The organism is Okeania sp. SIO2C9 (assembly GCF_010672455.1).
Lineage (GTDB): Bacteria > Cyanobacteriota > Cyanobacteriia > Cyanobacteriales > Microcoleaceae > Okeania.
The window spans coordinates 31,997-73,354 of the sequence record NZ_JAAHGO010000032.1 but is presented as its reverse complement, the minus strand read 5'-3'; the positions used below and the strand labels follow the sequence as shown (position 1 = coordinate 73,354).

Here is a 41,358-nt window from a genome sequence, read left to right as displayed (position 1 = left end):
GCAAAAGTTCTAGAAAAAAAATCCGAAACAGGGGAAGTAAAAACTTCCTATCAGGTACAGTCTCGAACTATTAACAATACTCCCAAATGAAAAGCATTCAGCCATCAGCTATCAGCTATCAGCTTGAATAGTTATAATTAAAGCTCGTAGTAGGGCTTTAGCCCGAAGTATAGATATTTGATGGGCTAAAGCCCAACTACAAACAAAAACTTTTTTATTATTTATTATTCGGACATCATATTATTGCAATAAATTACATCATGATGATTATTCTGATACAAATAGTTTAAATACTGAAGAATTTACAAACACAAATATTAAGTTAAACCATCAAAAATTAAAACAATGAATCATTTTCTAAGATTAGACTTAAGACAAATAATAGAATTGGCAAAAGTTCTAGAAAAAAAATCCGAAACAGGGGAAGTAAAAACTTCCTATCAGGTACAGTCTCGAACTATTAACAATACTCCCAAATGAAAAGCATTCAGCCATCAGCTATCAGCTATCAGCTTGAATAGTTATAATTAAAGCTCGTAGTAGGGCTTTAGCCCGAAGTATAGATATTTGATGGGCTAAAGCCCAACTACAAACAAAAACTTTTTTATTATTTATTATTCGGACATCATATTATTGCAATAAATTACATCATGATGATTATTCTGATACAAATAGTTTAAATACTGAAGAATTTACAAACACAAATATTAAGTTAAACCATCAAAAATTAAAACAATGAATCATTTTCTAAGATTAGACTTAAGACAAATAATAGAATTGGCAAAAGTTCTAGAAAAAAAATCCGAAACAGGGGAAGCAAAAACTTCCTATCAGGTACAGTCTCGAACTATTAACAATACTCCCAGAAGAACTAACACTAACATACCAAGAAGAAGAGACCATTATCAAACCCAAATCAGACAACCTGTTAGACAAACCAGACCTCCACAACCAACTAACTTTACTCCCCCACCCCCAGATACAAAACCAGCACCCACCTCAAAAGAAACTGGCGGTTCCACAGAAAATAGACCTCAACAACAAACTAACTTTACTCCCCCACCCCCAGAAACTAAATCAAGACCTACCCTCAAAGACATTGGAGGTATGTCCGAAATAATTCAAGAATTAAGAGAAGTAATAGAACTCCCACTCAAACGCCCAGATTTATTATCACAATTAGGATTAGAACCTGCTCGTGGAGTCTTATTAGTTGGACCGCCAGGTACGGGTAAAACTCTCACAGCTAAAGCAATAGCAGAAGAACTGAGACTCAATTATATTGCGATCAACGGACCAGAAGTAATCAGCAAATATTATGGAGAAGCAGAAGCAAGGTTACGCAAAATTTTTACCAAAGCAAAACAATCTGCTCCTTGTCTGATATTTATAGATGAGATTGATAGTATTGCTCCAGACCGTAGCAAAGTCGAAGGAGAAGTCGAAAAACGATTAGTCGCCCAATTATTGGGACTAATGGATGGATTTGTCGAACATCAGGGTGTCTTAATTTTAGCAGCAACAAACCGCCCAGACCATATCGATCCTGCTCTGCGTCGTCCGGGAAGATTTGACCGAGAAATTAATTTCAGTATTCCAGACCGCAATGGAAGATTAGAAATTTTGCAGATAATGACAAATTCTATGCCATTAGATAGTTCTGTTGACTTGGGAGAAATTGCCGATATGGCAGTTGGGTTAGTAGGTGCTGACTTAAAAGCTTTATGTCAAAAAGCAGCTTATTTAGCTCTCCGTCGTCAAGTTCCATCTTTAGATAGTCCGACTCCAGAGGATATGAGTTTATTGCAAACTGATTTTCTGGCAGCAATTAAGGAAATTAAACCTTCTGTATTACGGTCTGTAGCGGTAGAAGTGCCTAATGTCAGTTGGCAAAATATTGGCGGTCTGGATGCAGTCAAACAAAAATTACAAGAGTCAGTTGAAGGTGCATTACTATATCCAGAATTATATGAACAAACTAAGGCAAAAGCTCCCAAAGGAATTTTATTATGGGGGGAACCAGGAACCGGAAAAACTTTGCTGGCAAAAGCAGTTGCTTCCCAAGCACAAGCTAATTTTATTGCTGTCAACGGACCGGAGTTGCTGAGTAAGTGGGTGGGAGCAGCAGAAGAAGCAGTACGAGAACTTTTTTCTAAAGCAAGACAGGTTGCACCTTGTGTAATATTTATTGATGAGATTGATACTCTAGCTCCTGCTCGTGGTAAATTTATCGGAGATTCTGGAGTAAGCGATCGCCTAGTTGGTCAACTATTAACAGAATTAGATGGTTTGCGCGACTGTACTCAGATATTATTGGTGGGAGCAACTAACCGTCCTGATGCTCTAGACCCAGCATTACTGCGAGCGGGAAGATTGGATTTGCAAATAAAGGTAGACTTGCCAGATATAGCAGGTCGTTTAGCAATTTTGAAAGTTCATAATCAAGGTCGCCCACTGCAAGCAGTAAATTTGAAAGATTGGGCAAGTCGCACAGAAGGTTGGAATGGAGCAGATTTGGCATTGTTGACTAATCAAGCTGCTTTAGCTGCTATTCGTAGTTATAGCGCTAAAGGAATTAAGTCTCCAAAGAAAATCAGGATTACAAATGCTCACTTTACTACTGCTTACAATGCTCTAATGAGTCAAAAACAGTCTCATAATTTTAAATAATGTAGGTTGGGTTGAGGGACGTTAGCGGAGCTTCCCGGAGGGAAACCCAACAATTTCTTATCATTGAAAGGCTCGTAGTAGGGCTTTAGCCCTATCTATACTTAGGGCTAAAGCCCTACTACAAACAAAAAAATTATTATCTGGACATGATATTAGTTGTTTTGAGTTTCGGGAAACCCTCAACCCAACCTACGAGCAAAAAACTCACTGTCATAACTGCCAATATTTAAAATGTCATTTTATGTCTACGCTTTCGTTAATTTACCCAAATCATCCCTAGCATTGCCAAAAGGCATGGAAAAGGAAGTCGAACTAATTACATATCAAAATCTGGCTGCTGTAACTGAAGCAGATATATCTATTGAGGCAATACAGGAAACAGACGAAAAATTACTCCAAGCAGTATTAACCCACGATCTTGTAGTTCGAGAAATATTTCAGCAAACTTCCCTAATACCACTCAGATTTGGAAATGCTTTTGCTACTGTTGAAAATATTGTTAATCACTTACAAAATAATCAGCAACAATATCTGACTACTTTAACTCAATTGGCAGAAAAGGCAGAATATACCATCAAATTTTCTCCTGTTTCTCCCCCTTCTAACCTAGAAAGTAGTAATGCTCGTGGCAAAGCTTATTTATTAGCTAAAAAACAACGCTTTCAACAACAGCAAGCTTTTCAAACTGAACAACGTCAACAACTGGAAAATATACGTCAGTTAATTCTCAAAGAATATCCACAAGCAGTCTGGAAAAATAGTACAGAAGGGGAGACTAAACAAGTCCATTTGTTGGCCAATAGTGAAGTAGAAGTTCTAACTACTCAACAATTACCAACTTGGCAAGCTGAGTGTTCCTATTGGGAAATTAGTTTGAGTGAGCCACTCCCCCCTTATCATTTTGTATAGCAAGAAACAAAAAGAAATGTTTTTCCCACTGTTGCCTATTCCCTATTCCCTGTTCCCTGCTATATGAAAATTATCATCAGAATGACAAAGATAATGTTATAGTTAACTGAGACTTAAAAATCTCTGTAAAGCGGATTATTTCAGCATCCTAATATTTAGCAGCGCTTACTTGAAAGTCAACTAAAAAATTACATGGTTGCTGAATTGAAGTATGAATGCGCGATTGTTTGGTTCTCGCCTTCGCCCCCGCGCATCCCCTACCCATTGGGGGACTTTTAGAGTTTTATTCCCCCCAAAATTGGGGGGTTAGGGGAGCTTGAATCATACCCAGAATCAGCAACGCCAAAATTACATAGTTGCTAAACCAAGCTAGGAAACTGTTAAATTGATGCTTATTGCAAATTAAGGAATAAAAATTATGGCAGTAGAAAAAATCAACTCATCTTCCAGTCTCGCTGAAGTTGTAGACCGAATTCTTGATAAAGGTGTTGTCATAGATGCTTGGGTTCGTGTTTCCTTAGTCGGTATTGAATTACTGGCAATTGAAGCTAGGGTAGTCATTGCTTCAGTAGAAACTTACTTAAAATATGCCGAAGCAGTTGGTTTGACAGCTCTAGCAGCAGCACCGGGAGAAGTTATTTCTAGTGATTTAGATGATGAACCTATGGACGCAATAGGAGTAACAGAACCTTCTGCTGCTGGAGTTTATTAATACTAAGGCACAACTTTAATTATGGCTCTTAAAGATATATGGGCAAAAGAGCGATCGCAAAGATTAACGGAAATTGCCGAACGCAAACTAGAGGTTGCCCAACACAGACAACAAACTCAAGCTGAACTTCGTGCTATTAGACAAGAGCTTGATGAAGAAGCTCAGATGCTTCACACTATGTTAGAGGAGTTTGTGACAAAGCTTCAGGAAACAGGTGCAGCAGAAAAACAACAAAGGCAGTTGGAAAATGCCGAACGTTATAAACAAGTGCGGACAATGTTAGAAGATTATGTTGAAGCACTGCATTTGTATGAACAACAAGCACGTCAGGAGCGGTTAGAAGAGATTGCTCAACGCAAACAAGAAGTATTAGAACTTAAGCTTGAAGTGTTGCAACTTCAGGAACAATTCAGTTATGATCGGGCATTAATGGCTCAGGAGTTGGCTGAGAAATTACAACGCTTCCGAACTAATTTGCATGATTATGTTTGGGGTCCTTAAGCGATTCAATACTTTGAAGTATAAGGAATAAATCAAAATTATGGCAGTAGAAAAAGTTAACTCATCTTCCAGTCTAGCTGAAGTTGTAGACCGCATTCTTGACAAAGGTGTTGTCATCGATGCCTGGGTAAGGGTTTCTTTAGTAGGTATTGAATTACTTGCTGTTGAAGCTAGGATAGTTATTGCTTCAGTAGAAACTTACTTAAAATATGCAGAAGCAGTTGGTTTAACAGCTCTAGCAGCAGCACCTGCAGTAGGAACTACTGATGAAACTGAAATAGGACAACCTATGGCTTCTCCTACTTTAGTATAAATCAATAGGGTTAAGTCAAGGTTTTTGTGTGAAAAGTTGTCTATCAAATTAATGTTGAAACGGTAACATATTTCGCACTAATGATTTGATGCACTATCAAATTCAAATTCTATTAGATATCTCCGATAATTAACCTATAACTATTGTCAAACAGTTGTTAAATTTTAATTTACGGAGATGTCTATTTTTAAACCTTTTAATTAATTAAAGGAGTTTGAGATGAAAAATTTCAAAAATCGGCAAGAGAAAGGGGATTTACCTTCTATTCCCAATCCTTTCAAGAAAGCTACTGATGTAGTAGAAAATCTTACTGAAAATTTGCCCACAGAAAATTTATCTTCTCTTCAAGATGTACCAAATCAACTTACAGAAACGGTGGAGAATGTCACGGGAAAACTACCTTTACCTGGTTTTGGTATTTTGATAGGAATTTATAATTATATCAAAAGTTTTTTTATATTCATTTTTACCATTATTAGCAACATATTTTCAGGGATAAAAACATTATTTCAGCTATTCATTGCTATTCCCGTCAAAATATATCTATTTTTACTTCAGGCGATCGGCAAAATTTGGTCATGGCTGAAAGCTGTTTTTAAAGCTTGTGTGAATTTGATCGTCAAAATCTATGAATTTATAATTGATAAAATTAGCAAAATATTTTTAGGAATAAAAATACTATTTCAAATATTCATTGCTATTCCAGTTAAAACCTATTTATTTATAGTTGATGTAGTTGGTAAAATTTGGTCATTGGTAAAAGCTGTTTTTAAAGCTTGTATAAATCTAATTATCAAAATATATGAATTTATAATTGACACTGTTAATAAAATATTTTCATGGGTGAAAATACTATTTCAAATATTCATTGCTATTCCAGTTAAAACCTATTTATTTATAGTTAATGTAGTTGGTAAAATTTGGTCATTTATCAAATATATTGTTAAAAATTTAATAGCATTTATTACCACAATTGGCAATTTTTTAAAACTTCTCTTTTTCAATCCTTTATCTCTACTTACTAATCCATTGCAAAGTTTGAAATCTCTTGGTAATAGTGGAGGAGAAATAGTAGGAAAATTACCAGATGAAATAGGGGAACTTACAGAAAAATTAACAGGTGAAATAGAGGAACTTAGAGAAAACTTAACAGGCGAAATAGGAGAACTTAGAGAAAACTTAACAGGCGAAATCGGGGAACTTACAGAAAACTTAACAGGCGAAGTCGGGGAACTTACAGAAAAATTAACAGGCGGAATAGGGGAACTTACAGGTAATTTACTTGGTGGAAGCCAAAATAAAAAGACCAAAAATCAGGAGACAAAACGCCTGGGAAAGTCAAAAAAAAAAATACCAGAATCAGGTCCACCACCGTCAGGATCAGACTCCTCGGAATTACCAACCAATATAGTAGAACAATTCCAACTGCCAGACGAAGTATCCCCATCAGGTCTCCCATTGTTCCCAGAGTCATCGGAACAGCCCACCGATATAGAACAAGAAGACCCAGACGAAGTTTCCCCCTCAGAAATTCCAGACACATCAGACGTAGTTTATAAAACGACTAAAGGATTAATCTATATTCAAGATTTGTACCCTAAAGGCAAAGCAAGTAATCTCTATACCCTAGATATAGAATCAGGAAAAACAGTCTTAATTGGTTCTATGGGTATGCACATAGTTGATATTGCTTTTTGTGGAAATATACTCTATGGTATTCGGTGGCGCGACCAAAAAACAACAGATTTAGTCAGAATAAATCCCACTACTGCCAAAACTACAATTATTGGTAAATTAGGTAATAGTAAAGTAGCTAGTTTGGCTTTTTCTAAACATAGAAAAACTCTTTATGCAATGAGTCCTCAAACATTATTAAAAGTAAATGTAAATACAGGTGCAGGAATAATTATTAGGTCTTATAAATCTTATTATCCTTTTTATTGTGGTGGTTTAGCTTTTGATAGTAAAGGCAGAGCATATTCAGATTTTGGTAATAATAATAATCGGCAAAGATATCTGATGCGACTTAATCATAATGGTACCCCTATTGCTGTTGCTGGTGCTAGTGGAATTAAGAATTCTGGTAGTCTAGATTTTTACGGCGATCGATTATTTGCGATATTTAATGGTCAATTTGTTAAGTACGATTTAGTTACTGGTAAAGCCAGATTGGTAACTTATACAGAACATAATGTTCCTTGGGCTGGAATGAGTGTTAAATTACATCCTAGTATAAATAAAATGTCTTGAATTTGAGTTAGAGAATGAAAGAAAGTCATCAATTTATGCCTAAAATAAGTTTTTAAAATTGTATAAGCTACCTATCTCTATCATTATTTACCTTTTTTGATTCAATATTTATTTCTTCTTCTTTATTCCTGATTCCTTTGTGATATATTAAATTAAATAACTAAAATTTTAACATTTTAGGATTTAGATGTTTATTTGAGAGGTATTGAGTGATGAGAGATCTTAGTAATGTTCCGATACATTTGCTGAATCACGAACATTATCGTCAAATGTTAGTTCGTGATGGTCAACGTCGTTTTAATGAGTGGCATACAGAATATCTCAGATATCGGCAAGAGTTTCTCAAGGATCAGCGACGTCGGATTCAGGAACTAGAAAATTTGCGTGAGTCTATTTATCAATATCATAAACGTCGTTTCCAGGAGTCTCGGAGAGAATTTTTGCGTTATCAGAATAAGTTTCTGAATGAGATGCGTCGTTATTAAGTTGATATTTTTCCACTCCAAATTAATTCCGTGGGGTGGAAATTTCGGCGTTGCTGAAGCGCGTGTATGATATTAATCTTAATTACTTAGGAACTTAGGAGTCAGGAGTCAGGAGTCAGGAGTCAAGAGGGAAGAAAGAAGAAAAAACCCCGAGTAGAAGGAGAAAGTTTTTTGTTTGCTGACGCACAACGTACGTTTCCGTGTAAGTGGAACGGAGTTTTATCTGGCTTTTATCCGGACATGATATCATACCTCAAATCACCAACGCCGAAATTTATTTTTCTCTACGTTTCAATTAGTCTAGTTGTTAATACATAAGGTAGAGATTGACCAAAGCATTAACAAATAATGATTATACGAAAAGCTTTAGAAGATGTTCTGTCTGTCGAACGCACGGCATTTATTTGAAGTCAGAAGTCCCCAAGTCAGAACTCAGAAGTTAATTGATTACCGAAAAATTGTGGGTATGCGCCTCCCCTTTTAAGGGGATAATAAGCGGTCGTTTGCGCAGCATTCCGTAGGATGGGATGGCGAGGTCTCGGAGCTGTCCGACCATCGACTCCTGTGAAGAAAAATTTTCATGAATTTGTCAATCCTCTCCTTGAAAAGAAGAGGTAATTATTCATTATTCATTATTCATTATTCATTATTAATTGTTGAACGTGACTGAGGCAAGAGAATTTGAGAATGTTGGCGATCGCCAACTCCACTGTTATATTGGGATAAAATAATAGCATTAAATTCTTAGACAGATTAATGATTATACGAAAAGCTTTAGATTCAGATTTAGAAGATGTTCTGTCTGTCGAACGCGCGGCATTTGGTTCAGACGAGTGTGTTGAAATTGTGCAACTGCTTCTTGGCGACGATAGTGCCAAACCTATTGTTTCCCTGTTAGCTTTCCAAGAAAATAGAGCAGTAGGACATATTATGTTCTCTAGAGCTACTCTGGAATACAATGCTCCCTTATCAATTTCAATTCTGGGTCCCCTAGCAGTTATGCCTGATGTTCAAAAACAAGGTATTGGCGGTAAACTCATTAAAAATGGATTAGATATTTTATCGAAATCTGGCGTAGACCTCGTTTTTGTTCTCGGTCATCCTACATATTATCCACGTTTCGGATTTAAACCAGCAGGGAATCTTGGGTTTGAGCCTTCCTATCCGATACCAGAAAAAAATGCAGATGCTTGGATGGTTCAAGAATTGCGTCCGGGAATGATTGGAAATTTCAGTGGAAAAATTATCTGTGCAGATAGTTTGGATGACCCAAAATATTGGCGGGAATAACGAAGTCAGAAGTCAGTAGGGGCGAATGGCATTGACTAACGTCAAGCTCCGCTAACGCCCTCACTAGATTTTGTTGTTAACAGGAGCACAAAGAGCAGAAATAGAAAAAGCTCGTGCAGAAAAGGTCGAACAAGCACGGATCAATGCTGTTTCTCAACTCTTAGCAACAGGAATGGATGTGGCACAAGTGGCACAAATTCTTAGTTTCACTGTTGAGGAAGTGATATCATGTCCGTTGGTATCGTTTGTGTAAAAGTTAGCGTGGATATCTACAGGAAATTTAAGTTTTTTCTTGCCTGTTGCCTGTTGCCTGTTGCCTGTTGCCTGTTGCCTATTTACTATACAAGACCGATGCTACCGGACATGATATGAGACAAATTGCGGAAGTCAGAAGTCAGGAGTCAGAAGTCAGAAGTCAGAAGTTAAGTTCTTGAGGTTAATAATTAAAACTTGGGCGATCGCTCTACTGTGAAGGTGAGTTGCCACCAAGTTATATCGTTTCACTAAAGTCAGAAGTAAAAAGTCAGAAGTCAGAAGTGATGAAAGAGATATTTTAGCGACTTGAAACCTAAATTTTACAGTAATTTCATCTAATTATTTTACTTCATCAGTTACCAACTATTTGTGACATTTTTTAAGTGAATTGGTATTAAATTTTCCTAGATTTTTACATTATCCTGAAAATTCAAGAGATATTCTGGAATAGAATAGCTGTTAAAGTTACCAATAATTATATAATTATATATGGCCACCAGATTAATTGAATTAGAAGATGGTATTTTAGTTGAGGCAGAAGTCCCAGAGAATGAAGCCCAGCCTATTTCTACTAATGGTATTAAAGAAGTTAAGTCGAGTTTTGCTAAAGTTAAACCTATATTAATTAGTATTAGTCGCCCTATTGCTGAAGCTTGGCAAGAAATTAATAAGGATATGGAAATTGAACAAGCTGAGGTGGAAGTGGGTTTTAATTTTGAGGGGGAGGGTAATCTTTATATTACTAAAGCAAAGGCAGGTACGAATTTAAAGGTTAAGTTGGTTCTGAAACCTAAAAAGTCAGAGAATGAGTAATTTAGAAGAATCTATTGTTTTAATTACCAGTGCTAGTGACAACTCTCGCAAGGCAGATGTTATTGGTACTGGATTTGCTTTTTATCAAGAGGATAATTATACCTATTTGCTAACCTGTGCTCATGTTATTGAGGATGTGGGTGGTGAGGAAAATGTTTTGGTGAATAATATTCCAGCAGAAGTTTTAGGAATAGGAGATGTTAAGGGTTTTGATTTAGCAGTGTTGGGAGTTGAAAAGCTGAATGTGCCACTTTTCCAGCTAATAAGTTTATCTGAAGCAAAAAATCGAAAGTTTCGGACAGCAGGTCATTATCTCTATGGTGAAGAGAAAAAAATCTTGCTGGAAACTGTTGATGGAACTTTTGGGAAAAAGCGTTTTGCTCGTCAAAATAATGAAAGGGTGGCAGTTTGGAATTTGTTAGTTGATGAAGGCGATCGCCTCCGTAGAGGTTATAGTGGCGCACCTGTTGTTGACTTGGAAACTGGTGGTGTGTTGGGTGTAGCTACCAATATGGAGAATGATGGAGCAAAGGGGTTAGCTATTTCGGTAGAAGCTTTGAAGAAAATTTGGCCTCAAATGCCTCCTATTATTTCTTATTTTTACCTAGAAAAATTTGATGTCATAACGGTAAACAAGAAAGGCGAAGAAATTGAGCGTCGTTTCCATGAAGCAGTATTTTTTACTGAAGATTTGGGTAATGGTGTGGTGTTAGAAATGGTGGCTATTCCTGGGGGAACTTTTCTTATGGGTTCGTCGGAAAATGAAGAGGTAAGAGGTTATAGCGAAAGTCCTCAACATCAAGTTACTCTACAACCTTTTTATATGAGTAAATATCCTATTACTCAAGATCAATATCAAGCTATTATGGGAAAAAATCCCTCTAACTTTAAAGGAGGAAACCGCCCAGTAGAATGTGTGTCATGGTACGATGCTGTAGAATTTTGTCACCAGCTATCTCAGAAAACTGGAAAAAACTACAAACTACCTAGTGAGAGTGAGTGGGAATATGCTTGTCGCGCTGCTACAACTACACCGTTTTACTTTGGAGAAACTATAACGTCTGAGTTAGTTAACTATAATGGCAAGTATACTTATGGCAACGCGTCTAAAGGTAAATTTCGAGAATAAACAACCGATGTGGGAAATTTTCCTCCTAATGCTTTTGGTTTATACGATATGCACGGCAATGTTTGGGAATGGTGTCAGGATGTTTGGCATGATAACTATAAAGGTGCGCTTACTGATGGCAGTGCTTGGCTGGAAAATGATGAAAAAGAACATAATGCCGTATTGCGGGGCGGTTCCTGGAACAACATTCCTCTTATCTGCCGTTCTGCGTCTCGCTACTACATCCATTGGCGCGACAACCACAACCTCTATATTGGTTTTCGTGTAGTATGTGATGGCGGGAGTGAATGAAGTCAGAAGTTAGAAGTCAGAAGTCAGAAGTTTTTATGAAGTTTAGAAGTTTGAGGTTTTTGGAATAGGGAAATAATTTGAAGTTAGAAGTTTTGGAGTTGGGAAATAATTTGAATAATCAACAAATTTCAATTCAAGAAAGAACTAAGAAGTTTGCAGTTAGAATAGTCAAAGCTTGTACTTGGTTAGAAGGACAGTCTCAAGTTAGTAGAACTTTAGCCCATCAATTATTAAAATCGGGAACTTCTATCGGAGCTAATTGTAGTGAAGCTAAATCTGCCCAATCTAAAAGAGATTTTATCAGCAAATATGAAATTGCTCTCAAAGAAGCTAGAGAAACAAAATACTGGCTAGAAGTTATAATAGAAGCCGAAATAGTATCTTTAGAAAAGTTTAAAAGTCTGACTCAAGAAACTGAATAAATTATTGAAATATTAGTTGCTGCTGTTAAAAAACTCAAAGAATAAACTTCTGACTTCTCACTTGATCAAAACTTCTGACTTCTGACTTCTAACTTCTGACTTCAAATAACACGCTCCATATTACCGCCAAAAGAAACAGCCACATTATATCCAATACGAATGCCAAATAATCTAGCTAGGGGATTTTTCTCATAGAGATAATTTGCTGCTTCTAAAGGATCTTTATTAACAGAGTAATCCCTTGTTTCAATATCAATAACCACCATTTTACCTATATTCTCTGGTGTTTCAACAGCAGCACGGATACTATTTTGATAAAGCTGTTCAGCAATCTTCCCAACTTCTTCATAACTTAATAAGAGTGTTTCCATCAACTTATGCTCCAAAAAAAGAATTGTTTATCTATAATAGCAGAAGTAAGATGGAACTCGCCTTATCATACAAAAGTTTTCACGTCAACGAACCATATTAAAAATAACCCTGTAGGGACGTTGCATGCAACGTCTCTACTTTTATCTTGCTAATTTATGAAGTCCTAAACCGTGCCAACTCTTCCCCAGTCTTAGCATCATGAGCGTGAACAGTACACACCAAACAAGAATCAAAAGACCGAGCAACATGACCGACTTCCACAGGGTCATTCACATCAGTAATAGGAATACCAACCAACGCTTCCTCAATAGGTCCGCGCACACCTTCACCATCACGGGGTCCCACATTCCAAGTAGTCGGCGCAATAACCTGATAATTCTTAATCTTACCCCCTTCTATTTCCACCCAATGACAGAGGGAACCACGACTAGCATTAGTCGCACCCCAACCACGACCATCTTTTTCTTCAGGCTTAATATACCAAGGATCGCGCAACTTAAACTCCCGCAAACAACGTTCTGTTTCACGGTACAACTTAGTTAGTTCGTGCATTCTGGCAAACACGCGCAAATGTACGCTCGGTCCGCCCATTTTCTTGAACATATCTAAAATTAAACCGTCTTTCTGCTGCCAACTTTCCCCATGGTCGCCACCTGATATTAATTCCCGCGCTAAAGCACCAACTTCCATCCGACCTAAGTCTTGGTGAGATACAGCAGTTGACCAAGAATAAGCACCATCAAAATCAATATCATTATTAGGAATGGGTACGGTAGTGCGGTCAAAAGGATGTACATCTCCATCACCCTCGTTATACCAAGCGTGGGCAGTATTCTCCCGCGTAAAAGTATGCTCCATCAATTGATGAATATCTGTAGCGCTATCGTAAACACCACTTTTCATAATCATTGCAGCATTCCGACCTTCAATAGTCGGACGTTGATATTTATCTTCGTGAGGCAAATATCCCCAACTCATATATTTACCAACACCCGCACCAATTTTATCCAAACCAATATTCAGACCCATGCGCCAATAGAAACCCAGGTCGGAACTAGCATGATTAGGATTTTCATCCAACCATTCCATGAAATCTTCATAAGTTTGAATTTGTTCAAACCTGTCAATGGAACAACCCAACCATATTGGTTCCAACCAGTTGTTGCGGTAATATTCCAACATTGCCCAGGCGCGGGTAACATCGGTGAGAGTGGGAGCGCACATGACGCCACCGGGAACCATGAAACTAGAGTGTGGCCATTGACCGCCGAATAGAGCGTATATTTCTACGGGTTTGGATGCAACGGTAATACCTGGTTCGTAGGATGTACCTGTAAATGCTGCGAAACGTTTGCAAGCTTCTTCGTAGAAAGGACTACTGTAGTATTTTTTATTTGTTAAGTCGATCGCGTATAAACCGTAGAAGAAGCGCGGATGACTTTGGAGTGTTTCTACCAGTTGACCGAGGTTACGAGCAAGGATAGCGTTCCGGGGTACTTCTGTTTGCCAAGCTGTATCTAACGCCCAGGAAGCACAGGTGAGGTGAGAAGCACCGCAAATTCCGCATATTCTGGGGGTGACAATGAGACCAGCTTTAGGGTCTTTGCCTTTGAGGATGACTTCAAAACCTCGGAACATTTGTGCTTGAGTCCAAGCATTGGTTACATATCCATCTTGAATGTCAACTCTTACATCTAGGTCGCCTTCAACGCGTCCCACGGGAGAAATATCTAATGTTTGTACTTTAGTTTGAACCATTATTTCTGTTATTCAGTTATTAGTTATCAGTAGCTACAGTTTCTATAGTGGCGTGACACACCTAAAATAGTGCAATAGTAGGGGCGGGTTCCGCGTTAAATTAATGGTGTTAGCCACGATCTGGTAAACCCGCCCCCGATCCAATAATAAATACCCACACTCATTAGTCGGTCCAGTAGGGTGTGTTAGCGCCAGCGTAACGCACCATCATCCAGTAACGTAACGCTGACACATCTAAAATTGTGCGTTACGACGGATTGTTTAATCCCCTTAATAGTCTAGATTTTTGCCGTCTAACGCACCCTACTAGACTCATATTTTAAACTGTAAAGAAGTCTTCCTCTGCCCACTTTGGAGTTGAGTCTTTAGCAACGATACTTAGCAGAGCATAGTCTTTACGGTTGACTCCCGTAGGTAATTCTTTGGGAACTCCCATGACTGTTTGAGTCTTGAATACTGTTCCCGGTGCGAGGTCGTGGAATGGAAATTCTGGTTCCGTACAACCTAAACATGGCATTCCCGCACGAGTCTTGGAGGAAACTCGGTTCCATAAAATGCGGTTACAGGAAGAGTGAGTCATCGGTCCGCGACAACCCAAGTCATAGAATAGACATCCTTGACGCTGCCCGAAATCTGAAGTTGAAGCTTTATAAGCAAAGTGAACGTTGCGAGTACAACCTGTTTGAGTAAAGCTTTTGAAAAATGTTTCGGGGCGGTGAAATTCGTCTAAGGTAATGTCATCAAGTCTACCAGTGGCAACCGCTACTAATATTTGGGAAATCCAATCTGGGTGCGCGGGGCAACCGGGAATATTGATAACTGGATATCCAGCTTTACTCTTGAAGTCTTCTCCTAAAAATCCGCCTTTTTTCCGTTTGAGAAATTGTAAACCTTCAGATTCACTGGGGTTTGGTGACATTGCCGGAATACCGCCATAAGTAGCGCAGTCTCCCACTGCCACGACGAAACCTGCAACTTCGGATAATTCTTTAACCCAATCTTTCATCGGGCGATCAGCAAAACGGTTCCATTCTCCCGTACCATTGGGAGCGTTAATTATAGTTCCTTCGTATACTAATATATCTAAATGTATTGTTCCCGAAATACAATCTTTTAATAATTGTTGAACGTCTGTACCAAGTTCAAATCCTAAAGAAGGATGCCAAAGTACATTAATGCCAAAGTCTGTGATTAGGTCACAAATATTTGGTTCTTCAGCATTGAGAAATGATATGGTATTGCCAGAACAGGCTCCACCTTGAAGCCACAGTAGATTGATCATTCTCCCCGATTCTCCTCTCTTTTGTCTGAGGTTGAAATGGGATTTACGATTAGGACTTGTCGCACCCTAATTCAACCTTTATGGAATTATAAAGGGGATATAATGACAATTTTCCATTTCTTTACGAAATTCTTTATTATTGATTAATTGTTAGTTTAACTAATTTTTATTTGGTTGCTTTTGATACTTTATTTTCAAAGTTTTATTGCTATGGAAGAAGGCAGAAATAAGAAGAAAGAAGGAAAAATCTTGCGTTGTCTGAGTTTTAAATTGTTGATATGTCAAATACAATCATGGCGACTGCTATAAGAAAATCTTGAGAAAAACTAAAATTAAGTTGTCCTAGATTTTCTGAAATTTTCTACATATCAGGAATATTTAGCATCCCAGACTTTAACTCTGTTCTTAGAAATATATCTTCTTTCAATATTCGACCCCTCAATTCGATTACTAAATGCTAAACTTCTTGAAAGTTATACCAAATTCAAAAAAGGTAGTTACATCTTAATTTGTGATTTATTGCTACAATTAAAAATTGTATATATCCATATAAAATGTCAAAATAAAGCATTTTTTCCTCTTTTTTATCCAGTTTTTCTTTCTCTGTTGCCTTCCGGAGCTGTTGCCTGTTGCCCGTGTCGAGACTGTAGTAATATTTTATGAAATTGGTATTATCTAACGCTTAGAAATATCTTTGTGTTACATTGTCATAAGCATCACACATTATTTTGTAATGCTCAAGTATACTCATGCCCAATATATCTACGCATCAGTCCCGGAAAATATCAGGAAATGCTTAGTTGAAATAAATAGACATCTGTTCAACAATGAATAATGAATAATGAATAATGAATAATGAATAATGAATAATTACCTCTCCTTGAAAAGAAGAGGATTTACAAAGAGATGAAAATTTTTCTTCACAGGAGTCGATTGGATATGGCGAGGAGACCTCGCCATCCCTCGACCGCTTATTATCCCCTTAAAAGGGGAGGCGCATACCCACAATTTTTCGGTAAAAATCCAAAATAAAATCAATTATCACACATAAATTATCAATTCTTTCTCCCTACTGCCTCTTTTCTGGAGATGTCTAATAGGCGATCGCTATGAATTGACAGTGCTGAGAACAAATCGGGGAGTTATATCAAATCCGCTAGGGTTCGGTATAAAAAAATGTTTCATCTTCGCTAACGTCGCAAATATTTCTAAATTCTCTTTCCTCCTGACTCCTGAGGACTGATATCAAATCCGGTTGAACACTTATTAGAGTTGTTGGGGGGATTCGGGAATTCGGGGAGTCGGGGAGTCGGGGAGTCGGGGAGATTGAATGCTTGAAGTATAGTTATAAACAGATACTAGACTTGTCGCTTTATAAACTAAAAAATTGTAGAAACCCCCCTATGTAAAGCTTGTAGTTATTTATAGCTCAAAATACTCAAAATAATTACCCTGTCTAGGTTTTGGAGATTTTTTCTATCTATTTAGCGACAACTCTACTATATAACCGGATTCTATATGACTCCTAATTAACTATCTAATTATACCAATGCTACCGGATTTGATATTATTCTCTTCGGGAGTTTCAAACACAGGATAAAGATGTTGCAGTTTGACTCTAGTGCAGAATGGCGGAAATAACTGACCAGTTACAAAATCCTAAAAGCCTTACCAATCAATACTTCTGACTTCTGACTTCTGAGTTCTGACCTCCGCGTAGCGGCACTAGTATCGTCAGTAGAGAAATGCCAAATGACCTTACTCGCAGTGTGATTACGCTCTTGACTCCATACTTCTAACTCTTTGTGCAACTGCTCAATAGATTGCTACTGCCAAAAATTTTGGCGTTGAGTCGTGGTAATGATTTTGAGATTAACTTTGGGCGCAAAACATAAGTTTTTCAATTTTACCTTCAGCTAATAGACATCTCCAAGAATAAAAAATCGGCGTTGGTAAGTTAGTGTATGATATTAATCTTAATTACTTAGGAGTCAGGAGTCAGAAGTCAGGAGTCAGGAGGGAAGAAAGAAGAAGAAAGAGGAATAGAAGGAGAAAGTTTTGTGGTTGCGTAAAGGTCATGGACTTCTATCGTGCTCTTATCCAGACAAGATATCATACCTCAAATTACCAACGCCAAAAAATCAAATCAATTATCCCAATAGATACATCAATTATTTCCCCTCCTGGGAGGGGGAGGGGCGTTGGGGTGGGTTCCCTACTGCCTACTGCCTACTCTCTACTCCCTATGGGTGGAGGAAATGTCTAATTATCATTACATTTAAGCAACGCCAAAATTTTTACCTCCAGAGAGTTCTAAATTGCTGTATCAATTATTAAGATTTATAGCTATTCAAAAATTATTTGTTGAGGCCATTAGTCCCGGAGTCTTAAGAAAATTTTATATGTATATAGTGTGTTTTTCCAATATAATAAAAATCCTTCACTGTATATAGAGTGCATTATTAAATGACCCCAAAGACCGAACCACAAATTAATTATTTCCGAGAATGGACTAATAGTTGTGTCGATGACCAACTAATACAACTTAATGTTATACCTTTAGAAGGACAACGGCCTTATGAATTTTTGTTTTATTCTGATGCCATTCCTAGACGAAATGATGGCCGAGTAACTAGCCAAATATTAAAACGATACCAACACGTTGAAGAAGGTGGATGGTGGTGTTCGGGAATTGATTTACTGACAGGAGAAGAGGACCTTTGGGGTTGTTTTAAACCTAGTCAACCACGTCACAGTTATGACCAAAAAAAGTTAATTAAATACGAACATCCTCCGAAAACTCCTACCAGTTTATTTGCCCTAAAAATACCCCTACATTTGTGGCATCAAATTGCTAGTCGTTATCAAATAGAAATTCTGCCAGAAGATATTGATAATAATCAACCAGACCTTGGTTTTTGGCAGTGGTTTATCGCTCATCCTGAAATACCTTTATGTATTACTGAAGGTGCAAAAAAAACTGGTGCTTTATTAACAGGTGCTTATGTAGCGATCGCTTTACCAGGAATTTTTGGTGGATATCGAGTTATTAGAGATGAATATGGCAACCGTATTGGTAAATCACATTTAATTCCTCAGTTAGAAAAGCTAGCAAATAATCGTCGAGAAATTTATATTGCATTTGACCAAGATACTAAACCTAAGACTATTAAAAATGTTCATGCTGCTATTAGACAAACTGGATATTTACTCACAAGGAAAGGATGTAATGTTAAAGTTATTTCCTGGAGTCCAGAATTGGGTAAAGGAGTTGACGATTTAATCGCAAATCATGGGCAAGGTGTGTTTGATGAAGCTTATAAAAACGCATTACCTTTAGAACTTTGGAAGGCTAAATCATTTAGCAAACTCACATATCCTGTAAATCTTAGAGTTAATAGTCGTTATCTTTCTGAACAACATATTTTAGGTTCTATCAGCAGTAATAATTTACAAAAGTTAGATAATCTTGACCTAGCTTATAGCACTGATTTTCCGGCAAAATTGGTAGGAATTAAATCTGCTAAGGGTACTGGAAAAACCAAGTTATTAGAGAAAATTGTCAGTGAAGCTGTAGCTCGCAATCAAAAGGTTTTAGTTATTGGTCATCGAGTACAGTTAGTACAAGAGTTATGTCAACGTTTTGGACTAAAGTACATTACAGAAGTAGATAAAAAATCGGATAATAAATTATTAGGTATTGGTCTATGTATTGATTCCCTACATCCTAATTCTCAGGCTAGTTTTAATCCTGAAGATTGGTCTGATGGAGTGGTAATTATTGATGAAATAGAACAGGTGATTTGGCATGGTTTAAATTCTAATACTTGTCGGCAAAACCGAGTAGAAATTCTCAGGTCTTTCAAAACATTAATGCAAAATGTTTTAGGAGGTGTCGGTCAGGTATTTATAGCTGATGCTGACTTAAGTGATATTTCAATAGATTATCTACAAGCTTTAGCAGGAGTAAAATTAGAACCTTTTATTATTCAAAATGATTGGATACCAGGAGAAAAAGAAGCTTGGCAAGTTTTTAATTATCCAGAAACTACTCCTAAAAGATTAATTGCAGATTTACATAAACATATCCGTGAAGGTGGCAAACCAATGGTATGTTTATCAGCACAAAAAATCACAAGTAAATGGGGAACTCGTGCTTTAGAAGCTTATCTAAAAAAACAGTTTCCTGACTTAAAAATACTCAGAATAGATTCAGAATCTTTAGCTGAATCTAATCATCCTGCTTATGGTTGTATTAAATCATTAAATCAAGTATTGCCACAATACGATATTGTCTTAGCTTCTCCCTCCATTGAAACAGGAATTAGTATCGATATTCAAGGTCATTTTACTTCAGTTTGGGCTATTGCTCAAGGAGTACAAGGAGCAACTTCCGTTTGTCAATCTTTAGGTAGAGTTCGTGAGAATATTCCGAGATATTTATGGGTAGCAAATTCTGGTTTTAATCAAGTTGGAAATGGTTCTACTTCTATTACTTCTTTGCTCAATTCCGAACAACGTCTGACTCAACTCAATATTAGACTATTACAACAATCAGATTTTGATGGTTTGGAAGATTTAGAAACAGGTTTTCAGGCAGAATCTTTTTTGTGTTGGGCAAAACTAGCTGTTCGTTTCAATGCAGGAATGAATCAATATCGAGAGTCTATTTTAGAAGCTTTGCGAATCGAAGGACATCATATTCTCCAAGCTTCCCCAGAAGTTTTAACTAATAATTTAGAAGCCAAAAAATCGTCTGAAACACTTACTGAAATTAATGATTTACAAGAGGCGATCACTACAGTAATTAAGCAAAATTATCAGACAGAATGTGAAGCGATCGCTACTGCCCGAAATATTAGTTTTGCCGAATATCAAAAACTCAAAAAGCGATTATCCAAAACCAGCAAACAACAACGCGAACAACGAAGATTTGAATTAATGTTGCGTTATAGTATTCCGATAACTTCTGAATTGGTAGAAAAAGATGATGCTGGATGGTATCAACAGTTGCAACTACATTATTTTATGACCGTAGGACGACAATACTTAGTAGCACGAGATGCTGAAATAGCGAAAACAATTTTGGAGTTGGGCAAGGGAAATATTTTCATACCTGATTTTAACGATCGCTTATTGGGTGCAACCATTGGAGTGATGGAATTATTGAAAATACCGCCATTGTTGAAAGATAGGCAACGAGAGTTAAAAAATATTGATGAAGATTTGCAATTGTTAGCCAAGACTGCTTTAGCAAACCGAGCTGCAATTAAAACTATAGTTGGGATAGGTTTGGCGGTAAATTCTAGTCCTATTACAATAGTGCGGCGTTTTTTGGATAAAATTGGTTATAGTTTGGAGTGTTTGCGCACAGAAACTCATCAGAAAAAGCGATTGCGAATTTATCGTATTGTTAATCCTGATGATGGTAGGTTTGAGGTGTTTCAGCAGTGGTTTAGTGCTAGTCATGCTAAATCTTGTAAAGACCGAGTTTAAATAAAATGGTAATCCTGCTCGCGCAATGGTATACAGCAAAAAGTAATACCAAGCACGGGTAATACCAAGCACGGGAGCAAGATGCTCCCACTGTTAAGGAAAAATCAGGTGCATCTCATATTTGCAAAAATACTTTTTTCCTATATCTTCCCTATTGCCTATTGCCTGTTGCCTGTTGCCTGTTGCCTGGTAATACCAGGCACGGGAGCAAGATGCTCCCACTGTTCTCATAACAAACATTGCCGGACAATGCACGACTACCAATAAAATTTTGTGGTGCGAGCATCTTGCTCGCCACAGGTGTACCTCACCCTTGATGGAATTTCTAATACCATTTTGATAAATGTTTGTTACAAATGGTAGGGACGTTGCATGAACGTCCGTACGAAAGAAGGAAGAGGGAAGAAGGAAGAAGGGGTAAATATTGAAAAAAAGGGAAAAAAAAGATAGATAACTATCTCAAATGAACTGGAGTAGCTATTTTTAAGCATATCCGAGCAATATCTACCTTTTTGTAGCATTCTTTTTTCAAATTGGTATAATATAGCAGAAGGAAGAAAGCTTTAATTAGGGTTTGCTGAAAAAGTCTTTTAGTAGGAGACAGGAGAAATGGGAATTATAGAGGAGGTAGTCAGAAAAATTGTCAGAGTGATTTTTCTGCCATAATCATCCCAAAATACTAGCTTTTTGACCTTTTTCTGCTGAAAAGCTGGCACTTTTTTAGACCAAAAAATGCTAAAATCAATATCAGTCAATGCTTTGATATTTAATCACCAAGCCCTACAGCGCTTTTCGCTCTTGATGAACCACATCTTCACAAGCAAAATCTTGTAGGGACGTTCCATGGAACGTCCCTACTGTGGTTTACCCAAATGAAAACCGCTGTAATTATCTAGGACAGAGGAAAGTAAGGAAGAAAGAAAAATCTGCCTTGTCTGAGTTTTAAGCTTCGGAAGGGTCAGTTATATCATGTCCGGATAATTAGTCATAAAAAACTTTCTCCTTCTCCTCCTCTTTTTTCATTCTTTCTTCCCTCCTGACTCCTGACTCCTGACTCCTGACTCCTTCTTTTTTCCCTCCTAACTTTTAACTTTTAACTTTTGACTTTTGACTTATTTCTGATGTTGAGCGTAATGTCTCTCCATTAACTGAGCAACTTCAGGATTATAAATTTGTAAATAATTCCAATAATTTTCAAACACAGACTCCACATAACCCCTCGTTTCAGGATAAGGAATTTTCTCCACAAAAGCATCAGCATCATTAAACCCAAACCGCTTTAACCAACTACTCACAGCATTCGGTCCAGCATTATAACTCGCCACTGCTAACATCGAATTATTCTTGTACTCTTTATGAGTAAAATCCAAGTAATAAGTACCCAAATTTACATTATCATTCACATTCTCTAAATCATAGCTCACAAGATTAATATTCTTAGCTGCCTCCTTTCCCGTTTCTGGCATAACTTGCATTAACCCCGTAGCACCAACTACCGATTTTATCTTCGGCATAAAACGAGACTCTTGACGAATTAAAGCAGTAACCAACACAGTATTTAACTCTCGTTTGTTAGACCATTTCACAATAGTTTCCAAATAAGGAAAAGGATACAAAGTTTGCCAATAAGTAGGCTTTTCCTTCAATGCTTTATACTCAGCTATCTCCTCTGGTTTTTCCCGTTTGCTCAAGCTAGTAAGCATCCAAATACCATCCAAATTATCTCCGATACCAATCCTTAACACACCATCAGTATACTGTTGAGCAACAGTTGGACTCATCCGGTCTTCAAATTCTACCTGCCATTGTTTCCAAGCATCCCGGTCTTGACCAATCTGATATAGTTCTCGCAATGTGTCAGAACCAAAAGGCAATGGGTCTCGCCCTTTAGTATGTACAACCTCTGGAGATAGAGGACGAACAGTAGTAAAATCACCCACAGGCCAATCCAACATCACCGCCGATCGCCAAGCATAATAAGAGTGGGGATAGCGTAAAATCATATACTCGAAAGCCTTTTTAGCATCCTCTGTCTGCCCAAGTTGCTGTGCCCACTTACCTACCCAAAAACCTGCTTGTGGTGCTAACTCACTATCAGGATTATTCGCAGTCAACTCTTGTGCCCACTTCCAAGCCACTTGTAAATTGCCCCCCGCAGCAGCTTTTTCGGCCAACTCCCACCGTAATTCAGCAGCAGCATCAGAATTCTTATACTTACTCAACAACTGTTGACGTACCTGTGAAGCTGACTTAGCAGAGTCCAGTCGATCGAGTAACTTAGACTTATCGAGCATAGCTTCGGCAGCATGACTAGGAAAATTAGCAATTACCCTGTCAAGATATGGTATGGCTTCTTTTCGATCTACCAGTCTCGACAAACGAATCAAACCCAAAGCTGTATCTTCTCCTCCATTGGGAAACTGGTTAATTAAGGCTTTGTAAGCTTCGCGGGACTCCTTAGTTTTTCTCCCTAACCATAAACCCCTAGCATAACGATATAAATTTTTGGGCGTCTTAGTTGCTTTCTGATATGCCAGACCACCTTTATAATAATCCTGCTTTTCCCAATATCCAAAAGCAATCATTTCCCAATCTTCAGGAGTTAACTGGGAGGCATATTTTGTTCTGAGTTGTTCTAATACTGTTCCATATTCCGGCACATGAAAACCATATTTAGCAATGAGCAATAACAACTGAGGTTGATTAGGATTTTGCTTCAGTCTTTCTTGAGCAATTTTCACTGTAGTGGGATGACCTGGAAATTTAGCGATCGCCTCATCCCAATATTCCGGATTTTGTTTTCCTAGAACATACAAAGCTTCTGCTACTACTGGTTCTTCTGGATAAGTTGCTAATAATTCTGACCAAGCTTCTTGTGCTTTCTCAGTATTCCCAGTTAATTCATAAGCTTGTGCCCGTTTTAAGATAACGTATGGTGCTAGAATTGTATATTCTTGGTCTAAATTTTTCAGTTGAGCGATCGCCGACTCTACCTCTCCCTGTTGCATTAAATCATTGGCCAGAATATAACGTGCTCTACTGCTATTTAGAGATTTTTCTTTCTTTATAGCAGCTTCGAGTTTATTCCTTCGTTGTTGGGGTGGATATGACACAAAATTTGTTACATCTAGCTCTGGGTTGAGCTTCTGATTTTGGATTGCGTTTTGAGAGATACTTTTGTTATTGTTTATAAGTTCTGGTAGAAACACTCCCAATAATAAAGCACTTATAGAAACGCCGACCAGTATAGAAACTTTTGTTATATTTTGCTTTAGCATTTACTTATTGTTAGTTAATTAATTTTAAAGGGTATATGGTATAATTTTTTTTCTTAGCGATAATTCTATTTTTCCTGATTTGTATTTTAGACTACAGTTTTGGGAAAAACAGTAATTATGGCGGTCGAAGGAAAGGTGAGAACATATCCAAAGCTGAAAATTCAGGCAACGCTAGATTTTTCCTTCTGCCTTCTGCCTTCTGCCTTCTGCCTTCTGCCTTCTGCTATATTTCCATCTCATTTCAGAGTTGAGTAATGGACTTTCATCAAAATTTTGACTTAGCCCCTATTAGTAATCATATCTTGGATTATTTTCTTTAGCTAAACTGCCGAGAAGCCTGCGCGCGAAATTTTAAAGAGGAGTGTGAGATGAATCGGCGGCCAATTGAATGGGTTCGATGCCCATTCAATTTGCATACTATCCCAGCATAAGCTTTCGCCCTAGTTGAAAAACTTGTATTATGATATTGCAATAACCCTGGAAATTTTCCACCATGCGCACTGCCTACCAATATAAATTAAGGCCCAACAAAGAACAAACCGCAGTCATAGAAATGTGGCTGGAATTGTTGCGTCGGCAGTACAACTATCGGTTAGACGAGCGGTTCTCATGGTGGTTAGAAAATCGCTGTCCGGTTAACGCTTGTCCCTTGGTGATGCCAATTCCTCAACTCTTAGATGATCCAGATTATTACTCTCAAAAAAAAGATTTGGTCAATACCAAAGACAAGTTTCCTGAGTACAAGTTGATTCATTCTCAGGTCCTGCAAGATTGTATAAAACGGGTAAAACTTGCCTTTGATAGATGGTTTAAGGCAGACAAAAGTGGACATAAATTAGGCAAACCAAGGTTTAAGGGAAAAGGGCGTTATCGCAGTTTTACTTATCCTCAAATCAAGCAAGACTGCATAGAAGGAAACAAGATAAACTTGCCCAAAATAGGCAATATAAAGTTGATTCAACATCGGCCGTTACCTGATGGTTTTCAAATTAAAACTGTGACTATTAGTCGTAAAGCAGATGGTTATTATGCGACTTTATCCCTAGAAGACAAATCAGTTCCAGCTTTGAGTTGTGATGTGAAACCTACATTAAAAAATACTCTGGGAATCGATATGGGGCTGAAGGAATTCTTAGTAACAAGTGAAGGAGAGTCTGTCCCCATACCTCAATACTATCGAAAATCTCAGCAGCGATTAAAGACTCTACAAAAACGTTTATCCCGTAAAAAGAAAGGCAGCAAAAGATGGTTAAAAGCTCTTCTAGCTGTAGCTAAACAACATAAAAAAGTAGCCGATAAACGTAAAGATTTTCATTTTAAAACAGCCAATGAATTGTTATCAAAAGCTGAAGTTATTGCCCATGTAGACGCGGAGCGGCGTGCCGGAGGCAAACTTAAATATAAAAGGGCTAGCAAAGACCCATTTGAGTAAATCAATTAATGATGCTGGATGGGGTCAATTCCTGACTATTTTAACTGTCAAAGCCGGAAATGCTGGACAGAAAACCATAGCAGTGAACCCCAAAAATACTAGCCAAGACTGCTCAAATTGTGGTGAAAAAGTCAAGAAAGAATTAAAAATACGAACTCATTCTTGCCCGCACTGCGGTATTGTCATAGACCGCGACTTAAACGCAGCGATAAATATCAAAAATAGGGCGGTAGGGCATTCCGTCCTTAAAGCACGCGCTAGCCCGATGCAATGGCAGGGCTACGAAACGAGAAGCCCACACTATAGCGCCAGCTTAGTGTGGGAGTATGTCACTGAGCTACACATTTTCTGACTTATTTCCGGACTGAACCTATTACTAATTTTATGCTTAATATAAACATAAAATTACTCTTGATACAGAACCCGATTATATAATTATATGTTGACAATTCTATAATTACTTCAATCTCTCCATCTCCCCATCTCCCCATCCCCCCATCTCCCCATCTCCCCATCTCCCCATCTCCCCATCTCCCCCACTCCCCATCTCTCCTACTCCTCATCTGGCACATCTAAGGGTTGTGGATAAGAAATTCCATAACCTTGACCATAGTCTACACCTATAGTCTTAATTTTATCTAAGATAGCACCATTGCTCACAAACTCAGCGATCGTTTTGAGACCCATCACATGGCCAATCCGATTCATTCCTTCAACTATTGCATAATCTAAGGGGTCGCTGACAATATCCTTGACAAAACTGCCATCAATTTTTAAGTAATCTACGGGCAAATTTTTAAGATAAGTAAAAGAAGATACTCCACTACCAAAGTCATCTAGAGCAAAGTGACAACCCAAATTCTTAAGTTGTCTAATTAACTTAGCAGCTTGAGATAAATTAGCGATCGCCACTGTCTCAGTAATCTCAAAACATATTGCCTTTGGAGAAATATTAAATCTGGCTAATTGTCCTTGTAAAAAAGTAATAAATTGCTCATCATTAACTGTTTCACCAGAAATATTAATTGCATAAATTGTATCTGCATTTATATCTGACCCCCCCCTAAAAAATCTCTCACGGTTAAGATTCTCAAAAGAAGGGTGCAACTGACCTTTGAGCTGTGACAAATAACTAAAAAAGTTTTGAATCACCCAACGGTCAATCATTGGCATCAGATTATATCTTTCTGCTGCTGGAAGAAAAGCCATTGGCGGAATCAATTGATTTGTTTCATCTCTCAAGCGTAAAAGTATCTCATAATAAAAATGACTCAAATGCGAATCTGGCAATGGTGCAACAGGTTGATAATACAAACAGAAAAGATTTTGTTCGCAAGCTTGATGAATTTTTGTTACCCAATGCACAGTATTTTTTTGCTGCTTCAAATCTAAATCATCACTTTGGTAAATATGAAAACGATTTCGGCCTCGATTTTTCGCGATATAACAAGCAGCATCAGCAGCACTGAGGAGCCAATTAACATCATCTACAATACCTGCCTGGTTGAGACTTTCCTGACTAAGAGTAATTATACCAATACTAACACCAATATTAAAAGTCTTATCCTCCCATACAAATCTGTACTCCTGAATACTATCAATCAACTGTTGCACTACTGTCTGAGCATTATTCATGTTACACTGCAATAATAGCAAAGCAAATTCATCTCCACCGATCCTAGCCAAAATATCTGCTTTGCGACATTGAGATTGTAATAGAAGGGTAATCTGACGCAACAATTCATCCCCAGCTCTATGACCACAAGTATCATTAACAATTTTAAATCGGTCTAAATCTATATAAGCAAGAGTATGTACTTGGTTGTATTTGTTCACATCCACCAAAGAATTTTCTAAAAGTTTCTCAAATTCTCTGCGGTTTAACAACCCTGTTAGAGAATCGTGTTGAGCTTGCCAAAATATTTGATTCCTCAACTTGCGCTTGTCTGTCACATCTCGAAATACTAACACTACCCCTAATATTTGATTGTCTTCTGTTTTGATCGGAGCGGCAGAATCTTCTATTGCATACTCTTGACCATCACGCGCCACCAGAAGAGTATTATTTGCCAGCTCGACGATTTGCCGTTCTCGGAAAACTCTATCTACCGGACTCTCCATCGGTGTACGGTCTAGTTCATCAAAAATTTGGAAAATCTCAGCTAGTGGCAAACCTTTAGCTGTTGATAATTTCCATCCAGTAATTTTTTCAGCAATGGGATTAAGATAATCAACATTACCTTTTTCATCAGTAGTAATCACCCCATCTCCAATAGATTTTAATGTAATTTCGGCTAATTCTTTTTCTTGAAACAGAGCCAGCTCCATTTGTTTGCGTTCTGTAATATCTTCAAAAATACCTGCAGTGCGGTATATTTCTCCGGCTCGATCGCGTACAGGAAAAGCACGACTCCAAATCCAGCGAATTTCACCATCAGGTCGTACAATTCGATACTCATCGTTAGTAAACTCACCACGCCGTTGTTTCTCGTCATTTAAAACAAAGCAATCGCGGTCTAATGGATGAATGCTATTTGTAAATGTTTCTCGCCATTTTTCTAAATTTGTAATGGAGCGCCCCCAAACATGTTCATAAGTAGGACTGACGTAGATCGACTCACTTTTGTCAAGGGTAGTTATCCAAAAAACTTCTCGGATATTTTCTGCAATTTGACGGAATTTTTCCTCGCTAGACCTCAGAGAATCCTGAGTTTGCTGTCGTTCGATCGCTGTACCTAGTGCATTAGCGACTGCCTGCAAAAAATAAACATCATCTTGAGTAAACCACCACTTCATTTTAGTATGTATACCAAGTATACCATAAGGTTTTTGTTTTTCAGCGCCCGGGATAATAACGCTAATTCCAGAAATAATTCCATGGTCGCACAGCAGTTTTGGTCTTCTGAATCTGGTTTCAAGACGAAGGTCTTCTACAATTACAGGTTCAGATGAATGTAGGGTATAACCTGCTTGAGTATCACTGCCAGTATTTACTATCGCATGACCTACAAGTCCCTCTTGCCAACCAATACCAGCCCGTAATAGTAAAGAATTACCATCAGGTAACAATTGGAGAATCTTGCAGTATTCTCCATCTAATATTTGGGCAACTATTTGTACAATCTGATCCATCAGCAGAGAAATATCTTTGCCTGATAAGGCTTCTTGAGTAATTTGAGCCACAGCTCGCTGCTGTCTAATTCGATTTTTACAAGCTTGGTTAATCAGCCTTAATTGGGAAGTTTGCTCTAGAACTCGTGTTTCTAATTCAGCATTGAGAATAGAAAGTTCTTTTTCTGCCTGTTTGCGATCCGTGATGTCATGACCTTCGGGAATTAATAATATCACCTGTCCAAGTTCGTCAAAAACTGGTTTGAGAGAAAAGTCGATGGTAATTACTTGTTTACCTTGACCAACTACCATAATTTCATAACGTACAAACTCACCTTTGACTGCTTTAGCGATCGCTTGTCTCATTTGTGCTTGAGCAAGTCTATGTTTAGTCTCTATGTCTCTAGGATTTTCCTCATCATCCACTGCTAACCACCATTTAACTTGCCAAAAAAAATGTCCGACAATATCTTCATGTTTGAGACCAGTAAAGTCTAAAAATGTCTGATTAGCTTCTAAGATAGTACCGTCTGGGTTTAAAAGTCCAATAAATTGAAATGTTTGATTAAAAATAGCCTGGAAGCGTCTTTCGCTTTCTCGGATAGCTGTGATATCTCGCCCCACTGCTTGATACTCTACTAAGTTATTGTCTTCGTCAAATATTGCCCGATTTGTCCATTCCTGCCATCTCCACTCTCCGTTGGACATTTCTACCATTTGTTCATTGATAGCTGTGGGTTGTTCTGGGGTCAGAGTATCTAATAGTTGTTGTAGCCTTACCATCTCCGAAGAGGGCAAAAACTGATAAAAACTTATCCCAATTAGCTCTTCTGGCGTTGTATCAAAATAGCGACAATAAGTATCGTTGACAAAACTCAAAACTCCCCCTGGATAAAAACGACAAATCAATTCTGTTTGGTCTTCGACTATGCCACGATATTGACTTTCACTTTTTCGTAGTGCTTCTTCTACCTCTTGGCGCTCTCTAATTTCTGATTCTAAAGTTTTGTTAATTGCTGTTAATTTGGATGGACTTGGTAATTTTAATGCCTGCGGAATCAGAAGATACATTTCCAGGGCTGTGTATAGGGAAGCTATTGCTGTAATTGCTTTGAGACCTCCTGATAACCAATAGGCGGGATGCCACAAAGTCCAAACTTCCATGAGATGGACTGTACCGCAAGAAGCAATGAAGGCCCCAAACATCCAGAATATCGATTTAAAGGGTACATCCTCTCGTTGACGGACAAAGTACACTAACATGAATGGGATGGAGTAGTAAGCTATTGCTGTTAATGTGTCTGAGCTAGCGTGTAGCCAAATTAAGCCTGATTCCCAAAGATAGCATTGTCCATGGGGCATCAATTGTTCTGGGGAAAATATGTTTTGTATTAGTTGCCACATAATAACTACTTTCGTAAATTTTTTGAAATTTATAATCTTTTATTTTGCTATAGTTTAAAATCTTAAGTTAGTTATGCTTAAACTCTTCTATCTTGAGAATTTGTCCCTCGGTAGCTCTTTGTTTATCAGTATATTTACTATTTGTCTGTTCTATTTTATAGAGATAAAAATTTATATATATACTTATGCCTAATACCAATTTTATATGAGGTTGCATAGAATTACGAAATTCATTCATTAATCTATATTTATCTATGCCTATCTACAGTCAATTGTGCTTTAAGTATTATTCTATGCAGCTTCATTTCAATTTGGTATAACAAGAATAGTATATCTAAAATTAACAATAGATAACTTATTGTTGGAAACTAAACATATTCTTACATATTAAAAAAATATATTTACTAGGAGAAAATTAACTTAACCTGAATTAAGAAGAATATAACTACAGTTTAAAAATATGAAATATAGCGGTTTTCAAATAGATAGACTACAGTGGCCAAAGCATTCTCCTACTGTCTGCTCCCTACTCCCTACTCCCTACTCCCTACTCACTACTCCCTACTCCCTGCTTCCTAAACCAAAAGAATTTTGTAGTCTACTTAAATGAAAAGCGCTTTATTAGATTTTAAAGTATTACGTAAAAAAAAAATTATTCATATTTGGATCGAGGCAGAATTTTTCATCTAGTTTTTATGATATGAAAGATAGAAAATATTACCATTATCTATACTATAGATACCTAATATATAGGTAAAATAATACCTCTTTCAAAGGAATTAGTATTCAGAAACTGATACCTGAAAAGCCATTACCAGTCTCAACTATCTCTTTTCTGGTCATTTAAATCTATTGCCAAAATTAAGGTATATTAAGGTAAGCATTCAGCTATTAGTTGTCAGGTTTTCGGTGCGGAATGCCCTAGCATTTAGCCTTTTAATAAATGAAGCAAGCATTTGTTTTACTTCTAGCACATTTTCAGCAAGGCATTCATATTCTGAAGATTTGATTAAATGCAGATCGTGAGCAAGTAAAAGATGATACTCAAGTTCACTGGCTGAACCCATGGCAATTTGAAAAAAACGAGATAGCTCTACATTTCCATTTCTACCAAATCCTTCTGGAATATTTGCAGCAATTGAAGCACAAGAGCGACGAGCTTGACTTGTCAAACCATGTAATTGTGCCGCTGGAAATGTAGATGTTACTCGATAGACTGCCAAGGTTAGCTGATGTGCTTTTACCCATACTTTTAATTCTGTGAAATCTCTCAATTGCTTTTTCCTCCTTTAAAAGTAATGAAGCTTATAGCTGATGGCTGACGGCTGAATGCTTACATATTAACTTAATCAAAAAAATCATTAAAAAAGTAATTATCCGAGTTTGAACTCAAAAAAACGATTAAGATAATTTACCAACTACCAGTTAATAAGGAAATCAAGATGGAAATTAGAGCAATTAATACACCTCTGTTAGAATGGACCGGAGATGCCTTAGCCATTGGTTTATTTGAAGATACCGATAGCATATTAACCGGGGATATGGCCTATTTGAATGAAAAGCTGACTGACACTTTATCTGAACTAATCGAGGAAACAGAATTTAAGGGTAAAGTTAACAGCAGTGCCTCGACTCGCGTGGGCAGCAAAAAATCCATCCGTAAAATTATTATAGTGGGCCTGGGTAAATCGGAAGAGTTAAAATTAGAAACTCTGCGCCAAGCAGCAGCAACTTGTGGACGTTTGGCAAAAAAGGAGAGATGCAAAACTCTAGGCATTAGCTTGCCAATATGTGACAATGCTGAAGCTACAGCTACAGCCATCACAGAAGGCATTGAGTTAGTCCTCCATCAAGATCATCGCTTTAAATCTAAACTGGAAGATCAAGGGCCAGATGTAGAAAAAGTAGATTTAATCGGTTTAGCTGGCTCTGATGAAGCCATCGCCCGTGCCCGGAAAGTCTGTTCTGGGGTGATCCTAGCCAGGGAACTTGTAGCAGCACCTGCTAACTCTTGTACCCCAATAACTATGGCTGAAACGGCTGAAGCTTTAGCTAAAGAATTTGGGCTAACTATAGAAATTTTGGAACGAGAAGATTGTGAAAAATTAGGCATGGGAGCTTTCCTGGGAGTTGCTCAAGCTTCTGACTTACCACCAAAATTTATTCATATCACCTACAAACCAGAAGGTAGTCCTCGTAAAAAGTTAGCAATAGTAGGGAAAGGCTTAACTTTTGACTCTGGTGGCTTAAACTTAAAGCCTTCTGGTAGTGGTATTGAAATAATGAAAGTTGATATGGGTGGAGCTGGTACAACTTTTGGTACTGTGAAGGCGATCGCTCAACTTAAACCAGATGTGGAGGTTCACTTTATTAGTGCTGTTACTGAAAATATGGTTAGTGGCCACGCCATGCACCCTGGAGACTTCCTCACTGCTTCTAATGGCAAAACTATTGAGGTTAATAACACAGATGCAGAAGGGCGTTTGACTTTGGCAGATGCTTTAGTCTTTGCCGATAAATTAGGAGTAGATGCGATCGTTGATTTAGCTACTCTCACAGGTGCTTGTGTTGTGGCATTGGGTAATGATATTGCTGGTTTATGGAGTCCGGATGATGATTTAGCGGGGCAACTGGCGGCAGCAGCAGAAAGTGCTGGTGAGAAACTATGGCGGATGCCTTTGGAGGAGAAATATTTTGAGGGGTTGAAAGCTATGCACGCTGATATGAAAAATACTGGACCTCGCCCTGGTGGCGCTATTACTGCTGCTTTATTTTTGAAGCAATTTGTTCAAGATACACCTTGGGCGCATTTGGATGTTGCAGGTCCTGTATGGATAGATGCTGAGAATGGTTACAATAATGCTGGTGCAACTGGTTATGGTGTTCGGACTCTGGTAAATTGGGTTTTGAGTTAGGGGTCAGGAGTATATCACTTGTTCGGATAAGCTATAATAGCGTAGGTTGGGTTAAGCGACAGGGAAGGGAGGATATTGCTCCCACTACCGTTATCATACCGTAGGTTGGTTTTGTTTGGCAACAGTCTAGTAGGGTGCGTTAATGAAATGTAACGCACCGCCTATCCCAAATGTTTCGCTCAGTTACGCTACCGCTAACACACCCTACTGTCGTGTCAAGCTAAAAATAGGGTAATAGGAAAATGGCAAAATCTATATAATACATTGTTTTTGTCGAAAATTCTAATACAACATTTAAGGCTTGACACGACACTACTGGACTGACTAAAATCATTTAAGGTGTGTCATTCTAGTAGTTTCTAGGTGTCTCGCTCTCCCCATCTCGCCTACTCCCGACTCCCCGATCGCTTAAATTATTTACCGTAGCAGCTACATCAATACCAGTAGTTTGCTTGAACTCCTCAATAAAGGCAGCCATTTTTGTAGCATTGCTCCCAGCTTGAGCATTAATTACGGTAACATTATCCACATCAACTTCTGGCACAGTAGATACCATAATCTTCAGCAACTCTTCCAATTTCTGGTACAGAAAAACTTCTCGTGCGTTTGCACCAGCAGCTTTCCAAGATTCTGCCAGCTTCTTAATACCCTCTGCTTGTGCTTTTCCTGGTTCGACAATAGCAGCAGCATCTCCCTTAGCACTAGCGATCGCTCGTTTACATTCTGCTTCTGCGGGAGCAACTACATCTGCTTGTAACTGTTGTTCAACTTGCTTAATACGCTCATTCTGTACTGCTACTTCAGCCTGAGTCCGCGCCACTTCTGAACCAATATCAGCCTCTGCTTCGGCCACCACTGCTTGTCGTTTTGTCACCGCATCTTGAATGCGCCTTTCAGCTTCTGCACGAGCTACAGCAATTTTAGTTTCAATCTGTTTGAAAGAAGTATCTTTTTGGTTTTCTGCCTCTCTAATAATTGATTCGGCCTGGGTTTGTGCTTCAGCAATACGAGAATCTCGTAACAATTCTGCCTGTTGTTTTCGACCAATAGAATCAAGATATCCTACATCATCAGCAATATTCTGAATTTGCAGAGTATCCAAAACTAAACCTAATTTTTCTAGGTCGTCTTCTGCTTCTTCCAGCAAGCTTTTGGCAAAAGCAATTTTGTCTTCATTGACTTGTTCGGGCGTCAGAGAAGCTAATACACCACGCAAATTTCCTTCTAGAGTTTCCTGGGCTAATTTTTCAATTTCCTGGCGAGTTTTGCCTAGCAGGCGCTCGATCGCATTGTGAATAGTAGGTTCTTCCCCAGCAATTTTGATATTTGCCACACTCTCGACTGTGAGAGGAATACCACCTTTAGAATAAGAATTATTAACCTTAAGTTCAATAATCATATTACTCAAGTCCATGCGGAAAGCTTGTTCTAATAGGGGGACGCGAATGCTACTACCTCCCTTGACAAGACGATATCCAACTTTTTTATCGCTGTCTCCAACACGGTGACGACTTCCAGAAAAAATTAGGACTTCACTTGGTTGACAAATATAATAAAGGTTGCGAATGACAAAGACACCTGCACCAGTACCAAGACCGAAAACTGCCAGTAATGCTAATACTATTTCCATGATTTTTTTGACTCCATAATTTTAGTTATTTAAGAAGGAAGAGGAAGAAAAGGAGGACAAGGAGACAAGGGAGAAAAAAGCCTAGATATTATAAGTTTGAATGTTGCTTGTTTCTCCTTCCAAGTTCACTTTCCTCCTTTGTCTACTTTGTGTTACCCACGTTATCTCTTGATTATCAAAAACATACTCTCTAAGGTAGGGAGTAGGGCAAAAAAATATACTTGTGTGCTTGATATAGAATCCGGTTATAGGGAAGAAGGAAAAAGGAAGAGGGAAGAGGGAAGAAGGAAGTAAAGAAGAGGAGGACAAGGAGACAAGGGAGAAAAAAGCCTAGATATTATAAGTTTGAATGTTGCTTGTTTCTCCTTCCAAGTTCACTTTCCTCCTTTGTCTACTTTGTGTTACCCACGTTATCTCTTGATTATCAAAAACATACTCTCTAAGGTAGGGAGTAGGGCAAAAAAATATACTTGTGTGCTTGATATAGAATCCGGTTATATAGTATATGTTTATAACTATACTCCCCTACTCCCCTACTCCCCTACTCCCCCACTCCTTCACTCCCCTACTCCCCGCGTCCCCGCGTCTCCGTGTCAAATCTTACACCCTCTCCTACTCCCCTACTCCCATTCCTAAAGTTTCCTGTTACATCAATGCCAAGGGTTTGATTAACATTGTTGAGGAACTGGCGGAAGATTTCAGGATAAGCATTCACCAAACTAGCTATGGACTTGCCATCTCCACTATCAATAACTTTGATATTTTCCAATTTAACTTGTTCGGTTACCTTAGCAGACTCACGCAAAATCATACTAATTTGTTGTAAGTAGAACAATTCCGCAGCATCTTTACCAGTCTCTTGCCAAACCTGGGAAAGCATATCGTTAACTAAAGCTTCAGCTTGAGCATTTTCTGAAAGAGAAGCAGCATTTCCTTTTGCTATGAGTTCTTTTGCTTGCCGTTGTGCTTCTGCTGGCAATACTTCATCCGCTTCTAAACGCAACCGCTCTAATTCGGCGCGGACTGTTTGTAATAATTGTTCTGCTCTTGCCCTCGCTTCCTTAGCTGCAGCTTTGGTTCGTTCTTCTTCTGAACGTGCTTGCTGTTCCAATTCTGCTTTGATTTTACGGAGTTCGTTTTCTTTCTTTACGGTTAATGTTAATGACTCGGTTTTGGCAATTTCTGACTGTCGTTGGCAGTCAGCTTCTATTTGTTCTGCTTCTGCTTTGGCATTAGATTCAGCTATTTCTGCATCTCGGCGAATCATGGCAATTTGTTTGCGACCAATGGAGTTGAGGTAGTCTACGTCATCGGAAACGCTTTGAATTTTCAGGATGTCGAGTTGTAGGCCTAATTTTGCTAAGTCGCGACTCACATCTTCGGCAATGCGTTCGGCGAATTGGAGACGGTCTTCGTTTAGTTGTTCGGGGGTCAGGGTGGCAACTACACCACGGAGGTTACCTTCTAGGGTTTCTCTTGCTACACGAGTAATTTCTGAGCGGTCGCGGTCAAGAAATCTTTCTATGGCATTGCCTACTATTTTGGGGTCGTTGGAAACTTTGATATTGGCGATCGCTTGAATATTTAGTGGAGTACCGCCTTTGGAGTAAGCATTCCGCACTTCCACAGGTACTGGCATGGTACGTAGGTCCATTGTTTTGGTAGTTTCTAGAATTGGAATGGGAATTGCTCTACCACCGAAGATTACGCGATAACCAACTGTTTCTCCTTCTTTTGTCCGCCGTTTTCGACCGGATAAAATTAGTATTTCATTGGGTTTACAAATTTGTATGAATGTGTTGATAAACCAGATTAATACTATCACTCCAAATATAGATAGAGCGATGGGTAAACCTGTAGAAATTTTTCCTGTAAAATCCTGAATTGGCTCCCTTTGTATTACAGGAGGAATTTGTGTTATTTCTACAGTGGTTGATTCGGCTTGATTTGATTCTAAATTTTTACTTTTCATTAGTTAAGTTTCCTCATGGATTTTTGTGAAATATAGTATTTTTCATGTAGTAGTATGGAAGTTTTATATAATATCATGTCCATTTAATGAATGATACAAACTTTCTTCTGCTCTTCCTTCTTCTTCCTTCTTCTTCCCTCCTGACTCCTGTATGTCGCCAATCCGACGGCTCTCCTAACTGACTCCTGATTCCTCCGTCATTATTCATCATTTATGATTATTCCTGGTGTTGAAAAGATGATTTGGAAATTACCCACACCTGATTATTTTCTGTGCCGATAATAAATACTTGTTCTCCCTTAGTAAATTCTTTAGATTCTTCTGTTGTACGGGCAATTAATCCTATGCTAGAACCTTTAACATTTAGACTAACTTTACCTCTACTATGAGTATCAAATGGAATTTCCACAGTGCAGGGTAGACCTAAAAAATCTTGAGGGGTGACAAGACTATTTATGACTTGGTTTTGTCGAAAAATCGACAACAATAATACTATTAACATCCCACCAAATATTCCTACTCCCACTGAAATATAGGCTAACATTAAAAGTTGATTTTTCATGCTTATTTATTCAGATCGCAACTATATTTAATACCAAGCGTGAAAAAAAATGTTACAAATAAACTGGCTAGTAAATAATTAATAATTAATAACTAACAATTAATAATTTACCCCGCCACCGCGCCACCGCGCCACCTAGAAAGTTATTTGTAGCAAACATTTATCAATTTGGTATAAGTTGGCAGAAAATCTCTTGAAATTGGGGAATTGCAAAATCGCGTTCAAGGATAGCTGAAAAATATTAAGATTCATCCTCTGATTTTTTATCTAGATAATCTTCTGATACTACCCATACTCTATTATTTTCTATTCCCACGATAAATGCTTTTTCTCCTCTAGTAAATTCCCTAGATTCTTCAGTAAAAGCCATCAATTCTAAAATAGAATTTTTCACATTTAATCTGATTTTGCCTCTACTATTTTTATCAAAAGGAATCTCCACAATTCCAGAAAGACCTGCGAGGTCGCCACTACGCACCAAGCTATCAGCTTGACGGTTTTTTAAGGTATGTAATACCCATGCCATAATTGTGCCACATAAAATACCAACAATTATAGAAATAATGGCAATTATTGTTGGTGAAAGAGTGGGAGAAATATAGGATAACAAAATACCAGTTAGCCCAAAGAAACAACTGCCAAAAGTCCAAAATTTGAGGCTGAATAATGGTAGCCATAATCTTCGGCGACGCTGATATATTGAAGTATTAACTTGTTTACTTGATTGGTCCGTAATTTCTAAGTCTGGGTCAAAGTCTTGGTCAAAATCTACACCATCTAGACCGGCAAAGGCGGAGAGTGCCACAAATGCTCCACCAATAATTAGACAGAAAACATAAGCTGATTCCATAAGTTGTCCTTCATAATTTTTAATAGCTTCTTGGTCTATTTATATTCTGGCAAATTAGTTTCGTATTCAGGCTATTTGTAAAAAAAATTTGTGTTTGACTAGAAAACTACTTTTTATTTCATCAGTAGAATTTTTAATTACTATGAAAACTTTCTTAGTTAGATACAGAAAATTTTGATATAGAGATATTATACCCAAAGTTAGTAGTTTATGGGGGACGGATATCTAGATTGCCAATTTTATAATACCAAGTGTGATAAATTTTTTCTACAAATAGTTAGATTTTTTATAGGAGTAAATTCAGTTATCAGTTAGCTTCTTCCGGAGGAACTGCGTTTTTTATATCGTGCAGCGAAACAGTTATCACTACCTCCTGCAATAGGAATGTGAGAACTTGAAACCTTATTTTTTTGTCAAAATAAATAACTTCTATATAGCAATTCCCATATTGGTAAAGTACAAAATTCGCTTGTTTTAGGGAACAGGGAACAGGGAACAGGGAATAGAATAGAAATAAATATAGGTGTACCTCACTAATTTGAGAAACGCTATATCATTTATGAGTGTGAGTATCCTTTTTTAATCCAGGAGATATCCGAACGATAATCTTTTCAGTCCCGTTATTATTATAAATATTCTTTTTTCGCCCTTAGCATAGTACTAATTATTAACTATAAATATGCCAGGAAATAGACAAAAGTGGAAAAAATATTTCTTCGTATTCAATTCATCATCACTCTATGTCCTAACTAACTCAATATTTACTATCCAAAAATAAAATTAGAATTTTATACTTTAAAAAAAAGTCTATAATCATCCTAGAAAATAGCTATCTATATCACTGTTTATATTAATTTATTATTTCTGATTTTTGTCTTCTTTTCTTCCTTATTCCTTATTCCTTCTTGATTGATTTATTATTTCTGATTTTTGTCTTCTTTTCTTCCTTATTCCTTATTCCTTATTCCTTATTCTTTCTTCCTTCTTCCCTCTTCCTTCTGCTACAACAATACTGACTGTTGATAATTAGGATTATAATTAGGGCTTGCTGATTAAATCTCAAAGCATTGATAGATAAAGGTAAGTGCCTTTTTAAGTATCAAAAAGTGCGAGGTTTTGGGTGCTAATGCTTCAATTAGGAGCGGATTTTGGTCAAGAGTTGCGCAGAAAAATCTTGGGACAAAACTTAGCTCCTGCCTCCTCGCTCATTCCAATTTCTCCTGTCTCCTGTCTCCTGTCTCCTGTCTCCTACCTCCTACCCTCACCCATAAGACTTTTTCAGCAAACCCTAATTAGGTAAAACTTCTACGTTAGGTTGAGTAACTCGTAAAGTTAATGATAGTCTAACTTGACCGCTAGTATTACTTACAGAGCGATGAATAAGTTAATCTGTAAACATCACAAATTGACCTGGTTTGAGAATTACTGGTACTGAATTTTCTGCCAATTTTTCTGTAACTTCAAAGAAATCATTGCCACTAAAAGGGTCTGTCATTTTTACAGATAAATTGCGGTCTTTTTTAGCGTTTGGTATAAATTCAAAGCCATTAAATTTATTGACTTCAGTCAGAGCAATATAAATATTAATTGTTTTACCTACACCAGAAAGCAATTTTGGATAAGAGTCTCTGTTCCACAAGGGGATTAATTGTTTTGCGGGATAATTTACCCAGAGTTCAGAGCGCCATAATACTAATTTTTTTCCTAAATATTCTTGCAATTTTTTCAATAATTTTTCATCCTGACATATTTTCCAAATCCCAGGGGAATCAAGATGTCTTTCCATGTGAAATTCTTGTTTCCAAATTTGAACTAATAATAGAAAGGCTGAACCAAATTTCAATTTCCATAAAAATTTTAAAAGGCGTAAAAATAATAATTTGCTTGGAGGTTTTGGTAAGATTTATGCAAAAATTGTTTTGGTAATTTGAGCAATTTATTGACTGTCTAGTTTGAGGGTGTAAGGACCGGATATTCCAGAAAAGTTATCATAATTAATTGTTTCGTTAGTTGTTGTATTCTGGCATCCACTCCAGAGTAAACTTCTTTCCCAAAGTTGTTTTGCTAGGTGAATATCTGTTGTTATTTTTGGCAAAGGAATTTCCTGGGTTTGGGAATCAAAAAATTTACCACTTATCTCTTTTAGTTGACTAGAGTGGGCACAAAATAATGTACTATTTGCACCTTTTTCTGGAGAAATCCCTAAACCTATATATTTACTCAGACGATGCCAAATTGTAATATTAGATTGCACAAATCCTGGGTGAACGGCATTAACGGTTACATTTGTATTTTCTAACTGTCTGGCAAGTTCAGTTGTCAAAAGTAACAAACATAATTTAGAGACAGAATAAAGTTCTAAAAAGTTGAGGGGTGTTTTTTTGACTAATAAATTCCAAGGAATAGTTTTTGGCTTTAATGCCAAATCGGAAGCCACCATAATAATTCTACTAAAAGCAGAACTCTTGAGTTTTTCTAATAAAAGATATGTCAGTAAAAAATGACCTAAATAGTTAGTTCCCTAAATTAGTTCAAAGTCCTCTTGAGTAGTACCTCTTTGATTAAAAATTCCGGCATTGTTAACTAAAATATCTAGAGGAAGTTGCCTGGCTAAGAACAAATCAACAAATTGACGAACTGAATCTAAATAAGCTAGATTTAAAGGAAAAAATTAAACGTTTTTATTGTCACTAATTTTACGAATATAATCTACATTTTTTGTGGATTTACTAATAAAAAGACAGGTAATAACTACATGAAATCCAGCTTTAGCTAAACCAACAGCAGTCATTAAACCAACACCATAATTTCCACCTGTAACAATACATACTTGATTTTGTAAATCTTGATTCATAACTTAAAAAAAATATTGAAGAAGGAAGAAGAAAGAAGTAATAAGTGGATGGGGACTCAAACCCCAACTAATTATAAACACCCTGTAGACGGCGGGGTATTAAACCCAAAATATTGATAATCAAAATATGAGCTTTGGATGTTTAAATTGTCACTCATAAATTATCCCCGATAGCAATCCTAAATCATTTGTGATAATTTGATTGCTATTTGAAGAAGGAAGAAGAAAGAAGCAAGAAGTTGATGGAGACTCAAACCCCAACTAATTATAAACATCCTGTAGACGGGGGGTATTAAACCCAAAATATTGATCGTAAAAATATGAGCTTTGGATGCTTAAATTGTCACTCATAAATTATCCTCTATAGCAATCCTAAATCATTTGTGATAATTTGATTGCTAT

Annotated in this window: 30 protein-coding genes and 3 pseudogenes; 17 read left to right on the top strand and 16 right to left on the bottom strand. The window is 37.5% G+C overall.

The genetic code is table 11. The features are described from left to right. Window positions 1-345 precede the first annotated feature (345 nt). The 13 genes and pseudogenes from F6K23_RS22875 (at window position 346) to F6K23_RS22810 (ending at window position 12,040) form a co-directional block, all read left to right on the top strand. Window positions 346-480 carry a hypothetical protein gene (locus F6K23_RS22875; protein WP_293160104.1) on the top strand — a complete coding sequence of 45 codons (135 nt, stop codon included), beginning with the start codon at window positions 346-348 and terminating at the stop codon, window positions 478-480. 255 nt (window positions 481-735) lie between these two features. Beyond that, window positions 736-2,670: an AAA family ATPase gene (locus F6K23_RS22870; protein WP_293160103.1), complete on the top strand. Its 1,935-nt coding sequence runs from the start codon at window positions 736-738 to the stop codon at window positions 2,668-2,670. Between the two features lie 231 nt (window positions 2,671-2,901). Continuing rightward, window positions 2,902-3,579: a GvpL/GvpF family gas vesicle protein gene (locus F6K23_RS22865; RefSeq protein ID WP_293160102.1), complete on the top strand. Its 678-nt coding sequence runs from the start codon at window positions 2,902-2,904 to the stop codon at window positions 3,577-3,579. A 418-nt stretch (window positions 3,580-3,997) separates the two neighbouring features. After that, a pseudogene (gene gvpA, locus F6K23_RS22860) lies at window positions 3,998-4,207 on the top strand (gas vesicle structural protein GvpA); the annotation flags it as partial. Between the two features lie 105 nt (window positions 4,208-4,312). Continuing rightward, window positions 4,313-4,792, top strand: coding sequence for a hypothetical protein (locus F6K23_RS22855; protein WP_293160101.1), 480 nt, complete (start codon window positions 4,313-4,315; stop codon window positions 4,790-4,792). A gap of 40 nt (window positions 4,793-4,832) precedes the next feature. Beyond that, window positions 4,833-5,105 carry a gas vesicle structural protein GvpA gene (gvpA, locus tag F6K23_RS22850; RefSeq protein WP_293160100.1) on the top strand — a complete coding sequence of 91 codons (273 nt, stop codon included), beginning with the start codon at window positions 4,833-4,835 and terminating at the stop codon, window positions 5,103-5,105. A gap of 219 nt (window positions 5,106-5,324) precedes the next feature. After that, window positions 5,325-7,355 carry a hypothetical protein gene (locus F6K23_RS22845; protein WP_293160099.1) on the top strand — a complete coding sequence of 677 codons (2,031 nt, stop codon included), beginning with the start codon at window positions 5,325-5,327 and terminating at the stop codon, window positions 7,353-7,355. A gap of 209 nt (window positions 7,356-7,564) precedes the next feature. After that, a complete protein-coding gene (locus tag F6K23_RS22840; RefSeq protein WP_293160097.1) occupies window positions 7,565-7,840 on the top strand; it encodes a hypothetical protein in 276 nt (91 codons plus the stop codon). Window positions 7,841-8,596: 756 nt separating this feature from the next. Next, complete coding sequence (locus F6K23_RS22835) at window positions 8,597-9,130, top strand: GNAT family N-acetyltransferase (protein ID WP_293160095.1); 534 nt, start codon at window positions 8,597-8,599, stop codon at window positions 9,128-9,130. Window positions 9,131-9,203: 73 nt separating this feature from the next. Then, entirely contained in the window at window positions 9,204-9,383 is a 180-nt protein-coding gene (locus tag F6K23_RS22830; RefSeq protein WP_293160093.1) for a hypothetical protein, read from the top strand. Between the two features lie 491 nt (window positions 9,384-9,874). Continuing rightward, complete coding sequence (locus F6K23_RS22825) at window positions 9,875-10,198, top strand: CU044_2847 family protein (RefSeq protein ID WP_293126606.1); 324 nt, start codon at window positions 9,875-9,877, stop codon at window positions 10,196-10,198. Beyond that, window positions 10,191-11,618: pseudogene (locus tag F6K23_RS42900) on the top strand (SUMF1/EgtB/PvdO family nonheme iron enzyme). Before F6K23_RS22825 ends, F6K23_RS42900 begins: the two are co-directional and overlap by 8 nt. A gap of 77 nt (window positions 11,619-11,695) precedes the next feature. Continuing rightward, on the top strand, window positions 11,696-12,040 hold the full coding sequence (locus F6K23_RS22810) for a four helix bundle protein (RefSeq protein ID WP_293160091.1): 345 nt from the start codon (window positions 11,696-11,698) through the stop codon (window positions 12,038-12,040). 101 nt (window positions 12,041-12,141) lie between these two features. Here the strand turns inward: F6K23_RS22810 and F6K23_RS22805 are convergent, their stop codons facing one another. From F6K23_RS22805 to F6K23_RS22795, 3 genes are all read right to left on the bottom strand, one after another. Continuing rightward, window positions 12,142-12,411 (bottom strand): hypothetical protein, encoded by a 270-nt coding sequence (locus F6K23_RS22805; protein WP_293160090.1) that lies wholly within the window; start codon window positions 12,409-12,411, stop codon window positions 12,142-12,144. A gap of 154 nt (window positions 12,412-12,565) precedes the next feature. Next, window positions 12,566-14,170, bottom strand: coding sequence for a nickel-dependent hydrogenase large subunit (locus F6K23_RS22800; protein ID WP_293160088.1), 1,605 nt, complete (start codon window positions 14,168-14,170; stop codon window positions 12,566-12,568). Between the two features lie 319 nt (window positions 14,171-14,489). Next, window positions 14,490-15,452, bottom strand: a complete 963-nt coding sequence (locus tag F6K23_RS22795) for a hydrogenase small subunit (protein WP_293160086.1) — start codon at window positions 15,450-15,452, stop codon at window positions 14,490-14,492. A gap of 2,466 nt (window positions 15,453-17,918) precedes the next feature. On the opposite strand from F6K23_RS22795, the gene F6K23_RS22790 reads away from it, so the two are divergent. After that, on the top strand, window positions 17,919-20,948 hold the full coding sequence (locus tag F6K23_RS22790) for a plasmid replication protein, CyRepA1 family (protein WP_293160084.1): 3,030 nt from the start codon (window positions 17,919-17,921) through the stop codon (window positions 20,946-20,948). A gap of 93 nt (window positions 20,949-21,041) precedes the next feature. Here F6K23_RS22790 and F6K23_RS22785 read toward each other — a convergent pair whose 3' ends face one another. Next, window positions 21,042-21,212, bottom strand: coding sequence for a hypothetical protein (locus F6K23_RS22785; RefSeq protein WP_293160082.1), 171 nt, complete (start codon window positions 21,210-21,212; stop codon window positions 21,042-21,044). Window positions 21,213-22,060: 848 nt separating this feature from the next. Then, window positions 22,061-24,226, bottom strand: coding sequence for a transglycosylase SLT domain-containing protein (locus F6K23_RS22780; protein ID WP_293160080.1), 2,166 nt, complete (start codon window positions 24,224-24,226; stop codon window positions 22,061-22,063). A gap of 493 nt (window positions 24,227-24,719) precedes the next feature. On the opposite strand from F6K23_RS22780, the gene F6K23_RS22775 reads away from it, so the two are divergent. Both F6K23_RS22775 and F6K23_RS42025 read left to right on the top strand, forming a co-directional pair. Further along, window positions 24,720-25,658 carry an RNA-guided endonuclease InsQ/TnpB family protein gene (locus tag F6K23_RS22775; RefSeq protein ID WP_367267782.1) on the top strand — a complete coding sequence of 313 codons (939 nt, stop codon included), beginning with the start codon at window positions 24,720-24,722 and terminating at the stop codon, window positions 25,656-25,658. Further along, on the top strand, window positions 25,651-26,010 hold the full coding sequence (locus tag F6K23_RS42025) for an RNA-guided endonuclease InsQ/TnpB family protein (RefSeq protein WP_367267781.1): 360 nt from the start codon (window positions 25,651-25,653) through the stop codon (window positions 26,008-26,010). Before F6K23_RS22775 ends, F6K23_RS42025 begins: the two co-directional genes overlap by 8 nt. A gap of 1 nt (window position 26,011) precedes the next feature. On the opposite strand, the gene F6K23_RS22770 is transcribed toward F6K23_RS42025, so the two are convergent. The 3 genes from F6K23_RS22770 to F6K23_RS22760 form a co-directional block, all read right to left on the bottom strand. Then, entirely contained in the window at window positions 26,012-26,173 is a 162-nt protein-coding gene (locus F6K23_RS22770; protein WP_293160078.1) for a hypothetical protein, read from the bottom strand. A 37-nt stretch (window positions 26,174-26,210) separates the two neighbouring features. Then, window positions 26,211-30,173 carry an EAL domain-containing protein gene (locus tag F6K23_RS22765; RefSeq protein ID WP_293160076.1) on the bottom strand — a complete coding sequence of 1,321 codons (3,963 nt, stop codon included), beginning with the start codon at window positions 30,171-30,173 and terminating at the stop codon, window positions 26,211-26,213. 884 nt (window positions 30,174-31,057) lie between these two features. After that, the gene (locus F6K23_RS22760; RefSeq protein WP_293160074.1) at window positions 31,058-31,447 is read right to left on the bottom strand and encodes a four helix bundle protein; all 390 of its coding nucleotides are present in this window, start codon (window positions 31,445-31,447) and stop codon (window positions 31,058-31,060) included. A gap of 168 nt (window positions 31,448-31,615) precedes the next feature. Here F6K23_RS22760 and F6K23_RS22755 point away from each other — a divergent pair, with 168 nt between their 5' ends. Beyond that, window positions 31,616-33,088 (top strand): leucyl aminopeptidase, encoded by a 1,473-nt coding sequence (locus F6K23_RS22755; protein WP_293160072.1) that lies wholly within the window; start codon window positions 31,616-31,618, stop codon window positions 33,086-33,088. 349 nt (window positions 33,089-33,437) lie between these two features. Here the strand turns inward: F6K23_RS22755 and F6K23_RS22750 are convergent, their stop codons facing one another. The 8 genes and pseudogenes from F6K23_RS22750 to F6K23_RS22715 form a co-directional block, all read right to left on the bottom strand. Further along, a complete protein-coding gene (locus F6K23_RS22750; RefSeq protein ID WP_293160070.1) occupies window positions 33,438-34,718 on the bottom strand; it encodes a flotillin family protein in 1,281 nt (426 codons plus the stop codon). Window positions 34,719-35,283: 565 nt separating this feature from the next. Next, the gene (locus tag F6K23_RS22745) at window positions 35,284-36,690 is read right to left on the bottom strand and encodes a flotillin family protein (protein WP_293160068.1); all 1,407 of its coding nucleotides are present in this window, start codon (window positions 36,688-36,690) and stop codon (window positions 35,284-35,286) included. Between the two features lie 73 nt (window positions 36,691-36,763). Further along, window positions 36,764-36,901, bottom strand: a complete 138-nt coding sequence (locus F6K23_RS22740; protein WP_293160066.1) for a hypothetical protein — start codon at window positions 36,899-36,901, stop codon at window positions 36,764-36,766. Window positions 36,902-36,907: 6 nt separating this feature from the next. After that, window positions 36,908-37,252, bottom strand: coding sequence for an NfeD-like protein (locus F6K23_RS22735; RefSeq protein ID WP_293160065.1), 345 nt, complete (start codon window positions 37,250-37,252; stop codon window positions 36,908-36,910). Between the two features lie 241 nt (window positions 37,253-37,493). Beyond that, window positions 37,494-38,102: an NfeD-like protein gene (locus F6K23_RS22730; protein ID WP_293160063.1), complete on the bottom strand. Its 609-nt coding sequence runs from the start codon at window positions 38,100-38,102 to the stop codon at window positions 37,494-37,496. 1,384 nt (window positions 38,103-39,486) lie between these two features. Continuing rightward, window positions 39,487-39,945 (bottom strand): hypothetical protein, encoded by a 459-nt coding sequence (locus F6K23_RS22725; protein WP_293160061.1) that lies wholly within the window; start codon window positions 39,943-39,945, stop codon window positions 39,487-39,489. 93 nt (window positions 39,946-40,038) lie between these two features. Further along, window positions 40,039-40,608 (bottom strand): annotated as a pseudogene (locus tag F6K23_RS22720) (SDR family NAD(P)-dependent oxidoreductase); the annotation flags it as partial. A 165-nt stretch (window positions 40,609-40,773) separates the two neighbouring features. Beyond that, window positions 40,774-40,956 carry a hypothetical protein gene (locus tag F6K23_RS22715; RefSeq protein WP_293160059.1) on the bottom strand — a complete coding sequence of 61 codons (183 nt, stop codon included), beginning with the start codon at window positions 40,954-40,956 and terminating at the stop codon, window positions 40,774-40,776. Window positions 40,957-41,358: the final 402 nt, after the last annotated feature.

Excerpts from the sequence above, each read along its gene's own strand:
- F6K23_RS22805 (WP_293160090.1), bottom strand. The coding sequence starts at position 12,411 with ATGGAAACACTCTTATTAAGTTATGAAGAAGTTGGGAAGATTGCTGAA.
- F6K23_RS22870 (WP_293160103.1), top strand. The coding sequence starts at position 736 with ATGAATCATTTTCTAAGATTAGACTTAAGACAAATAATAGAATTGGCA.
- F6K23_RS22770 (WP_293160078.1), bottom strand. The coding sequence starts at position 26,173 with ATGGGGAGATGGGGAGATGGGGGGATGGGGAGATGGGGAGATGGAGAG.
- F6K23_RS22835 (WP_293160095.1), top strand. The coding sequence starts at position 8,597 with ATGATTATACGAAAAGCTTTAGATTCAGATTTAGAAGATGTTCTGTCT.
- F6K23_RS22765 (WP_293160076.1), bottom strand. The coding sequence starts at position 30,173 with ATGTGGCAACTAATACAAAACATATTTTCCCCAGAACAATTGATGCCC.
- F6K23_RS22775 (WP_367267782.1), top strand. The coding sequence starts at position 24,720 with ATGCGCACTGCCTACCAATATAAATTAAGGCCCAACAAAGAACAAACC.
- F6K23_RS22875 (WP_293160104.1), top strand. The coding sequence starts at position 346 with ATGAATCATTTTCTAAGATTAGACTTAAGACAAATAATAGAATTGGCA.
- F6K23_RS22730 (WP_293160063.1), bottom strand. The coding sequence starts at position 38,102 with ATGGAATCAGCTTATGTTTTCTGTCTAATTATTGGTGGAGCATTTGTG.
- F6K23_RS22855 (WP_293160101.1), top strand. The coding sequence starts at position 4,313 with ATGGCTCTTAAAGATATATGGGCAAAAGAGCGATCGCAAAGATTAACG.
- gvpA (WP_293160100.1), top strand. The coding sequence starts at position 4,833 with ATGGCAGTAGAAAAAGTTAACTCATCTTCCAGTCTAGCTGAAGTTGTA.
- F6K23_RS22780 (WP_293160080.1), bottom strand. The coding sequence starts at position 24,226 with ATGCTAAAGCAAAATATAACAAAAGTTTCTATACTGGTCGGCGTTTCT.
- F6K23_RS22715 (WP_293160059.1), bottom strand. The coding sequence starts at position 40,956 with ATGAATCAAGATTTACAAAATCAAGTATGTATTGTTACAGGTGGAAAT.
- F6K23_RS22735 (WP_293160065.1), bottom strand. The coding sequence starts at position 37,252 with ATGAAAAATCAACTTTTAATGTTAGCCTATATTTCAGTGGGAGTAGGA.
- F6K23_RS22825 (WP_293126606.1), top strand. The coding sequence starts at position 9,875 with ATGGCCACCAGATTAATTGAATTAGAAGATGGTATTTTAGTTGAGGCA.
- F6K23_RS22845 (WP_293160099.1), top strand. The coding sequence starts at position 5,325 with ATGAAAAATTTCAAAAATCGGCAAGAGAAAGGGGATTTACCTTCTATT.
- F6K23_RS22800 (WP_293160088.1), bottom strand. The coding sequence starts at position 14,170 with ATGGTTCAAACTAAAGTACAAACATTAGATATTTCTCCCGTGGGACGC.
- F6K23_RS22750 (WP_293160070.1), bottom strand. The coding sequence starts at position 34,718 with ATGGAAATAGTATTAGCATTACTGGCAGTTTTCGGTCTTGGTACTGGT.
- F6K23_RS22795 (WP_293160086.1), bottom strand. The coding sequence starts at position 15,452 with ATGATCAATCTACTGTGGCTTCAAGGTGGAGCCTGTTCTGGCAATACC.
- F6K23_RS22745 (WP_293160068.1), bottom strand. The coding sequence starts at position 36,690 with ATGAAAAGTAAAAATTTAGAATCAAATCAAGCCGAATCAACCACTGTA.
- F6K23_RS22755 (WP_293160072.1), top strand. The coding sequence starts at position 31,616 with ATGGAAATTAGAGCAATTAATACACCTCTGTTAGAATGGACCGGAGAT.
- F6K23_RS22740 (WP_293160066.1), bottom strand. The coding sequence starts at position 36,901 with ATGATGAATAATGACGGAGGAATCAGGAGTCAGTTAGGAGAGCCGTCG.
- F6K23_RS22865 (WP_293160102.1), top strand. The coding sequence starts at position 2,902 with ATGTCATTTTATGTCTACGCTTTCGTTAATTTACCCAAATCATCCCTA.
- F6K23_RS22790 (WP_293160084.1), top strand. The coding sequence starts at position 17,919 with ATGACCCCAAAGACCGAACCACAAATTAATTATTTCCGAGAATGGACT.